General features: G+C 71.2%; 58 protein-coding genes (2 of these 58 cut by a window edge). 20 read left to right on the top strand and 38 right to left on the bottom strand.

What is annotated here, in order from left to right:
- From AB0P07_RS21765 to AB0P07_RS21745, 5 genes are all read right to left on the bottom strand, one after another.
- A protein-coding gene (locus AB0P07_RS21765) for a methylmalonyl-CoA mutase family protein (protein WP_365552871.1) crosses the window boundary here: on the bottom strand, positions 1–796 show its beginning. The gene continues 905 nt to the left of window position 1, outside the view; the window shows 796 of its 1,701 coding nt (coding positions 1–796); it begins with the start codon at positions 794–796; the stop codon falls past the left edge of the window.
- Positions 797–889: 93 nt separating this feature from the next.
- Complete coding sequence (locus AB0P07_RS21760) at positions 890–1,231, bottom strand: DUF3817 domain-containing protein (protein ID WP_365552870.1); 342 nt, start codon at positions 1,229–1,231, stop codon at positions 890–892.
- Between the two features lie 130 nt (positions 1,232–1,361).
- On the bottom strand, positions 1,362–1,871 hold the full coding sequence (locus AB0P07_RS21755) for a MarR family transcriptional regulator (protein ID WP_365552868.1): 510 nt from the start codon (positions 1,869–1,871) through the stop codon (positions 1,362–1,364).
- A 76-nt stretch (positions 1,872–1,947) separates the two neighbouring features.
- A complete protein-coding gene (locus tag AB0P07_RS21750; RefSeq protein ID WP_365552866.1) occupies positions 1,948–2,241 on the bottom strand; it encodes an MTH1187 family thiamine-binding protein in 294 nt (97 codons plus the stop codon).
- Positions 2,238–2,582: a DUF3817 domain-containing protein gene (locus AB0P07_RS21745; RefSeq protein WP_365552864.1), complete on the bottom strand. Its 345-nt coding sequence runs from the start codon at positions 2,580–2,582 to the stop codon at positions 2,238–2,240. Before AB0P07_RS21745 ends, AB0P07_RS21750 begins: the two co-directional genes overlap by 4 nt.
- A gap of 184 nt (positions 2,583–2,766) precedes the next feature.
- On the opposite strand from AB0P07_RS21745, the gene AB0P07_RS21740 reads away from it, so the two are divergent.
- The 4 genes from AB0P07_RS21740 (at position 2,767) to AB0P07_RS21725 (ending at position 5,402) form a co-directional block, all read left to right on the top strand.
- Positions 2,767–3,399: an AIM24 family protein gene (locus AB0P07_RS21740; RefSeq protein WP_061442488.1), complete on the top strand. Its 633-nt coding sequence runs from the start codon at positions 2,767–2,769 to the stop codon at positions 3,397–3,399.
- Between the two features lies 1 nt (position 3,400).
- Positions 3,401–4,051: an AIM24 family protein gene (locus AB0P07_RS21735; RefSeq protein ID WP_365552938.1), complete on the top strand. Its 651-nt coding sequence runs from the start codon at positions 3,401–3,403 to the stop codon at positions 4,049–4,051.
- The gene (locus AB0P07_RS21730) at positions 4,048–4,824 is read left to right on the top strand and encodes an AIM24 family protein (RefSeq protein WP_365552862.1); all 777 of its coding nucleotides are present in this window, start codon (positions 4,048–4,050) and stop codon (positions 4,822–4,824) included. The genes AB0P07_RS21735 and AB0P07_RS21730 overlap by 4 nt, the downstream gene beginning before the upstream one ends.
- 101 nt (positions 4,825–4,925) lie before the next feature.
- Entirely contained in the window at positions 4,926–5,402 is a 477-nt protein-coding gene (locus AB0P07_RS21725; protein ID WP_003973592.1) for a MarR family transcriptional regulator, read from the top strand.
- A 25-nt stretch (positions 5,403–5,427) separates the two neighbouring features.
- Here AB0P07_RS21725 and AB0P07_RS21720 read toward each other — a convergent pair whose 3' ends face one another.
- Together AB0P07_RS21720 and AB0P07_RS21715 are read right to left on the bottom strand one after the other, a co-directional pair.
- Positions 5,428–6,831, bottom strand: coding sequence for a HAMP domain-containing sensor histidine kinase (locus tag AB0P07_RS21720; RefSeq protein WP_365552860.1), 1,404 nt, complete (start codon positions 6,829–6,831; stop codon positions 5,428–5,430).
- On the bottom strand, positions 6,828–7,481 hold the full coding sequence (locus AB0P07_RS21715) for a response regulator transcription factor (protein ID WP_365552859.1): 654 nt from the start codon (positions 7,479–7,481) through the stop codon (positions 6,828–6,830). The genes AB0P07_RS21720 and AB0P07_RS21715 overlap by 4 nt, the downstream gene beginning before the upstream one ends.
- Positions 7,482–7,684: 203 nt before the next feature.
- Here AB0P07_RS21715 and AB0P07_RS21710 point away from each other — a divergent pair, with 203 nt between their 5' ends.
- Positions 7,685–8,398, top strand: a complete 714-nt coding sequence (locus AB0P07_RS21710) for a PepSY domain-containing protein (protein WP_365552857.1) — start codon at positions 7,685–7,687, stop codon at positions 8,396–8,398.
- Here AB0P07_RS21710 and AB0P07_RS21705 read toward each other — a convergent pair.
- From AB0P07_RS21705 to AB0P07_RS21695, 3 genes are all read right to left on the bottom strand, one after another.
- A complete protein-coding gene (locus AB0P07_RS21705; RefSeq protein WP_365552855.1) occupies positions 8,334–9,626 on the bottom strand; it encodes an MFS transporter in 1,293 nt (430 codons plus the stop codon). The genes AB0P07_RS21710 and AB0P07_RS21705 overlap by 65 nt on opposite strands.
- 298 nt (positions 9,627–9,924) lie before the next feature.
- Positions 9,925–10,881, bottom strand: a complete 957-nt coding sequence (gene meaB, locus AB0P07_RS21700) for a methylmalonyl Co-A mutase-associated GTPase MeaB (protein WP_365552853.1) — start codon at positions 10,879–10,881, stop codon at positions 9,925–9,927.
- A gap of 56 nt (positions 10,882–10,937) precedes the next feature.
- Positions 10,938–12,170 (bottom strand): acetyl-CoA C-acetyltransferase, encoded by a 1,233-nt coding sequence (locus AB0P07_RS21695; protein ID WP_365552851.1) that lies wholly within the window; start codon positions 12,168–12,170, stop codon positions 10,938–10,940.
- A 149-nt stretch (positions 12,171–12,319) separates the two neighbouring features.
- Here AB0P07_RS21695 and mce point away from each other — a divergent pair, with 149 nt between their 5' ends.
- From mce to AB0P07_RS21660, 7 genes are all read left to right on the top strand, one after another.
- Complete coding sequence (gene mce, locus AB0P07_RS21690; RefSeq protein ID WP_365552850.1) at positions 12,320–12,760, top strand: methylmalonyl-CoA epimerase; 441 nt, start codon at positions 12,320–12,322, stop codon at positions 12,758–12,760.
- 233 nt (positions 12,761–12,993) lie between these two features.
- Positions 12,994–16,974, top strand: a complete 3,981-nt coding sequence (gene scy / locus AB0P07_RS21685; RefSeq protein ID WP_365552849.1) for a polarized growth protein Scy — start codon at positions 12,994–12,996, stop codon at positions 16,972–16,974.
- A gap of 207 nt (positions 16,975–17,181) precedes the next feature.
- Positions 17,182–18,114: a hypothetical protein gene (locus AB0P07_RS21680; RefSeq protein WP_061442499.1), complete on the top strand. Its 933-nt coding sequence runs from the start codon at positions 17,182–17,184 to the stop codon at positions 18,112–18,114.
- Between the two features lie 109 nt (positions 18,115–18,223).
- Positions 18,224–19,216: an ABC transporter ATP-binding protein gene (locus AB0P07_RS21675; RefSeq protein ID WP_365552847.1), complete on the top strand. Its 993-nt coding sequence runs from the start codon at positions 18,224–18,226 to the stop codon at positions 19,214–19,216.
- A gap of 2 nt (positions 19,217–19,218) precedes the next feature.
- Entirely contained in the window at positions 19,219–19,989 is a 771-nt protein-coding gene (locus AB0P07_RS21670; RefSeq protein WP_365552845.1) for an ABC transporter permease, read from the top strand.
- A gap of 125 nt (positions 19,990–20,114) precedes the next feature.
- On the top strand, positions 20,115–21,395 hold the full coding sequence (locus AB0P07_RS21665) for an ABC transporter ATP-binding protein (protein ID WP_365552843.1): 1,281 nt from the start codon (positions 20,115–20,117) through the stop codon (positions 21,393–21,395).
- Positions 21,392–22,261 (top strand): ABC transporter permease subunit, encoded by an 870-nt coding sequence (locus tag AB0P07_RS21660; RefSeq protein ID WP_365552841.1) that lies wholly within the window; start codon positions 21,392–21,394, stop codon positions 22,259–22,261. Before AB0P07_RS21665 ends, AB0P07_RS21660 begins: the two co-directional genes overlap by 4 nt.
- Before the next feature lie 17 nt (positions 22,262–22,278).
- Here AB0P07_RS21660 and AB0P07_RS21655 read toward each other — a convergent pair whose 3' ends face one another.
- Positions 22,279–22,611 carry an ATP/GTP-binding protein gene (locus tag AB0P07_RS21655; RefSeq protein ID WP_365552839.1) on the bottom strand — a complete coding sequence of 111 codons (333 nt, stop codon included), beginning with the start codon at positions 22,609–22,611 and terminating at the stop codon, positions 22,279–22,281.
- 256 nt (positions 22,612–22,867) lie between these two features.
- Between AB0P07_RS21655 and AB0P07_RS21650 the strand changes: the two genes are divergently transcribed.
- A complete protein-coding gene (locus tag AB0P07_RS21650; RefSeq protein ID WP_365552837.1) occupies positions 22,868–23,896 on the top strand; it encodes an LLM class flavin-dependent oxidoreductase in 1,029 nt (342 codons plus the stop codon).
- A gap of 88 nt (positions 23,897–23,984) precedes the next feature.
- Here the strand turns inward: AB0P07_RS21650 and AB0P07_RS21645 are convergent, their stop codons facing one another.
- On the bottom strand, positions 23,985–24,377 hold the full coding sequence (locus tag AB0P07_RS21645; protein WP_003973607.1) for an SCO5389 family protein: 393 nt from the start codon (positions 24,375–24,377) through the stop codon (positions 23,985–23,987).
- Positions 24,378–24,667: 290 nt separating this feature from the next.
- Here AB0P07_RS21645 and nucS point away from each other — a divergent pair, with 290 nt between their 5' ends.
- Complete coding sequence (gene nucS / locus AB0P07_RS21640; RefSeq protein ID WP_365552835.1) at positions 24,668–25,339, top strand: endonuclease NucS; 672 nt, start codon at positions 24,668–24,670, stop codon at positions 25,337–25,339.
- A gap of 88 nt (positions 25,340–25,427) precedes the next feature.
- On the opposite strand, the gene AB0P07_RS21635 is transcribed toward nucS, so the two are convergent.
- The 4 genes from AB0P07_RS21635 to AB0P07_RS21620 all read right to left on the bottom strand — a co-directional run bounded on the left by AB0P07_RS21635 (position 25,428) and on the right by AB0P07_RS21620 (position 30,435).
- Complete coding sequence (locus AB0P07_RS21635) at positions 25,428–28,070, bottom strand: ATP-binding protein (RefSeq protein ID WP_365552833.1); 2,643 nt, start codon at positions 28,068–28,070, stop codon at positions 25,428–25,430.
- A gap of 232 nt (positions 28,071–28,302) precedes the next feature.
- Positions 28,303–28,626 carry an STAS domain-containing protein gene (locus AB0P07_RS21630; protein WP_365552831.1) on the bottom strand — a complete coding sequence of 108 codons (324 nt, stop codon included), beginning with the start codon at positions 28,624–28,626 and terminating at the stop codon, positions 28,303–28,305.
- 182 nt (positions 28,627–28,808) lie between these two features.
- Complete coding sequence (locus tag AB0P07_RS21625) at positions 28,809–29,657, bottom strand: 3-hydroxyacyl-CoA dehydrogenase family protein (protein ID WP_365552829.1); 849 nt, start codon at positions 29,655–29,657, stop codon at positions 28,809–28,811.
- Between the two features lie 136 nt (positions 29,658–29,793).
- Positions 29,794–30,435: a TetR/AcrR family transcriptional regulator gene (locus tag AB0P07_RS21620; RefSeq protein ID WP_365552827.1), complete on the bottom strand. Its 642-nt coding sequence runs from the start codon at positions 30,433–30,435 to the stop codon at positions 29,794–29,796.
- Positions 30,436–30,515: 80 nt separating this feature from the next.
- On the opposite strand from AB0P07_RS21620, the gene AB0P07_RS21615 reads away from it, so the two are divergent.
- From AB0P07_RS21615 to AB0P07_RS21605, 3 genes are read left to right on the top strand one after another with little or no spacing between them, the layout of a single operon-like run.
- Entirely contained in the window at positions 30,516–31,298 is a 783-nt protein-coding gene (locus tag AB0P07_RS21615; protein WP_365552825.1) for an ATP-binding cassette domain-containing protein, read from the top strand.
- A gap of 17 nt (positions 31,299–31,315) precedes the next feature.
- Entirely contained in the window at positions 31,316–32,065 is a 750-nt protein-coding gene (locus tag AB0P07_RS21610) for an ABC transporter permease (protein WP_263547481.1), read from the top strand.
- A 13-nt stretch (positions 32,066–32,078) separates the two neighbouring features.
- Positions 32,079–32,651 carry a cob(I)yrinic acid a,c-diamide adenosyltransferase gene (locus AB0P07_RS21605; RefSeq protein ID WP_102929179.1) on the top strand — a complete coding sequence of 191 codons (573 nt, stop codon included), beginning with the start codon at positions 32,079–32,081 and terminating at the stop codon, positions 32,649–32,651.
- A 4-nt stretch (positions 32,652–32,655) separates the two neighbouring features.
- Here the strand turns inward: AB0P07_RS21605 and AB0P07_RS21600 are convergent, their stop codons facing one another.
- From AB0P07_RS21600 to AB0P07_RS21590, 3 genes are read right to left on the bottom strand one after another with little or no spacing between them, the layout of a single operon-like run.
- Complete coding sequence (locus AB0P07_RS21600) at positions 32,656–32,841, bottom strand: hypothetical protein (protein ID WP_365552822.1); 186 nt, start codon at positions 32,839–32,841, stop codon at positions 32,656–32,658.
- A 21-nt stretch (positions 32,842–32,862) separates the two neighbouring features.
- Positions 32,863–33,051, bottom strand: a complete 189-nt coding sequence (locus tag AB0P07_RS21595; protein ID WP_365552820.1) for a DUF5708 family protein — start codon at positions 33,049–33,051, stop codon at positions 32,863–32,865.
- A complete protein-coding gene (locus AB0P07_RS21590; protein ID WP_365552818.1) occupies positions 33,048–33,632 on the bottom strand; it encodes a hypothetical protein in 585 nt (194 codons plus the stop codon). Before AB0P07_RS21590 ends, AB0P07_RS21595 begins: the two co-directional genes overlap by 4 nt.
- Positions 33,633–33,784: 152 nt before the next feature.
- Here AB0P07_RS21590 and AB0P07_RS21585 point away from each other — a divergent pair, with 152 nt between their 5' ends.
- The 3 genes from AB0P07_RS21585 to AB0P07_RS21575 all read left to right on the top strand — a co-directional run bounded on the left by AB0P07_RS21585 (position 33,785) and on the right by AB0P07_RS21575 (position 37,599).
- Positions 33,785–34,981, top strand: coding sequence for a histidine kinase (locus AB0P07_RS21585; protein ID WP_365552815.1), 1,197 nt, complete (start codon positions 33,785–33,787; stop codon positions 34,979–34,981).
- Positions 34,978–35,619, top strand: coding sequence for a response regulator transcription factor (locus AB0P07_RS21580; RefSeq protein ID WP_365552813.1), 642 nt, complete (start codon positions 34,978–34,980; stop codon positions 35,617–35,619). Before AB0P07_RS21585 ends, AB0P07_RS21580 begins: the two co-directional genes overlap by 4 nt.
- A gap of 147 nt (positions 35,620–35,766) precedes the next feature.
- Positions 35,767–37,599 (top strand): glycoside hydrolase family 18 chitinase, encoded by a 1,833-nt coding sequence (locus AB0P07_RS21575; RefSeq protein WP_365552811.1) that lies wholly within the window; start codon positions 35,767–35,769, stop codon positions 37,597–37,599.
- Positions 37,600–37,681: 82 nt separating this feature from the next.
- On the opposite strand, the gene AB0P07_RS21570 is transcribed toward AB0P07_RS21575, so the two are convergent.
- The 19 genes from AB0P07_RS21570 to AB0P07_RS21480 all read right to left on the bottom strand — a co-directional run.
- On the bottom strand, positions 37,682–38,128 hold the full coding sequence (locus AB0P07_RS21570) for a DUF2550 domain-containing protein (protein WP_365552809.1): 447 nt from the start codon (positions 38,126–38,128) through the stop codon (positions 37,682–37,684).
- A gap of 142 nt (positions 38,129–38,270) precedes the next feature.
- A complete protein-coding gene (locus AB0P07_RS21565) occupies positions 38,271–38,645 on the bottom strand; it encodes a F0F1 ATP synthase subunit epsilon (RefSeq protein WP_061442519.1) in 375 nt (124 codons plus the stop codon).
- 131 nt (positions 38,646–38,776) lie between these two features.
- Entirely contained in the window at positions 38,777–40,213 is a 1,437-nt protein-coding gene (gene atpD, locus AB0P07_RS21560) for a F0F1 ATP synthase subunit beta (RefSeq protein ID WP_164142602.1), read from the bottom strand.
- A complete protein-coding gene (locus tag AB0P07_RS21555; protein WP_365552807.1) occupies positions 40,213–41,130 on the bottom strand; it encodes a F0F1 ATP synthase subunit gamma in 918 nt (305 codons plus the stop codon). The genes atpD and AB0P07_RS21555 overlap by 1 nt, the downstream gene beginning before the upstream one ends.
- 21 nt (positions 41,131–41,151) lie before the next feature.
- A complete protein-coding gene (atpA, locus tag AB0P07_RS21550) occupies positions 41,152–42,741 on the bottom strand; it encodes a F0F1 ATP synthase subunit alpha (RefSeq protein WP_365552805.1) in 1,590 nt (529 codons plus the stop codon).
- A gap of 178 nt (positions 42,742–42,919) precedes the next feature.
- A complete protein-coding gene (locus AB0P07_RS21545; RefSeq protein ID WP_365552803.1) occupies positions 42,920–43,735 on the bottom strand; it encodes a F0F1 ATP synthase subunit delta in 816 nt (271 codons plus the stop codon).
- A 5-nt stretch (positions 43,736–43,740) separates the two neighbouring features.
- Positions 43,741–44,295: a F0F1 ATP synthase subunit B gene (locus tag AB0P07_RS21540; RefSeq protein WP_365552802.1), complete on the bottom strand. Its 555-nt coding sequence runs from the start codon at positions 44,293–44,295 to the stop codon at positions 43,741–43,743.
- A gap of 41 nt (positions 44,296–44,336) precedes the next feature.
- Positions 44,337–44,567: an ATP synthase F0 subunit C gene (gene atpE / locus AB0P07_RS21535; RefSeq protein ID WP_024884520.1), complete on the bottom strand. Its 231-nt coding sequence runs from the start codon at positions 44,565–44,567 to the stop codon at positions 44,337–44,339.
- 73 nt (positions 44,568–44,640) lie between these two features.
- Positions 44,641–45,462, bottom strand: a complete 822-nt coding sequence (gene atpB, locus AB0P07_RS21530; protein WP_365552799.1) for a F0F1 ATP synthase subunit A — start codon at positions 45,460–45,462, stop codon at positions 44,641–44,643.
- Positions 45,463–45,687: 225 nt separating this feature from the next.
- Positions 45,688–46,122: a hypothetical protein gene (locus AB0P07_RS21525; RefSeq protein WP_365552797.1), complete on the bottom strand. Its 435-nt coding sequence runs from the start codon at positions 46,120–46,122 to the stop codon at positions 45,688–45,690.
- A 261-nt stretch (positions 46,123–46,383) separates the two neighbouring features.
- A complete protein-coding gene (locus AB0P07_RS21520; RefSeq protein ID WP_365552795.1) occupies positions 46,384–47,700 on the bottom strand; it encodes an MraY family glycosyltransferase in 1,317 nt (438 codons plus the stop codon).
- Between the two features lie 155 nt (positions 47,701–47,855).
- Entirely contained in the window at positions 47,856–49,112 is a 1,257-nt protein-coding gene (gene glyA, locus AB0P07_RS21515; RefSeq protein WP_365552936.1) for a serine hydroxymethyltransferase, read from the bottom strand.
- 152 nt (positions 49,113–49,264) lie between these two features.
- Complete coding sequence (locus AB0P07_RS21510; RefSeq protein WP_030402740.1) at positions 49,265–49,945, bottom strand: low molecular weight phosphatase family protein; 681 nt, start codon at positions 49,943–49,945, stop codon at positions 49,265–49,267.
- Positions 49,942–50,589, bottom strand: a complete 648-nt coding sequence (locus tag AB0P07_RS21505) for an L-threonylcarbamoyladenylate synthase (protein WP_365552792.1) — start codon at positions 50,587–50,589, stop codon at positions 49,942–49,944. Before AB0P07_RS21505 ends, AB0P07_RS21510 begins: the two co-directional genes overlap by 4 nt.
- 50 nt (positions 50,590–50,639) lie before the next feature.
- Positions 50,640–51,479, bottom strand: a complete 840-nt coding sequence (gene prmC, locus AB0P07_RS21500) for a peptide chain release factor N(5)-glutamine methyltransferase (protein WP_222513888.1) — start codon at positions 51,477–51,479, stop codon at positions 50,640–50,642.
- A gap of 72 nt (positions 51,480–51,551) precedes the next feature.
- A complete protein-coding gene (prfA, locus tag AB0P07_RS21495; protein ID WP_365552790.1) occupies positions 51,552–52,628 on the bottom strand; it encodes a peptide chain release factor 1 in 1,077 nt (358 codons plus the stop codon).
- A 107-nt stretch (positions 52,629–52,735) separates the two neighbouring features.
- A complete protein-coding gene (gene rpmE, locus AB0P07_RS21490; protein ID WP_015657814.1) occupies positions 52,736–52,957 on the bottom strand; it encodes a 50S ribosomal protein L31 in 222 nt (73 codons plus the stop codon).
- A 124-nt stretch (positions 52,958–53,081) separates the two neighbouring features.
- Positions 53,082–54,230, bottom strand: a complete 1,149-nt coding sequence (locus tag AB0P07_RS21485; RefSeq protein ID WP_365552787.1) for an LCP family protein — start codon at positions 54,228–54,230, stop codon at positions 53,082–53,084.
- A gap of 350 nt (positions 54,231–54,580) precedes the next feature.
- Positions 54,581–55,455, bottom strand: the 3' end of a protein-coding gene (locus AB0P07_RS21480; RefSeq protein ID WP_365552785.1) for a trypsin-like serine protease. Its footprint extends 913 nt past the window's final position; the window shows 875 of its 1,788 coding nt (coding positions 914–1,788); the start codon falls outside the window, past its right edge — the gene reads right to left on this strand; its stop codon occupies positions 54,581–54,583.

Genomic DNA, 55,455 nt, shown 5'->3' with positions numbered 1-55,455 from the left:
GACCGCGCGAGAGCCCCAGCTCCACGTACCCGAAGCCGTCCGCCAGCGTGTACGCCAGCTCCTGCGCGGCCGTCGCCCCGGCCTCGCGGATGTGGTACCCGGAGACGGAGAGCGGCTTGTAGGCGGGGATGCCGGCCGCGCAGTACTCCATGAGGTCGCCGATGAGCCTGAGGTGGGGCTCGGGCTGGAAGAGCCACTCCTTCTGGGCGATGTACTCCTTGAAGATGTCGGTCTGCAGCGTGCCGTTGAGCACGGACGCGTCGACGCCCTGCCGCTCGGCGGCGACCAGGTACATGCAGAACACGGGCACGGCGGGCCCGCTGATCGTCATGGAGGTCGTCACGTCCCCGAGCGGGATGTCCTTGAACAGCACCTCCATGTCGGCGGCCGAGTCGATGGCCACGCCGCAGTGCCCGACCTCGCCGAGCGAGCGCGGGTCGTCGGAGTCGCGGCCCATCAGGGTCGGCATGTCGAAGGCGACCGAGAGCCCGCCTCCCCCGTTCCGGAGGATCATCTTGTAGCGCTCGTTGGTCTGCTCGGCGTTGCCGAACCCGGCGAACTGCCGGATGGTCCACGTACGCCCCCGGTACCCGGTCGGATACAGGCCGCGGGTGAAGGGGTACTCGCCCGGCCAGCCGATCCGCTCGAAGCCCTCGTACTCGTCCCCGGGCCGTGGCCCGTACACCGGCTCCACGGGGTCTCCGGAGAGCGTGGTGAAGTCCGCGTCGCGCTTGCGCGCCGCGTCGTACCGGGCCTGCCAGCGAAGGCGGCCCTCTTCTATGGCGTGAGCGTCCATACCTTCAAATTTACTAGGACGTCCAAGTAAATGTCGATGGGCTACCGCCGTACGGGTGTCCGCACGGCGGCAGGACGGCTCTGGAGGGGCCGGTTACGCCTTGACGGGCGCGGGCGCCTCGGTGGCGGCGACCTTGGCGTCCAGCTCCCGGCTGATCCGCCGCTCCACGAAGAACGCGGCCGTCGGAACGGTCCCGGCGAGCAGCACCCAGAGCTGCTTCTTCACCGGCCACTTCGCCTTGGAGCCCAGGTCGAAGGCGAAGACCAGGTAGATCACGTACAGCCAGCCGTGGGCGATGCTGACGACCTGGGTGAAGTCGGCGGCGCCGCCCAGATCCAGCACGTACTTGGCGATCATGCCAAGGCACAGCGCGATCAGCAGCACACCGGTGACGTACGCCATGACCCGGTAGCGGGTCAGCACGCTTCGTTTCATGGATACGAGCATAACCGCCCGAAATATCCCCGCGTCGGCGGGGAGCAGTACGCCATGACCCGCTAGCGCGTCAGGACGCTGGGACCATCCCCGCGTGCGCGGGGAACAACGTGCTGACCCGCGAGAAGTACTAGTCCTCCTTGAAGTCCCCCGCGGCGACCCGCAGCGGCCGGAGCATCGCGAAGATCTCTCCGCACTCCTCGGCGTCGTACGCGCCCAGGCCGAAGTCCATCGCCATCAGCTCGCGGGTGGCCGCCTCGACGACCTCGCGGCCCCTGTCGGTGATGGTGGCCAGGGTGCCGCGGCCGTCGTTGGGGTTGGGGCGCTTGGCGACCAGACCGGAGCGCACCAGCCGGTCGACGGTGTTCGTCACGGAGGTGGGGTGCACCATGAGGCGCTCGCCGATCTTGGACATCGGCAGCTCGCCCGACTTGGAGAAGGTGAGCAGCACCAGCGCCTCGTACCGCGCGAAGGTCAGCCCGTAGGGCTTGACCACGGCGTCGACCTCGGCCAGGAGGATCTGCTGGGCCCGCATGATCGAGGTGATCGCGGCCATGGAGGGCACACCGCCCCAGCGCTGTGCCCAGAGTTCGTCGGCTCGGGCGATGGGATCGAAGGAGAGACTGAGGGGCTTCGGCACGCCAACAGACCTTACCGGCCGGTCACATGCCGGTCAGCCCCGTCTCGCCTTTCGATACCACCGCCCACCGCCACGGTCAGGGAGCGAGGTGCCGCTCGACCGTCTCGGCCTTGGACGTGAGGCCGTCCGTCACACCGGGACGGATGTCGGCCTTGAGGACCAGGGAGACCCGCGGCGCGCGGGCCTCGACGGCGGCGACGGCCCGCCGGACGACGTCCATGACCTCGTCCCACCGACCCTCGACGGACGTGAACATCGCGTCGGTGCGGTTCGGCAGCCCGGACTCGCGGACCACCCGGACGGCGTCGGCGACGTACTCCCCCACGTCCTCGCCGACGCCGAGCGGCGTCACGGAGAAGGCGACGATCATGCGTTGACGATCCCTTCCTGGCGGGCGCGGGAGGCGATGACCGCGCTCTCGGCCTCGCGCTTGAGCTTGCGCTCGGCGAAGAAGCCGCCGGTCGGCAGGACCGAGAGGACGAAGTAGAGCGCGGCGGTCTTCAGCGGCCACTTGGCGCGGTTCCAGGCGTCCGCCCAGAAGACCACGTACAGCACGAAGAGGACACCGTGGATCATGCCCATCGCCGGCACCGCGTTGAAGTCGGTGGTCCGCTTCAGTACGGAGCAGACGAGCAGGAGGAGGAACGAGATCGCCTCGGGGGCCGAGACCAGGCGGAGGCGGCGGAGGGCGGTGGCGGTCTTGAGGTCCACGGGTCACCTTCGGGAGGGAGGGATGCGCCGTCGGCGCGTGCGGCGTGCGATCCGCCTTGTGAACGGAAGCACAATCGTCGCCCCATTGTGGCAAACAACGCCCCAAGGGATGGACTCAGGGTCGTTCTCCACCCGTGGGACCTGTTCTGTCCCCCCGTGGCGGGGCTACTTTCACCACGTGGCGATGTTCCGACTTCAAGGCAGCAAGGTCCTCGCCGTCGACATGACCGGAGACGCCGTCAAGGCGAAGAACGGCTCGATGGTCGCGTACGACGGGGAGATGGCCTTCAAGAAGCTGAGCGGCGGCGGTGAGGGCATCCGGGGGATGGTGACCCGGCGGATCACCGGCGAGCAGATGACGGTGATGGAGGTGAAGGGCCACGGGACCTGCTGGTTCGCGGACCGGGCCTCGGAGATCAACCTCGTGGGTCTCCAGGGCGACAAGCTGTACGTCGAGTCGAGCAACTTCCTGGCGGCCGACGCCGGGCTGCGGACCGGCACCAGTTTCACGGGCACGCGCGGCGCCTCCCAGGGCAACGGGCTGTTCACCACGACGATCGAGGGGCACGGGCAGGCCGCGATCATGTCCGACGGTCCCGCGGTGGTGCTGCGGGTCAGCGCGCAGTACCCGCTGACCGTCGACCCGGGGGCGTACGTCGCGCACCAGGGGAACCTGCGGCAGTCCTTCCAGTCGGGTGTGACCTTCCGCACCCTGTTCGGGGAGGGCGGCGGGGAGGCCTTCCAGATCCGCTTCGAGGGCGACGGACTGGTGTACGTGCAGCCGAGCGAGCGGAACACGATCGCGGGGGATGTGTGAGATGGCCTTCGAGGAGATCAATTCCAAGATGGTCCGGGCGACCGTCGCGCCCGGGCAGCGGCTGTTCAGCCAGCGCGGGGCCATGCTCGCCTACCAGGGCGAGGTGTCCTTCACCCCCGATCTGCGCGGCGGCCAGGGCGGGGTCATGTCGATGATCGGCCGCCGGGTGGCGAACGAGGACACGCCGCTGATGACCGTGGAGGGCAGCGGCACCGTGTTCTTCGGGCACGGCGGGCACCACGTGCAGGTGATCAACCTGTCGGGCGACACCCTGTACGTGGAGGCGGACCGTCTCCTCGCCTTCGAGGGCACCCTGGAGCAGAGCACCGTGTTCCTGGGCTCGCAGGGCGGCGTCATGGGCATGGTGCGGGGCCAGGTGAGCGGGCAGGGGCTGTTCACCACGTCTCTCAAGGGCCACGGCTCGGTGGCGGTGATGGCCCACGGCGGCGTCTTCGAGGTGCCCATCACCCCGCAGCGGCCGGTGCGCGTGGACCCGCAGGCCTACGTCGCCCACCACGGCGACGTGCGCAACAAGCTGTCCACGGCCCTGGGCTGGCGGGACATGGTGGGGCGCGGCTCCGGCGAGGCGTTCCAGCTGGAGCTGAGCGGCAGCGGCACGGTGTTCGTCCAGGCGTCCGAGGAGAAGCTGTGAGCACGGTCCACCACGACCCGGCGACGCTGCCGGGCGACGACAACATCAACGCGTACACCTTCTGCGTGGAGCTCAAGGGGAGCCAGTGGTTCCTGCAGAAGGGGAAGATGATCGCCTACTACGGGACGATCGATTTCAACGGCATCGGGCACGGCCGGCTGGACCGTCTGGTGCGCACGTCGTTCCATTCGCCTCTGCACGCGAGCGACTGGGTCGTGGCGGAGGGCTCGGGCAAGATGCTCCTCGCCGACCGGGCCTTCGACGTGAATTCGTACGACCTCGAAGACGGCAACCTGACCATTCGCTCGGGCAACCTGCTCGCTTTTCAGCCAAGCCTCGCACTCAAGCAGTCGATCGTGCCGGGCTTTCTGACGCTGATCGGAACCGGGAAGTTCGTGGCCGCGTCGAACGGTCCGGTGGTGTTCATGGAACCGCCGCTCCGGGTCGATCCCCAGGCCCTGGTCGGCTGGGCGGACTGCCCGTCCCCGTGCCACCACTACGACCATGGGTACATGACCGGCCTACTGGGCGGTCTACGTGCGATGACGGGGCTCGGCGGCGCCTCCGGGGAGGAGCACCAGTTCGAGTTCGTGGGAGCGGGGACGGTGCTGCTGCAGTCGAGCGAGGCGCTCATGGCGGAGCAGGCCGTGGGGGCTCCGCCGCAGCAGGCGGGGGTGCCCGGCGGCGGGCCCTCCGGGGCGTCGGGAGGCCGCTCGGGGGTACCGGGGCTTCCCGGACAGCTGGGGGACCTCCAGCGCCGCTTCGGGCTGTGAGCGGTAATCTGCGGAGTGTGACATCGAACGCGTGCGCACCGTCACCGTCACGGCTGACCCCTCACTAGTTCGCCTTTCAACATTTTAGGTAGACTTCATTCATGGAGACCGAGACGGCCACTCGCTGGCTGACCGATACGGAGCAGTGTGCTTGGCGCACCCACCTGGAGGTCAACAGGCTGTTGACGCACCAGCTCGAGAAGGACCTGCAGCCGTTCGGCCTGACGATGAACGACTACGAGATTCTGGTGAACCTCTCCGAGTCGGAGGGCGACAGAATGCGGATGAGCGACCTGGCCACCGCCACGATGCAGTCCAAGAGCCGCCTCTCCCACCAGATCACCCGGATGGAGAACGCGAACCTGGTCCGGCGGGAGAACTGCGAGTCCGACCGCCGCGGGCTCTTCGCCGTCCTCACCGAGCACGGCCTGGAGACGATGCGGAAGGTCGCCCCTCACCACGTGGCCTCCGTCCGCAGGCACTTCATCGACTTGCTGGCCCCGGAGGACCTGACGGAGCTGGACAAGGCGCTCAAGCCGATCGCGGAGCACCTGCGCGGACAGCGGGGACGTCCCTGATCACGTCCCCGAGGACCGTGAAGGTCTAGGCACCCGGCAGGCGGAGCTCGAACAGGGCGCCGCCTGCCGGTGCGTCGTGCACCGTGAGCGTGCCGCCGTGCCGTACGGCGACGTCCCGGGCGATGGCCAGCCCGAGACCGGCCCCGCCGTCGTCGCGGCTGCGGGCGGCGTCGAGCCGGACGAACCGCTCGAAGATCCGCTCCCGGTCGGCCGCCGGCACGCCCTCGCCGTCGTCGGCCACGGCGACCACCGCCGCCTCCCCGTCCCGACGCACCGAGACCTCCACCGCCGAGCGGGCGTGCCGCCGGGCGTTGTCCAGCAGATTGGCCAGCACCCGCCCCAGCTGCCCCCGCGACCCGGCCACCTGCACGACGGCGTCCCCGCGCACGCTCACCCCCGTGCGGCCCTCGGCCGCCTCCCGCGCCAGCGCCGCGAGGTCGACCCGGGCGTCGGCGGGCCGCTCCCCCGCGTCCAGCCTGGCCAGCAGCAGCAGGTCGGCGGCGAGCCGCTGGAGCCGTACGGTGTCCTCCACGGCGCCGTCGAGGTCCAGCAGCTCGGGGTGGGCGGCGGCCACCTCCAGCTGGGTGCGCAGCGAGGCGATCGGGCTGCGCAGCTCGTGCGAGGCGTCGGCGACGAATCGGCGCTGCCGCTCCACCGAGGACTCCAGCGCGGCCAGCGTCTCGTTGGTGGTCGAGGCGAGCCTGGCCACCTCGTCGTGGGTGCCGGGCACCGGGACGCGGCGGGCCAGGTCCTCGCTGGCGGTGATCGCGGCCATCTCCCGCCGGATGCCCTCCACCGGGCGCAGCGCGCGCCGGGTGACCAGCCAGGTCACCCACGCGACGACCGCGAGCAGCAGCGGGAAGCCGATGAGCATGACCGTCAGCGCGGTGTTCACGGCGCCGTGCTCGGCGGAGAGCGGGGCGCCGGCGTAGACGGTGAGCCGGTCTCCGCGCCGGTTCTCGACGGGGACGGTGACGAAGCGGTAGTCCTCCGTGTCGCCGTCGACGGTCGCGGTGCCGTCGCCGACGGTGGCCGGCTCGCCGATCTCTCCGGCCTCGAGCGACTCGCCGGAGTCGTCGTCGCCGTCGTCGTCCCTCGGGGAGGCGGACGGCCGCGGGTCCACCGCGTCGACGCCGGTGCCGGTGATCCGCTCCAGGTCCTCGCTGGCGGCGACGACCGTGCCCGACTCGTCGACGACCTGCACGGGGCGGTCGTCGTCGTCCAGGTTCAGCTCGGTGTACCGCGTCCCGACGGCCAGGGCGGTCGCCACGTCCCGCGCCGAGCGCTCCGCCTGGGTGCCCGCCTCGCCGAGCAGGTTGGAACGCAGGGACAGCAGGACGGCGGTGCCGGCCGCGACGAGGGCGACGGCGACCACGAGGGTCGCGGCGAGCGTGGCGCGGGCCCGCACCGAGGCGAACAGACGGCTCATCGCCCGGTCTCCAGCCGGTAGCCGGCGCCGCGCACGGTCCGGATGAGCCCGGCGCGCAGCTTGCGCCGCAGGGCGCTGACGTACACCTCGACGATGTTGGGGTCGCCGTCGTAGGCGAAGTCCCAGACGTGCTCCAGGATCTCCGCCTTGGACACCACCTGCCCGGCCCGCACCACGAGTTGCTCCAGGACGGCGAACTCCTTGGCGGTGAGGGCGACCTCGTCCTCACCGAGGAACACCCTCCGGGCGGCGGTGTCGACCCTGAGGTCGCCGTGGACGTGGACGGGCGAGGCCCCGGTGCCCTGCCCCCGCCGTCGCAGCAGGGCCTTCACGCGGGCTACGAGGACGACGTAGGAGAAGGGTTTGGTGAGGTAGTCGTCGGCGCCCGTGTCCAGGCCCTCGGCCTCGTCGTACTCGCCGTCCTTGGCGGTGAGCATCAGGATCGGCACGTCGTGCCCGGCGGCGCGCAGGGCGGCGCAGACCCGGTAGCCGTTGAGGCCGGGCAGCATGATGTCGAGGATGACGAGGTCGTACACGCCTTCGCCGGCCCTGTGCAGTCCCTCCAGGCCGTCGTGGACGACGTCCACGGCGTAGCCCTCCGCGGTGAGGCCCTTGGCGAGCGACACGGCGAGGCGCTTCTCGTCCTCCACGATCAAGAATCGGGAGGGGCGGCGCGAAGCGCCTCGGGCAGGGTGGTGGTGGGCGACGGGTGGGCGCATGCGTAAAGAGTGGCAAAGCCGAGCTGAAGATCCCTTCAGGCGGCTTCAGCCTGGCCTCAGCGTCGGTCCGCGACAGTGAAGTCACCTAAAACCACTGGACTGTGGACGAGGCCCGACGACTCGGAGGAAACCACATGAAGCGCAACATCGTGATCGCCGCCGTCACCGCCGCCGCACTGATCGGAGGCGGTACGGCGACGGCTCTGGCGACGACGGGGGACGACGACGGGGACGCGACGCCCCGCACGGACGTGAGCAGGTCGGACGGGAGCGTGTCGGACGACGGCGGCGTACGGGACGAGGCCGACGACCGTGACGACGACGACGCCCGTGCCGCCTCCGCGAAGGTGACGGCGGCCGACGCGATCGGCGCCGCGCTGGCGGACACGCCGGGCATCGCCGTCTCCGCCGAACTGGACGACGAGGACGACGACGCGGACGACGACGGCGACGACCGCCGGGAGCGCGCGGCCTGGGAGGTCGACGTCCTCGCCGGCGACGGCACCTGGCACAGCGTCCGGGTCGACCCGGCCGGCGGCAAGGTCCTCGGCTCGGAGCGGGACGACGACGAGGACGACACCGCCGAGGTCCGCGCGGCTCTGAAGGGCACCTCCGTCGACGCCGCCGGGGCCGCGAAGGCGGTGGCCGGACACGGGACCGTCACCTCCGTCGAACTGGACGAGGACGGCCACTACGGCGACGGCAGGCCCGCTTGGGAGGTCGAGACGCAGGCCTCCGGCAAGGGCGAGCGGGACTGGCGGGTCGACCCGAGGACCGGCAAGGTCACGGCCGACCGCTCGCACGACTCGGGTGCTTCTCGGGACTCGGACGACTCCGACGACGGCTGATCGGCCCCGCCCGCCGGGCGGAACGACCGCGGCGGCGCCCCGGCACCAGTGCCGCCGCCGCGGCGACCGCGCCGGACACCGCGAAGCACACCGGCAGGGGCAGCCGTTCCACCAGCAGCCCCACGGCGGCGGCCCCGGCGGAACCTCCGGCGTTCACCGCGGTGTTGCACCAGGTGCCCGCCCTGACCCGGAAACCGGGCGCCGCGCTCTCGTCGGCGGCCAGGTAGGCCGTGGTCAGGGCCGGGGCCACGAACAGGCCCGCGCACATCACGGCCGCCAGCAGCGTGCCGAGGCCGGGCGCGAGGCCCGCGGCGGCGAGGCAGACGCCGAGTCCGGCCGCGAGGTACGGGAGCCGAGCGCGGGTGGGCGAGCTCCAGGCGACGGCGCCGTTGACGAGACCGCCGACCGCGCTGCCCACCGACAGCGCCGCGAGCACCCAGGCGGCGGCGCCGTCCCCGAGGCCGCGCTCCCCCGCGTAGGCGACGACGAGGAGATCGACGGCGCTCACCGAGACGCCGACGCCGGCCGCGACGAGGACGGGCTGCAGCAGCGCCCGGGCCTGCCCGTCGGCACGGCCCTCAGGAGCGGGGCCGTCGTTCTTCTCCCGCCCCGCCGGACGCAGCGCGGCGGCCGCCGGCGAGGTGACGAAGGCGAGGGTGCCGACCGCCACCAGCACCGCGCTGAGTACGACGCCGACGTTCGGCGCGGCCACGGCGACGATGCCGCCGACCAGGAGCGGGCCGGAGACGAAGAGCAGTTCCTCGGCGACGCCGTCCAGGCTGTAGGCGCGCTGCAGCAGGGCCCGGTCGGGCAGCAGCTCCGCCCACACCGCGCGCATCGTGGGGCCGAGCGGGGGCGCGCAGGCGCCCGCGAACGCGGCTATCACCGCGAGGACGGCCTCGGACGTGCCGGGACGGCGGCAGGCCGCCGCCAGCGCGCAGAGCAGGGCGGCGTACAGCAGGGCCATGGGCAGCAGGGCCCGGCGCGGACCGTGCCGGTCGACGAGGGAGGCGCGGTAGGGCGACAGGAAGACGCCCGTGGCGCCGAAGAGCGCCATGACCAGCCCGGCCACGGCGTACGACCCGGTGGACCGGGTCAGGGAGAGCATCAGGGCGAGGGAGACCGTGCCGTACGACAGCCGCCCGACGAGGGCGGCCGCGAACGTACGGCGGGCATGGGGGACACGGAGCACGGCGGCATACGAGGGCCGCGAAAGAGGCGTGGACACGCGAAGGTTTCCTCAGCAGGAAGGCAACTAGGGGACGCCGATGCGCGCGACGGCCGGATACGGCGGTCGCGCGCGGGGCGGGTCCTAGGCCAAGAGGAGGAACACGCGCGTCAATCTACAGCGCGGCCCGGTCGAGGGCACGGTACTTTTTTCAGCCCGTCCGGCGTGTGAGGACGAGGCCGTTCAGGCCGAAAGCGGGGGTCTGGGGACGCAGCCCCCAGGGACGGGAATGGGAAGGGGCGGCGGGGGCGAAGAAACCCCGTGCCGGAAGACCGCCCCGCACCGCTCGGCCCCCGCGTCAGCCCTCCGTCAGCCCCGCCACCAACTCGTCCGCCGCCCGGTAGGGATCCAGCTCCCCCGCGACGATCCGCTCCGCCAGCGCGCCCAGCCGCCGGTCCCCGTGCAGGTCGCCGATGCGTTCCCGCAGCGTGGTGACGGCGATCGTCTCGACCTCGCGGGCCGCCCGGGCCCGACGCCGTCCGGCCAGCACGTCCCGCTCCTCCATCCACGCCCGGTGCTTCTCCAGCGCCTCGACGACCTCGTCGACGCCCTCGCCGCGCGCGGCGACCGTCTTGACGATGGGCGGGCGCCAGTCACCGGCGGCGCGGGCCTCGCCGAGGCCCAGCATGTGGTTCAGCTCGCGGGCGGTGGCGTCGGCGCCGTCCCGGTCGGCCTTGTTGACGACGTAGACGTCGCCGATCTCCAGGATTCCGGCCTTGGCGGCCTGGATGCCGTCGCCCATGCCGGGGGCGAGGAGGACGACGGAGGTGTCGGCCTGGGAGGCGATCTCGACCTCCGACTGGCCCACGCCCACCGTCTCGACGAGCACCACGTCGCAGCCGGCCGCGTCCAGGACGCGGATCGCCTGCGGCGCGGCCCAGGCGAGGCCGCCGAGGTGGCCGCGGGTCGCCATCGAGCGGATGTAGACGCCCGGGTCGGAGGCGTGCTCCGACATCCGCACCCGGTCGCCGAGCAGCGCGCCGCCGGAGAAGGGCGAGGACGGGTCGACGGCGAGGACGCCGACCCGCTTGCCCTGCTTGCGGTAGGCCGTCACCAGCGCCGAGGTGGACGTCGACTTGCCGACGCCCGGCGAACCGGTCAGACCGACGACGTACGCGTTGCCGGTGAGCGGCGCGAGGGCCTCCATGACCTCCCTGAGCTGCGGGGACGCCCCCTCCACCAGGGAGATCAGCCGGGCCACGGCCCGCGGCCTGCCTTCTCGGGCCTGGGCCACCAGTGAGGAGACGTCCTGCATCACAGCTCCGTTCAGCTCCGTTCAGCTCTGTTCCGTGAGAAGTCGAGGCTCGGGGGTCAGGCCCCGGGCACCCGCACGATCAGCGCGTCGCCCTGGCCGCCGCCGCCGCACAGCGCCGCAGCGCCGACCCCGCCGCCGCGCCGCTTCAGCTCCAGCGCCAAGTGCAGCACCAGCCGGGCGCCGGACATGCCGATCGGGTGGCCCAGGGCGATGGCACCGCCGTTGACGTTCACCTTTTCGGTGGATACACCGAGGTCCTTCATTGACTGGACGGCGACGGCCGCGAACGCCTCGTTGATCTCGATCAGGTCGAGGTCGCCGACCTCCAGCCCCTCCTTCTTCAGGGCGTGCTGGATGGCGTTCGACGGCTGCGACTGCAAAGAGTTGTCCGGACCCGCGACGTTGCCGTGCGCGCCGATCTCCGCGATCCACTCCAGGCCCAGCTCCTCCGCCCTGGCCCGGCTCATGACCACCACGGCCGCCGCGCCGTCGGAGATCTGCGAGGAGGAGCCCGCGGTGATCGTGCCGTCCTTGGCGAAGGCCGGGCGCAGCTTGGCCAGCGACTCGACGGTGGTGTCGCCGCGGATGCCCTCGTCCTTGCCGAACAGCACCGGGTCGCCCTTGCGCTGCGGGATCTCGACCGGGGTGATCTCGGCGTCGAAGACACCGTTCTTCTGGGCGGCCGCGGCGCGCTGGTGGGACAGGGCGGCGATCTCGTCCTGGGCGGCGCGGTCGATGCCGAGCCTGGTGTTGTGCTTCTCCGTGGACTCGCCCATGGCGACGTTCTCGAAGGAGTCGGTCAGGCCGTCGTAGGCCATGGCGTCGATCATCTGGACCGCGCCGTACTTGTAGCCCTCGCGGGACTTGGGGAGCAGGTGCGGGGCGTTGGTCATGGACTCCTGGCCGCCGGCGACCACCACGTCGAATTCACCCGCGCGAATGAGCTGGTCGGCGAGTGCGATGGCGTCGAGGCCGGAGAGGCAGACCTTGTTGATCGTGAGCGCCGGGACGCTCATGGGGATGCCGGCCTTGACGGCGGCCTGGCGGGCGGGGATCTGCCCGGCGCCGGCCTGGAGCACCTGCCCCATGATCACGTACTGGACCTGGTCGCCGCCGATCCCCGCGCGGTCGAGGGCGGCCTTGATCGCGAAGCCACCGAGGTCGGCCCCGGAGAAGGACTTCAGGGAGCCGAGCAGCCGCCCCATCGGGGTGCGCGCACCCGCGACGATGACGGACGTCGTGCCGTTCGTGCCGGAGGTACCGGACGTTCCAGAAGCTGCAGAGGTCATGGGCTGCGATCCCCTTTTCCGGCCCGCACAGGCCGCGGAGTGAACGAGGGTTTACTTGAATGTACTGAGCGGTATGCCGCCCGTCACCCGGCGGTCGGTGTGATCGCGCGCACGTTGCGTAACCACCTCCGGAGCGCTGCACTGAATCCATGCTGACGCGAATCGACCACATCGGAATCGCCTGCCACGACCTCGACACGACCGTCGAGTTCTACCGTGCCACTTACGGCTTCGAGGTGTTCCACACCGAGGTCAACGAGGAGCAGGGTGTCCGGGAGGCCATGCTCAGGATCAACGAGACCTCGGACGGCGGCGCCTCGTACCTCCAGCTCCTGGAGCCGACCCGGGAGGACTCCGCGGTCGGCAAGTGGCTCGCGAAGAACGGCGAGGGCGTCCACCACATCGCCTTCGGCACGGCGGACGTGGACGCGGACGCCGCGGACATTCGGGAGAAGGGCGTACGCGTTCTGTACGACGAGCCGCGGCGCGGTTCGATGGGGTCGCGGATCACCTTCCTGCACCCCAAGGACTGCCATGGCGTACTGACAGAACTGGTCACATCGGCGGCCGTTGAGTCACCTGAGCACTGACCCTCGTACATAGGGGCCGGTAGGGTTGGGTGCGGTCGCCGCTCAGTCCAGGGTGACCCGGTCCTGTCGCCCTGGGCGCCGGGACCGCCGGGGTCGTGTTTCGGGGGGTCGGCGACGGGGCAGCAGCACATGCTCCGCCGTTGATCTGACACCATTCCCCGGGGGCACCGTCCGGCGTACGGACGGAGCTCGTTCGGGAAGATTTGCGACCAGGGGACGGATGGGACCGCGCAGTGCGGGGCTACGAGAGCCAGGAGCGAGAGCCGGCGGCTGACGTCGACCACCTCTCTCGGTTCGAGGCCGAGATGAAGCGGCTGAAGACCGAGCGGGAAAAGGCGATCCAGCACGCCGAGGACCTCGGCTACCAGGTCGAGGTGCTGCGCGCCAAGCTGCACGAGGCGCGGCGCACCATCATGTCCCGGCCCGCCTTCGACGGCGGCGACATCGGGTACCAGGCCGAGCAGTTGCTGCGCAACGCGCAGACGCAGGCCGACCAGCTGCGCGCCGACGCGGAGCGGGAGCTGAGCCAGGCCCGGGCGCAGACCCAGCGGATCCTCCAGGAGCACGCCGAGCAGGCCGCCCGGCTCCAGGCCGAGCTGCACCAGGAGGCGGTGACCCGCCGCCAGCAGCTGGACCAGGAGCTGGCCGAGCGCCGGCAGACCGTCGAGTCGCACGTCAACGAGAACGTGGCGTGGGCCGAGCAGCTGCGCGCCCGCACCGAGCAGCAGGCCCGCCGGCTGCTCGACGAGTCCCGCGCGGAGGCCGAGCAGGCCATGAGCGCGGCCCGCGCGGAGGCCGAGCGGCTGACCGCCGAGGCCCGGCAGCGGCTGCGCAGCGAGGCGGAGAGCGCCCGCACGGAGGCCGAGCAGATCCTGCGCCGGGCCCGCACCGACGCGGAGCGGCTGCTGAGCGCCGCCTCCACCCAGGCCCAGGAGGCCACCGACCACGCGGAGCAGCTGCGCAGCTCCACCGCCACCGAGTCGGAGTCCGCCCGCCGCGAGGCCCAGGAGCTGAGCCGGGCCGCCGAGCAGCGCATGTCCGAGGCCGAGGAGGCGCTGCGCAAGGCGCAGACCGAGGCCGAGAAGGTGGTCGCGGAGGCCGAGGAGGCCGCGGCCAAGGCGCTGTCGAGCGCCGAGGCGACCAACGAGCAGCGCACCCGCACCGCCAAGGAGCAGGTCGCCCGGCTGGTCGGCGAGGCCACCAAGGACGCCGAGACCGCCAGGTCCGAGGCCGAGCAGGTGGTCGAGGACGCCCGCGCCGAGGCCGAGCGGATCCTCGCCGAAGCCGCCGAGAAGGCCCGTACGGTCACGGCCGAGGAGTCGGCCACTCAGCTCGCCAAGGCGGCCAGGACCGCCGAGGAGGTACTGAACAAGGCGTCGGAGGACGCCAAGCGCACCACGAAGGCCGCCACCGAGGAGGCCGAGCGGATCCGCTCCGAGGCCGAGGCCGAGGCGGACCGGCTGCGCGGCGAGGCGCACGACATCGCCGAGCAGCTCAAGGGCGCGGCGAAGGACGACACCAAGGAGTACCGCGCCAAGACGGTCGAGCTGCAGGAGGAGGCGCGCCGGCTGCGCGGCGAGGCCGAGCAGCTGCGGGCCGACGCGGTCGAAGAGGGCGAGAAGATCCGCGCCGAGGCCCGCAAGGAGGCCGTGGCGCAGATCGAGGAGGCGGCGAAGTCCGCCGAGGAACTGCTCGCCAAGGCCAAGGCGGACGCGGACGAGCTGCGGCAGACCGCGACGGCGGACGGCGAGAAGGTCCGCGCCGAGGCCATCGAGCGGGCGACGACCCTGCGCCGGCAGGCCGAGGAGACCCTGGAGCGCACCCGCGCGGAGGCCGAGCGGCACCGCACGGAGGCCGCCGAGCGCGTCGAGGAGCTCCAGGCGGAGGCGGAGCGGGCCGCCCGTGAGCTGCGTGAGGAGACCGAGCGCGCCGTCGAGGCCCGGCAGGCGGAGGCCGCCGAGGAGCTGACGCGGCTGCACACCGAGGCCGAGGAGCGCCGCACCGCCGCCGAGGAGGCGCTGTCCGAGGCCCGCGAGGAGGGCGAGCGGATCCGCCGCGAGGCCGCCGAGGAGAGCGAGCGGCTGCGCACCGAGGCCGCGGAGCGGGTCCGTACGCTCCAGCAGCAGGCCGAGACGGAGGCCGAGCGGCTGCGCACCGAGGCCGCCGCGGACGCGTCCGCCTCCCGCGCGGAGGGCGAGGCCGTCGCCGTACGGCTGCGCACGGAGGCGGCCGGCGAGGCGGAGCGGCTGAAGTCGGAGGCGCAGGAGAGCGCCGACCGGGTGCGGGCGGAGGCGCAGGCCGCCGCCGAGCGCATCGCCGCCGAGGCGTCGGAGACGCTGGCCGCCGCCCAGGAGGAGGCCGCCCGGCGCCGCCGTGAGGCGGAGGAACTGCTCGGTGCGGCGCGGCAGGAGGCCGACCAGGAGCGCACACAGGCCCGCGAGCAGAGCGAGGAGCTGCTGGCCTCGGCGCGCAACCGGGTGGAGGAGGCGCAGGCCGAGGCGGTACGGCTGGTCGACGAGGCCGACCGGCGCGCGACCGAGATGGTGTCGGCCGCCGAGCAGCACGCGCAGCAGGTCCGCGAGTCGGTCGCCGGGCTGCACGAGCAGGCCCAGGAGGAGATCACCGGGCTGCGCAGCGCCGCCGAGCACGCGGCGGAGCGCACCCGGACCGAGGCGCAGGAGGAGGCGGACCGGGTCCGGGCGGACGCCTACGCGGAGCGCGAGCGGGCCAGCGAGGACGCCGGACGCCTCAGGCGCGAGGCGCAGGAGGAGACCGAGGCCGCCAAGACGCTGGCCGAGCGGACGGTCTCCGAGGCCATCGCGGAGGCCGACCGGATCCGCGCGGACGTCTCCGAGCACGCCCAGCGGGTGCGCACCGAGGCCTCCGACGCGATCGCCGAGGCCGAGCAGTCCGCCTCGCGCACCCGGGCGGACGCCCGTGAGGACGCCAACCGCATCCGGTCCGACGCGGCGACGCAGGCGGACACCCTGATCACCGAGGCGCGTTCCGAGGCGGAGCGGCTCACCAACGAGACGGTCGCCGAGACCGACCGGCTGCGCACGGAGACCCTCGCGGAGGCGGAGCGCGTCACCACCGAGGCGGCGAGCGAGGCCGAGCGCGTACGGACCGAGGCGGCCACCGAGGCCGAGCGGCTGCGCACCGAGTCGACCACCGAGGCCGAGCGGCTGCGCTCCGAGGCGAGCGCCCGGGCCGAGCAGCTGGTCTCGGACGCCACCGGGGAGGCGGAGCGGCTGCGCGCCGAGGCCGCCGACACGGTGGGCTCCGCCCAGCAGCACGCGGAGCGGATCCGCGCCGAGGCGGAGCGGGTGCGGACCGAGGCGGCGGCGGAGGCCGAGCGGGTCACCACGGCCGCCCGCGAGGAGGCCGAGCAGACCCTCGACGAGGCCCGCAAGGACGCCAACAAGCGGCGCTCGGAGGCGGCCGAGCAGGTCGACACGCTCATCACGGAGACGACCGCCGAGGCCGACAAACTGCTCACCGAGGCGCAGCAGCAGGCCCAGAAGACCACCGCGGACGCCGAGTCGCAGGCCGACACGATGGTCGGCGCGGCCCGCGCGGAGGCCGACCGGATCGTCCAGGAGGCGACGGTCGAGGGCAACACCCGCGTGGAGAAGGCCCGTACGGACGCGGACGAGCTGCTGGTCGGCGCCCGCCGGGACGCGACCGCCATAAGAGAGCGCGCGGAGGAGCTGCGCGAGCGGCTCACCTCCGAGATCGAGGAGCTGCACGAGCGGGCCCGCCGCGAGGCCGCCGAGACGATGAAGTCGGCGGGCGACCGGTGCGACGCGCTCATCAAGGCGGCCGAGGAGCAGCTGGCCAAGGCGGAGGCGAAGGCCAAGGAGCTGGTGTCGGAGGCCAACTCCGAGGCCGGCAAGGTGCGCATCGCCGCCGTCAAGAAGGCCGAGGGGCTGCTCAAGGAGGCCGAGCAGAAGAAGGCCACCCTGGTCCGCGAGGCCGAGGAGCTGAAGGCGGAGGCCGTCCGTGAGGCCCGGGCCACGGTCGACGAGGGCAAGCGCGAGCTGGAGGTGCTGGTCCGGCGCCGCGAGGACATCAACGCGGAGATCTCCCGGGTGCAGGACGTGCTGGAGGCACTGGAGTCGTTCGAGGCGCCCGGGGGCGCGAAGGACAACGGAGTGAAGGCCGGAGCGACGGTGGGCGCCCCACGTTCGGGTGGCAAGTCGTCAGACGGCTAGCATTCGGGGGCATTTGGGTGTCTGCTGGAGATCTTTGGCCGAGTCCCGACGGGACCGTTGCCCAGAGCTTTGGCAAGCCATCCGAGGGTCAGCCACTCAAAAGAGGTGTCATTCTCCGTATCAAACGTGCATCCGCTCGATGACACACCGCATTGGCGCCTAGGATTCCCTCTATCACCTCACCCGGTCTCTTTCGACAGGAACCCCATGAGCGACACTTCCCCCTACGGCTTCGAGCTTGTGCGGCGTGGGTACGACCGCGCTCAGGTGGACGAACGCATCTCCAAGCTCGTCTCCGACCGTGACAGCGCTCTCACCCGCATCACCGCTCTGGAAAAGCGCATCGAGGAGCTCCACCTCGAGACTCAGAACGCCCAGGCCCAGGTCAACGACGCCGAGCCGTCGTACGCCGGTCTCGGTGCCCGGGTCGAGAAGATCCTGCGGCTCGCCGAGGAAGAGGCGAAGGACCTGCGCGAGGAGGCTCGGCGCGCGGCCGAGCAGCACCGCGAGCTGGCCGAGTCGGCCGCCCAGCAGGTGCGCAACGACGCGGAGTCGTACGCTGCCGAGCGCAAGGCCAAGGCCGAGGACGAGGGCGTCCGGATCGTCGAGAAGGCCAAGGGCGACGCCTCCCAGCTGCGTTCCGAGGCGCAGAAGGACGCGCAGTCCAAGCGCGACGAGGCGGACGCGCTCTTCGAGGAGACCCGTGCCAAGGCCGCGCAGGCCGCCGCCGACTTCGAGACCAACCTCGCCAAGCGCCGCGAGCAGTCCGAGCGGGACCTGGCCTCCCGTCAGGCCAAGGCCGAGAAGCGGCTCGCGGAGATCGAGCACCGCGCGGAGCAGCTGCGCCTGGAGGCGGAGAAGCTGCGCACGGACGCCGAGCGCCGGGCCCGCCAGACCGTGGAGACGGCGCAGCGCCAGTCCGAGGACATCGTGGCCGACGCCAACGCCAAGGCCGACCGGATCCGTTCGGAGTCCGAGCGCGAGCTGGCCGCCCTCACCAACCGCCGCGACTCCATCAACGCGCAGCTGACCAACGTGCGCGAGATGCTGGCGTCCCTCACGGGCGCCGCGGTGGCCGCCGCTCCGGCGGTCGAGGACGAGTCGGTCTCCCGCGGGGTGCCGGCCCAGCAGTCCCGCTGAGGCGGCCCGGCCCACGCGGGGCGCACGCCTGCCGCATGCGTACGAAGAAGGACGAGGCCTTCTGTCACTGGGGTGGCAGCGGGCCTCGTCCCGTTCTAGCGTGGGCGCCATGATCGAGCTCGAGGGGCTGACCAAGCGGTACGGCGAGAAGGTGGCGGTCGACAACCTCTCCTTCACCGTCAGACCCGGCATCATCACGGGCTTCCTCGGCCCCAACGGCGCGGGCAAGTCGACCACCATGCGGATGGTGCTGGGCCTGGACCGGCCCACCGCCGGGGACGTGCGGATCGACGGCAAGCACTACGAGGAGCTCGCGGACCCGCTGACGTACATCGGCGCGCTGCTTGAGGCCAAGGCGTGGCACGGCGGGCGCAGCGCCTACCACCACCTGCTGTGCCTGGCACAGAGCAACGGCATTCCGGCGACGCGGGTGCGCGAGGTCCTGGACACGGTCGGGCTGTCGGCGGTCGCCCGGAAGAAGACCAAGGGCTTCTCCCTCGGCATGGGGCAGCGGCTCGGCATCGCCGGCGCGCTCCTGGGCGACCCGCGGATCCTGATGTTCGACGAGCCGGTCAACGGGCTCGACCCCGAGGGCATCCACTGGATCCGCAACCTGATGAAGACCCTGGCCTCCCAGGGCCGTACGGTCTTCGTCTCCTCCCATCTGATGAGCGAGATGGCGCTGACCGCCGACCATCTGGTGGTCATCGGCCAGGGCCGGCTCCTCGCGGACACCTCGATGGCCGAGTTCATCGCGGAGAACTCCCGCAGCTACGTCCGGATCCGCACCCCGCAGCGCGAGCAGCTGCTCGACGCGCTGCACGACGCCGGGGTCCCGGTCGTCGAGGCGGGCGAGGGGATGCTGGAGGTGGACGGCGACAAGTCCGAGGCCGTCGGCGAGCTGGCGGCGCGGCAGCAGATCGTGCTGCACGAGCTGAGCCCGCAGCGCGCCTCGCTGGAGGAGGCGTTCATGCAGCTCACCGCGGAGTCCGTGGAGTACCACGCCCACGACGGGCAGCCGCCCGGCGCGGTGCCGCAGCAGCAACAGCCACCCGGGCAGCCGCCGCGGCAGCAGTGGGGCAGCGACTGGAAGAGGGGTTGAGCATGGCGGCGACACAGGTCCTCCGGTCCGAGTGGACCAAGATCAGGTCGGTCGCGTCCACGGTGTGGACGCTGGGCCTCGCCGTGGTCGTCACCATCGCCCTCGGCATGCTGATCTCGGCGCTGTCGAAGAACGAGTTCGGCGACATGAGCCGACGGGACCAGCTCTCCTTCGACCCGACCTTCATCAGCTTCGCGGGCACGAGCCTCGGCCAGCTGGCGATGATCGTGTTCGGGGTGCTGGTGGTGGGCAACGAGTACAGCACCGGCATGATCCGCACCTCACTGGCCGCCGTCCCGAAACGCGGCACCTTCCTGTTCAGCAAGATCGCGGTGGCGACCACCCTGGCCCTGGTCGTGGGCATGGTCACCAGCTTCGCCACGTTCTTCCTCGGTCAGGCGATGCTCGGCGACCTGAAGGCGTCGATCGGCGACCCGGGCGTGCTCCGCGCGGTGTTCGGCGGGGGCCTCTACATGACCCTCATCGCGATGTTCTCGATGGGCGTCGCCGCGATGCTGCGCTCCCCCATGCTGTCGCTGGGCATCCTGATGCCGTTCTTCTTCCTGATCTCCAACATCCTGGGCAACGTCCCCGCGACGCAGAAGGTCGGCCGGTTCCTGCCGGACCAGGCCGGCAGCAAGATCATGCAGGTGGTCACGCCGCTCGACGACGACGTGCCGTACGGGCCGTGGGGCGGCCTCGGGATCATGGCACTGTGGGTGATCGCGGCGCTCGTGGGCGGGTACGCGGTGCTGAAGCACCGGGACGCCTAGCAGAGGTTCCTCGGCGGGTCGGATTTTGCCCGGGCTTGAACGGAACCGACAGTGCGTGGATATCCTCCTAACCCTTACGGGGGCGTGTGCCCTGCTGTCCCTGAACCTTCCGATGGGTGCGGAGCATGATCGAGGCAGTCGGCCTGACCAAGCGCTACGGCGACAAGACCGCTGTGTACAACCTTTCCTTCCAGGTGCGGCCCGGTGCCGTCACCGGCTTCCTCGGGCCCAACGGCTCGGGCAAGTCGACGACGATGCGGATGATCCTGGGCCTGGACAACCCCACCTCGGGGCACGTGACGATCGGCGGCCACCCGTACCGCAGGCTGCCGAACGCCGCGCGGCACGTCGGCGCGCTGCTCGACGCCAAGGCGGTGCACGGCGGCCGGGCTGCCCGCAACCACCTGCTGAGCCTCGCCCAGCTGTCCGGCATCCCGGCCCGCCGGGTGGACGAGGTGCTCGGCGTGGTGGGCCTGCAGGACGTGGCCAAGCGGCGCTCCAAGGGCTTCTCCCTCGGCATGGGCCAGCGGCTCGGCATCGCCGCCGCGCTGCTCGGCGACCCCCAGGTGCTGCTCTTCGACGAGCCGGTCAACGGCCTCGACCCGGAGGGCATCCACTGGGTGCGCAACCTGATGAAGGCGCTCGCGGCGGAGGGACGCACCGTCTTCGTCTCCTCGCACCTGATGAGCGAGATGGCGCTGACCGCCGACCACCTGATCGTCATCGGACGCGGCCAGCTGCTCGCCGACATGAGCGTGACGGACTTCATCTCGGCCAACTCCGCGGACTTCGCGCGCGTGCGCACGCCGGACACCGAGCCCCAGCTGCGCGAGAAGCTCACCTCCGCGCTGACCGAGGCGGGCGGCCAGGTGCTGCCCGAGCAGGACGGCGCGCTGCGGGTGACCGGCCTCGCCCTCCCCCGGATCAGCGACATCGCGCACGACACCGACGTACGGCTGTGGGAGCTGTCGCCGCACCAGGCCTCGTTGGAGGAGGCGTACATGCGGATGACGCAGGGCGCCGTGGACTACCGGTCGACCGCCGACCAGAAGGCCGGGCTCCAGCAGCCCCTGCCGCCCGGCGCGCAGCCGCCGATGCCGGTGCCCGGACAGGGCCAGCCGGGGTGGTACGCCCCGCCGCCGCCCCAGCAGGGCGGTCAGCCCTTCGCCCCGCCACAGGGCGCCCCGGGCCGGGCCCCGGCGGGCCCGTACGGCGCCCCGCAGGCGCCCGGCGCGGTGCCGGACGGTCAGCCGGCCAACCCCTACACGGCGCAGCAGGCGCCGCAGGCCCAGCCGGCCCCGCAGCTGCCCCAGCCGCCCGCCGCGGCTCCCGCACCCCCCGCTGCCGCCCCGGCGCCCGCCTCCGCGCCCGTCACCGAACCGACCAAGCCCGAGGACGCCCGATGAGCACCCCCCAGCCCCCGACGCAGCAGGCCGCGCCCGACTGGCACCCGGCGCCCGGCTCGCCGTACCCGACCTACACCTCGCCGATCCCGGTGGTGCGCACGACCCTCCTGCACGCCCTGGCGTCCGAGTGGACGAAGATCAAGTCGGTGCGCTCGACGATGTGGACACTGGGCGTGTTCGTCCTGCTCGTCCTCGGCATCGGACTGCTGACCGGCGCGGTGGTGGCGAGTTCGGACTCCGACCTGGCCGGCGAGAGCGCGCTGAGCCTCGGCTTCTTCGGACTGCTGCTCGGCAGCATCTGCGTGATCACCCTCGGCGTGCTGACCACGGCGTCCGAGTACGGCACGGGCATGATCCGCACGACGATGACCGCGTGCCCCAGCCGCGGCCGGGTGCTGGCGGCCAAGGGCATCGTGTTCTTCCTGGTCGCCTTCGTGGTGACCCTGGTGTCCGCGACGCTGATCGGCCTCGTCCACGTGTCCATGCTGGAGGGCCACGGCGCCGGCGACCCCACCGGCGAGGAGTGGCTGAAGGGCACCGTCGGCGTCTCGCTCTACGTCGCGCTGCTCGGGCTGCTCTCGCTGGCCGTCGGTTCGATCATCCGGCACTCGGCGGGCGCCATCACCATCATGATCGGCGTCCTGCTCGCGCCGCTGGTGATCGCGCTGTTCATGTTCTCGGAGTCGCTCAAGGACGTGCAGCAGGCCCTGTTCGAGTACTCGATCCCGAACCAGATGAGCATCTTCTACGCCAACTCGCTCTCCGACTCCGGGCCCTCGGGCTGGGACCCGGTGTGGATCGTGCTCGGCGTGACGGTGGTCGTGTTCGCCGCCGCCTTCGCCCTGCTGGAGAAGCGGGACGTGTAGGGCGGCCGGACCGGCCTTCAGAACCTCGGCGCGTTACGGGACCGCTGCACCCGCGTGGTGCGGCGGTCCTTCGCGTTCCAGCACGCCTTGTGCCAGTGCCGGCGGTCGTCGACGCCCGCGTGGGCGGGCCAGGCCACCACGTGCGGGACTCCGCCCGGAATGAGCTGGTCGCACCCCGGGCAGCGGTACGACTTCCCCTGCGCGCTCGCGCCCGCCACGTGCCGTACGCTCCACTCCTCGCCCTGCCAGCCCTCCGAGGACTGCCAGCCGCCGTAGCGGCCGGAGCCGTCCTCCTCGGCGCTCCGGCCGGAGGAACCGGCTCCCTTGGGTCGGTTGCGACGCGGGGACACAGGACACCTCACGGAGCTATACAGGAAGCAGGGCGGCATCCAGCCTACGCGGCCCGGACACGGGTACGCATACGCCGTCGAACACCGCAACTCCCCCCGCGCGGGGTTTCCGTCCGGGGCCGGGGCACCGTCCCACAACGGCCGATTCTGCAGACAATCCGCAAAGTCCTTCGTCCGGCCGTGTCCTCGGCACGTGTCAGGCGGTTATGCCCTGTGGGGGAGCTCCGCGTCGGGGCCGAGGAAGCAGGAAAAGGCAATGCGCGTAGGAAGTTTCGTGTTGGGAGCCCAGTTCCCGGGCCAGGGCCAGGGCGAGGCGCTGCACCGCGCCGTCCGCTCGGCCGAGGTCGCCGAGGAGGCCGGGCTCGACTCGGTCTGGCTGGCCGAACACCACTTCGTGCCGTACGGCACGTGTCCGTCGGCCGTGACCCTGGCCGCACTGCTGCTGGGCCGCACCCGGCGTCTGCGGGTGGGCACCGCGGTCAGTGTGCTGCCCACCGTCCATCCCGTGGCGCTCGGCGAGCAGGCGGCGCTGCTGCACGTCACGAGCGGCGGCCGCTTCTCGCTGGGGGTGGGCCGCGGCGGTCCGTGGGTGGACCTGGAGGTGTTCGGCGCGGGTCTGGAGGCGTACGAGAAGGGTTTTCCGGACTCGCTCGACCTGCTGCTGCGCTGGCTGCGCGAACCGGCCGTCGGCGCCTCGGGGGACCGCTACCGCTTCCGCGAAGTGCCGGTCGTGCCGCGGCCGTCGGAGTCCCTGTCCGAGGAACCGGGCCCGGAGGTCGTCGTCGCCTGCACGTCGCCGTCGAGCGTGCGCATGGCGGCCGAGCGGGGGCTGCCGATGCTCCTCGGCATGCACGTCGGCGACGAGGAGAAGGCGGAGATGGTCGCCCTGTGGCGGCGCCACGCCCGCGAGGCCGGGCGGACGGCCGCGGAGATCCATGGCGCCGCCCATGTGTCGGCCGGCGTCTGCCAGATCGCGGACCGGCGCGCGGACGCGGCGGAGACCCTGCTCAAGGCGATGCCGGGCTGGCTGCGGCAGGGGCTCGGCGCCCATGTCACGGTGGACGGCCGGGAGCGGCGGATGCGCGCCCCGCACGAGTACACCGAACTGCTCTGCGGGCTGCACCCGGTGGGCACGCCCCGGCTGTGCGCGGACCGGCTCGCGGCGACCGGCGAGCGGACCGGCGTCTCCCGGTTCGCCCTGCTCGTCGAGGGCTCTGGGGACCTCGCGGCGACCGAGGAGAACGTACGGCGGCTCGGGGCCGAGGTACTCCCCCAGCTCGGCTGAACCGGCGGGCGCGGGCGCGGAGCTTGCCGCTCCGGTACGACGACTGCACCTCCCACGTACGGAGCGGCAAGCGGGCGTTCTGGGTGCCTCAGCAGTCGCGCAGTTCGGGCGACTGGTTCAGCAACTGGCTGCGCACCGAGGTGAACTTGGTCAGCGTCTCGTCGACGGAGGAGTCCAACGGGAACACCGCCACCCGGTGGCAGTTCTGGAAGGCCAGCCGCACCCCGAAGTGCCGCTGCAGTGCACCGCGTATGGCGTCACTCGCGAGCGCACGCAGGAGCTGACCGCGCGCCTGCTCGTCCGGCGGGGGCGTCTGGTTGTCGGCGAAGGCTCCGCCGTCGACCTTCAGCTGTGCCACCAGGGAGCTGACCATCTCCCATGCGTAGGGCAGGGAGGTCCGGACGCAGTCGACGAAGTCTGCTTCGTCGACCTCGCCTCGCTCGGCCTGTTCGAGTAGGGCCGGTGAGACGTCGAGCGACATGGGTTCTCCTCTCGCACCCCCGACCAGCAGGGGTTGCCGGACAGTTAAGGGAGTGCGCGACTCCGAACACGCTGCGTACACAGTTCGCGACCTCCCGTTCAATACCGTAAGCAACCGATCGTGACGGCACCAGGAGAATGCCCAGATGGGCACCATCCGGTAGGCCCACAATCGGCCAGTGCGCACAACGGGGCCAATGGGAGAAGTGGGACAGCGCGCGGGTGCGCCGCGGGGCGCTCGGGCACGGGCGAATCGCGTCGGGCCGGGAGCGTCGAGTAGCGTTGCCGACCATGCGTCTCGTCATTGCCCGCTGTTCCGTCGACTACGCCGGACGGCTCACCGCCCACCTGCCCTCGGCCCCCCGGCTGATCCTGGTCAAGGCGGACGGCAGCGTCTCGATCCACGCCGACGACCGGGCCTACAAGCCCCTCAACTGGATGTCGCCTCCGTGCACCCTCAAGGAGGGCGCGGGCGACGAGGAGGGCGTCTGGACCGTCGTCAACAAGGCGGGCGAGAAGCTCATCATCACGATGGAGGAGATCCTGCACGACTCCTCGCACGAACTGGGCGTCGATCCCGGCCTGATCAAGGACGGCGTGGAAGCACACCTCCAGGAGCTGCTCGCCGACCGCATCGAGACCCTGGGCGAGGGTTACACCCTCGTCCGCCGCGAGTACATGACCGCCATCGGCCCCGTCGACATCCTGTGCCGGGACGCCCAGGGCGGGACCGTCGCGGTCGAGATCAAGCGGCGCGGCGAGATCGACGGCGTGGAACAGCTCACGCGCTACCTGGAGCTGCTGAACCGCGATCCGCATCTCGCGCCGGTGCGGGGCGTGTTCGCCGCCCAGGAGATCAAGCCGCAGGCCCGCGTGCTCGCCACCGACCGCGGCATCGGCTGCCAGGTGCTGGACTACGACGCCCTGCGGGGCATCGAGGACGACAAGCTGCGGCTGTTCTGAGGCGGCGTCACGTCCTACGACGCGAGGAGGGCCGGGTCCGTCGGGTGGACCCGGCCCTCCTTCGTTCGCCTGCGTCCCCTCGGCGGGGTCAGATGATCTGACCGGCCCCCGGGTCGTCCGAGCCGGGGGCCGTGCCCGTTCCGGTGCCGGTGCTGCTCTGGGAGGCGGTGGGGGTGCCTACCGGAGAGCTGGCGGCGGTGGGGGTGGCGGTGTCGTCGGCACTGTTGGAGACGGGCGGAGGTGAGGTCGGCGACTCCGGGTCGCTCGGATCGGTACCGGGATCCGTGGGCTCCTCGGTGCCGGGATCGGTTTCCGTTCCGGAGCCGGTCGGCGAAGGCGAGGACGGCGGGTCGGACGGCTCGTCCGAGGTCGACGGCTTGGAGGACGACGACGAGTCGTCCGGCGACCCCGGATCGTCCGGGCCCTCGTCGCCCCCGGGGTCGGCGCTGCCCGAACTGCTCGGCCCGTCCGAAGGCTCCCCCGACTCCGTCGGCGTCGGGTCGTCGGACGTGCCGGGCGTGCCGTCCGGGCCGGAGTCGGTCGGACCGCCGGGTGTCTCCCGGTCCTTGCCGTCGTCGGAGGGCCGGTCCGCGTTGAGGCTGCCGTCGTCGATGCCCTGGCTCGCCGAGGGGGTGCCGCCGACCTCGTTGGAGGGGTCGCCCGCGTCGTTCTCGGAGGTGGCCCCGAGGGTCACCACCGTGCCCAGCACGGCGACGAGCAGCGCGCCCGCTCCGGCGGCCACCAGGTTGCGCCGGGCGAAGCCCTTGATGCCGCCCGCGACCGTGCGGGACGGCTCGTCGTCGGGCTGCCGGCGGGTGACGACCGTCGGGGACTGGGGCGGCGGCTGGAGCGGCGGGAAGGGCGCGGGGACGCCCGCGGACGGCGACACCGACTCCTCGTTGCGGGCGTCGGGCACCTCCTCCCCCACCGTCGGCCCGAGCCCGGCGCCGACGACTCCGAACCCGGCGACGGTCCCGGCGACGCCCGCGCCGCTGCTGCCCAGCCCCGGGGTGTCCCCGGTGCGGTCGGCGACCAGCGCGAGGGCGCGGCGGCCCGCGACGGCGCCGCGCTTGTCGGAGAGCGCGCCGCGCAGCCCGATGGAGGCCTCGAGTTCGGCGCGGGCCCGGTCCAACTGGTCCTCGCACAGCGCGAGGACGCCGAGTTCGTGGTGGAAGTAGGCCTGTTCGGCGACGTCGCCGGCGAGTCGGGAGGCCTCGGTGCCCGAGCGCAGCGCCCGCTGCCAGGCGCTCCAGTGCAGTCCGGCGGCGAACGCGGGCGCCGCGGTGCGGGCCAGCTGGACGGCCGGGCTGTCCTCGTCCTCGGTGGTCGGGGTCGTCGCGGGCACCAGGACGGCGAGGGCGGCCAGTACGGCGTCGGCCTCCGCGCAGACCCGCTCCGGGGTGACCGAGGGGTGCCCGGCCCACCAGGCGTAGTGCTGGGCGGCGGACCGCGCCCGCTCCCGCATGCCGTCGGTGTACCCGGCGCTCTCCAGCTGGGTGAGCACCCCGGCGGCCAGCCGGTAGCGGGAGCCGACCGGGGAGACCAGTCCGCAGTCGGCCAGCTCGCCGAGGGCGGCGTCCGCGTGGGTGTCGCCGACCAGGGCGGGCAGGTGGGCCTGGTGCGGCACCTCGCCGCCGAGCGCGACGGCGAACTCCAGGGTGGCGCGGGCACAGGCGCTGAGCCGGGAGGCGAGCAGCGGCGCGGGCGCGGCGGCCTCGCCGAGGGACGGCAGCGGTACGTCGTCGGCGTCGGTGGCGTCGTAGGGGGTGTCGTCGTCCGGGCGGGCGTCGGCGAAGACACCGAACTCGTCGACGGCGTCGGCGCCGGCCCGCTCCCGGTCCCGGCGGCGCAGCAGGGCGCCGGCCTGGACGAAGCGCAGCGGCAGGCCCTCGGACTCGAACCAGAGGTCGCCGGCCCAGTTGGCCTCCTCCTCGGTGAGGGTCCGGCCGGCGGCGCGCTCAAGGAGCTCCACGCCGTCCGCCCGCTCCAGGCCGGTGAGGAAGACCTCCTCGACGGCGGAGTCGGCGGAGGGCGCGGGCACGTCCGGGGTGGCGCCGAGGAGGAAGGCGCACTCGGGGGTGGCGTCGAGGAGTTCGTCGAGGGCGCTGCCGCCGAACTCGACGTCGTCCAGGACGACGACCGCGCCCACCTCGCGGAGGTGGGCGAGGAGTTCCGGGCGGTCCGGGCGGTGCAGGGGTGCGCGGTGGACGGCGTGGAAGAGGTCGTGGAGCAGGTCGTCGGCGGTGCGGCGGTGGCCGCTCAGGCGGACGACGCCGTCGGGTGCGAGGCCCGCGCAGTCCTCGGCGACGACGTCGAGGAGGCTGGTGCGGCCGGAGCCGGCGGGGCCGGTGAGGCGGACGGAGCGGCCGCGGGCGAGCAGCCGGACCAGGCGTTCGCGTTCGTCCTCGCGGGCCAGCAGGCCCAGGACGGTGCGGACCGGTCCCGGCGGGACGGGCGGCCGTGCGGCGCGCTCCGCCTCGGCGCGCTCGGCCGAGGTGAGCTTCTCGGGCCGGGCGGGCCGCTCCGCGGGCGGGCAGACCTCGATCTCGCTGCCGTCGACGGGGTTGACGGTGAGCAGGAAGTCGCCGGACACCAGTTGCACCGTGCGGGCGAGCGCGGGCGCGTGCTGTCCGAAGTCTGAGGTGATGGGGTCCCTGTGCGGGCGCGGGCGCGGCGCCTGGTGGTCGCCGTCCTGGCCGTACTCCTCAGGGCCCCGGTTGTTCGGGTCCATTGGTTCAAGCCCCCAAAAGCGTCGTGTGCAGGGCCCCGGCAGGGGCCACCCTCCCGGCCTTGCCGCACACCGCGCTGTCGCTTCTGGTCCGGGCCCGCCGGCGGGTTTGCAAAGGCAGCGGGCAGCCAGACCCTAAACCTTCGCTCAGTATCTCCGACAGTCCGGGGTGCCGGACCGTCCGAGAGGTCACGGTCTCGTGAGGATTGCGTGTGTCGGAGGTGTGAACCCTCACTCACACCCGGGGCAGGGTCTCCACACCGATCCCGCCCTCGATGGCCAGGATCCGGTGCAGCCGGGTGGCCACCAGCAGGCGCTGCATCTGCGGCGGCACGCAGCGCAGCACCAGGCGCCGGCCGCAGCGGCCGGCCCGCCGGTGGGCTCCCATGATCACGCCGAGTCCGGTGGCGTCCCAGGAGTCCAGTTCGGACAGGTCGAGCACCAGGTCGCCGACTCCGTCGTCGACGGCCGAGTGCAGGACCGTACGGGCGTCCGCCGCGCTGCGGACGTCGAGGCGGCCCCCGACGACCAGCTCGACGTGGTCGCCCCTGATGTGCATATGCGCTCCCCGGCGTGCGTCTTCTCTTCGTCGTCCGTGCTTGTCGTCCGTGCGTGGTGATCTCTCGGCGATATCAGGTGCTGCACCCTCTGACTGGCCGAAACGACCGGAGGTTGCCGCCTGTAAGCGAACCGATACCGAATTCACCCCGGCGTGTGATGTCTGCCGGGGCTGAGGTGACCTCAGTGCTTGTAGAAGCCCTGCCCGCTCTTGCGGCCGATGTCACCGGCGTCCACCATCCGGCGCATCAGCTCCGGCGGGGCGAACTTCTCGTCCTGGGACTCGGTGTAGATGTTGCCCGTGGCGTGCAGCAGGATGTCGACGCCCGTCAGGTCGGCGGTGGCCAGCGGTCCCATGGCGTGGCCGAAGCCCAGCTTGCAGGCGAGGTCGATGTCCTCGGCGGTGGCGACGCCCGACTCGTACAGCTTCGCGGCCTCGACGACGAGGGCGGAGATGAGACGGGTGGTCACGAACCCCGCGACGTCGCGGTTGACGACGATGCAGGTCTTGCCGGTGGACTCGGCGAACTCGCGTGCGGTGGCGAGCGTTTCGTCACTGGTCTTGTAGCCGCGCACCAGCTCGCACAGCTGCATCATCGGGACCGGCGAGAAGAAGTGGGTGCCCACGACCCGCTCGGGGCGCTCCGTCACGGCCGCGATCTTGGTGATCGGGATCGCGGAGGTGTTGGACGCGAGGATCGCCCCGTCCTTCACCAGCTTGTCCAGGGTACGGAAGATCTCGTGCTTGACTTCCAGCTTCTCGAAGACGGCCTCGACGACGACGTCCGCGTCGGCGGCGGCGTCCAGGTCGGTGGTCGCGGTGATGCGCCCGAGCGCGGCCCCGGCGTCCTCGGCGGTGAGCTTCCCCTTGGCGACGAACTTGTCGTACGACGCCTCGATGCCGTCGGTGCCGCGCCGCAGCGCCTCGTCGGTGACGTCGCGCAGGACGACGTCCCAGCCCGCCTGGGCGGAGACCTGGGCGATGCCCGATCCCATGAGACCGGCTCCGATGACGGCGAGCTTCCGTGCCACTGTGCGACTCCCCTGATACGCGCTGATTCTCGTCTCTCGGCCGGAGATTAGCGGGCGTGAGGCGCTGTGTGACCGGTTAGTAACGCGCGTCACGTCTCAAATGACGGACGTCACACCGAGGTGTGCCATTCGGGTGTCACTCGGCGCCTCGTACGGCGTAGTTGAGCACCTTCTCGCTCAACAGGCCCTCCATCTCGTCCAGCAGCTCGAGGATGTCGCGGGACACTTCGGCGGGTTTCCCGCCGGCCATCAGTCGGCGCCCGATGGCAGCCATCACCGTGCCGTGCAGCCAGCTGATCTGGCCGGCCATCAGCGAGGGGACGGGGTCGTCGTCCGGGGCGCCGGTCTCCTCGCGCAGGGTGTGCTCGAGGTTGTCCTGCACCTCCTGGCCGATCGCCCAGAGCCGGGAACGCAGCGCGGGCGAGGAGTGGATGACCCCCATGAAGCGCGCGTATCCGTCCATGAGGCCGATCCGCGGCGACACCGACTCGACCTCCTCACGCAGCTCCCGCAGCACGGCGTACGCCGCCGACTCCCCGTCGCGCCGTCCGCGCACCCAGCGCGACAGTCGGTCGACGACACCCTTGGAGCGGTCGAGGAAGAGGTCCTCCTTGGCCGGAAAGTAGTTGTACACGGTGTTGACGGAGACGTTCGCGGCGTCCGCGACCTCCGCCACCGTCACGGCCTCGAAGCCGCGCTCCAGGAACAGCCCCGTGGCGACATCCGAGATGTACTGCCGGGTCTGCCGCTTCTTCCGTTCCCTGAGTCCCTCGGCCATGCCCGCATCCTAGCTTTACTGGGGCCGATGAAAACTTGGGGTCGTTGCAAAATTTCAGTGACTCTGTTTTTCTGGGACGCATGGCAATCATCAGTACGGCCGGACTGGCCCGTACCTTCGCGACCAAGCGCGGTCCGGTCGAGGCGGTGCGCGGCATCGACCTCACCGTCCGCGAGGGCGAGATCCTGGGCTTCCTCGGCCCCAACGGCGCCGGCAAGACCACCACCCTGCGGATGCTCACGACCCTGCTCGCCCCCACCGGTGGTGCGGCCACCGTCGCCGGGCACGACCTGGCGACGGACCCGGCCGGGGTGCGCGCGGCGTGCGGGTACGTGGCGCAGTCGGGCGGGGTGGACACGCAGATCACGATCCGGGAGGAGCTGGTCACCCAAGGCCGCCTGTACCGGCTGACCAAGGAGCGGGCGGTGGAACGCGCCGGCGAGCTGGCCCGCGACCTGGACCTGACCGGGCTGCTCGACCGGAAGTGCGGCGCACTCTCCGGCGGGCAGCGGCGCCGGCTGGACATCGCGATGGCGCTCGTCCACCGCCCGAAGGTGCTCTTCCTGGACGAGCCGACGACCGGCCTCGACCCGGGCAGCCGCGCCGACCTGTGGGATCTGGTCCGCCGCCTGCGCGACGAGCACGGCACCACGGTCTTCCTGACCACCCACTACCTGGACGAGGCGGACGCCCTCTCCGACCGCCTGGTCGTCGTGGACGGCGGCGTGGTGGTCGCCGAGGGCACCCCGGCCGCCCTGAAGCTCGAGTACGGCGGCTCGCCCGACGCGTCCCTCCAGGACACCTTCCTGGCCGTCACCGGCCGCAGCGCGGCGCCGGCCGACACCGCCCCCGTCGCCGTCTGACCCTGCGAGGACTCCCGATGCTGCTCCACGACACCGGCCTGATCTACGGCCGCTATCTGCGCCAGTCCCTGCGCTCCCGCTTCGCGCTGCTGTTCGGCGTGCTGATGCCGCTGCTGTACCTGCTCTTCTTCGGCCCGCTGCTGACCGACCTGCCGCTCGGCGGGCGGGGCAGCTCCTGGCAGGTGCTGGTCCCCGGCCTGCTGCTGCAACTGGGCCTCTTCGGCGCGTCCTTCGCCGGGTTCTCGATCATCATCGAGAACGGCCAGGGCGTGGTCGAGCGGATGCGCGTCACGCCCGTCAGCCGCCTGGCGCTGCTGTTGGGCCGGGTCCTGCGGGACGCCACCGTCTTCGCCTTCCAGGCGGTGCTGCTGGTCCTGGCGGCGCTGGTGATGGGCCTGCGCGCACCGCTGCCCGGCGTGCTGATCGGCTTCGCGTTCGTCGCGCTGCTCACCGTCTCGCTGGCCTCGCTGTCGTACGCGCTGGCGATGAAGGTCCGTACCCCGCAGGAGTTCGGGCCCACGATCAACGCCCTGACCATGCCGTCGATGCTGCTGTCCGGCCTGATGCTCCCGATGACGCTGGGCCCGGCGTGGCTGGACGTGCTCTCGCACCTGATGCCGTTCCGCTACCTGGTGGACGCGGTGCGGGACGCCTACGTCGGCTCCTACGCCACGGCGCACATGCTCTACGGCGTCCTCGTCGCCCTGGGTTTCACCGCGCTGGCCGTGACGGTGGGCACACGCGTCTTCCGGACCGCCGGAGCGTAACTACGCTGGCCCCATGGTCAACCTGACGCGCATCTACACCCGCACCGGCGACAAGGGCACCACCGCCCTCGGCGACATGAGCCGGGTGCCCAAGACCGACCTGCGGATCTCCGCGTACGCCGACGCCAACGAGGCGAACGCGGTGATCGGCACCGCGATCGCCCTCGGCGGCCTGTCCGAGGACGTCGTCAAGGTCCTCGTCCGCGTCCAGAACGACCTGTTCGACGTGGGCGCGGACCTGTCCACGCCGGTGGTGGAGAACCCGGAGTACCCGCCGCTGCGGGTCGAGCAGTTCTACGTCGACAAGCTGGAGGCGGACTGCGACCGGTACCTCGCGGAGGTGGAGAAGCTGCGCTCGTTCATCCTCCCCGGCGGCACCCCCGGCGCGGCCCTGCTGCACCAGGCGTGCACGGTGGTCCGCCGGGCCGAGCGCTCGACGTGGGCGGCGCTGGAGGCCCACGGCGAGACCATGAACCCGCTCACCGCCACGTACCTGAACCGGCTGTCCGACCTGCTCTTCATCCTGGCCCGGGTGGCCAACAAGGAGGTCGGCGACGTGCTGTGGGTGCCGGGCGGGGAACGATAGCGCGTCAGCCCGCCACGACGTACAGGCAGCCGACCACGACGAGCGCGCAGAGCACGGCGCCGCCGATCAGGGCGCAGCCGAGTGCTCCGGTGACCCCGGCGATCGCCGCCCACCCGGCACGGGCCGCCCGGTCGGCGCGCCGCACCGCGTCCTGTTCCGCGGTGTCGTCGTCCCAGTCGTGGTCGGCCATGCTCGTTCCCCCGCGCGTGTCTCAGGTCGACCGGCGCGTGAGACCGTACACCCCCCGCACGGTCTGCGCGCCGCCGACGCACATCAGTACGACGCCCACTTTCGTCGGGGTGACGACCGGGACCTCCACGTCACCGGTGAACAGCCACACGGCCAGGCCGGCGAGCAGGGTGACGGCGCCTTCCAGCAGGTTCCTGGAGGCCCGGGTCACCGCTGTGCCTCATGCTTTTGCCGCTCGGCCGCGACCTCGGGCGCGCTCGCCGGGCCCCTCTTCGGCCGGATCAGGTACGTCAGGGCGATCAGGCCGTGGATGCCGACCACGCGCAGGGCCGTCCACTGGAAGGAGCGCAGCGACGAGACGTCGCCGTCGTCGCCCACGTACCAGACCGCGCCCTGGAGCAGCGCGCAGGCCACGGCCGCACCCAGCAGGGTGCGCAGCCACAGCCGGCCCTCGTGCCGGGCCCGGGGCATGCCGTAGCGCGGGGGCTTGACCGGCGGCGGGCCGCCGCCCAGGCGGTGGGCGGCGTGACCGTCGAGCCAGCGGATCGTGTAGTGGCCGTAGGCGACGGTGTAGCCGATGTACAGCGCCGCCAGGCCGTGCTCCCAGCCGGGCTCGGCGCCGTTCCTCAGGTCGTACGCCGTCACGGCGAACAGCACCAGTTCCAGCACGGGCTCGCACAGCAGCAGGACGACACTGGTGCGCCGCCACTTCAGCAGGTAGCGGGCGCCCAGGCCGAGGGCCAGCAGGACCCAGAAGCCGACCTCGCAGGCGATGATCAACGCGACGACCACGACGCACTCCCCTCGTTCACCTTTCCAGGCTCCCGTCGGAATCCGCCGGGTGCGTCGTCGGCGGTGACGAACCTCCGGTACATCGAAAGATGCAGTGCGGGACCCTTCCCCGGGATCAGGCGGGCGGGGCGCGGGCCGTGTTGGATGGTGGCATGGCCGCACGACTCCCCCGCCCGCCCCGCTTCGACGTGTGGGCCGCGCTCGCCGGACTCGTCGGCGGACTGCTGCTGTGGGGATCCGGGCTGGGCCTGCGGGAGTCGGGCGATCCCCAGGTCCTCTTCGACGGCGGCGGACCGCTCCTCGTGCCGCTCGCCCTGATGTCCGGCTGCGAACTGCTGCGCCGCACCGCACCGCGCGCCGCCCTGCTGACCGGCACGCTCGCGCTGGCCGCGGACCTCACGACCCAGGGCAGCATCGCCACGATCGTGATGTACACCGACCTGATGTACGCCGCCGTCCTCTACGGGCCGCCCACCACGGCACGCCGGCTGCCGTGGGTCACCGGGATGCTGTCGATCGCGGCGACACTGGTGCCCTTCGCCGTACTGCGGGTGCCGGAGGCGCTGCTGGTCGGGGTCGTCACGGGCGCCGTGACGTTCACGCCAGCCTCCACCGGCCTCATCGTGCGCAACCACCGCGAGGCCGCCGACGCCGCTCTGCTGCGGGCCGAACAGACCGCGCTGCTCGCGGAGATGGACCGGACGCAGGCGGTGACCGCCGAGCGCGCCCGGATGGCTCGCGAGCTGCACGACATGGTCGCGGGCCACCTGTCCGCGATCGCCATCCACTCCACGGCCGCGCTCTCCCTGGACGATGCGGCGACCACCCGGCAGGCGCTCGACGTGATCCGCGAGAACAGCGTCGAGGGGCTGGCCGAGATGCGACGCCTCATCGGCATCCTGCGGGACGACGGCGGGGACACCGAGCCGGCCGCCGCCCCCACCCTCGACGGGCTCGGCGCACTGGTCGACGGCGCCCGCGCCAACGGGCTGGACGTCACCCTGGACGCGTCCCCCGGCGAGAACCTGCCCGCCCCGGTCGAGCTGGCCGCGTACCGGATCGTGCAGGAGTCGCTCACCAACGCGCTGAAGCACGCCTCGAAGGGCGTCGTCCGGGTCCGCCTCGACCGCGGCGAGGGCGCCCTGCGGGTCGAGGTGACCAGCCCGTACGGCGAGCGGGACACCCCGCGCGCTCCCGGTTCCGGCGCCGGTCTCGTCGGGATGCGGGAGCGGACCGCGCTGCTGCACGGCACGTTCGAGGCGGGGACGGTGGCGGACCCCGCCTCGCCGGGCGACGGGATCTGGGCCGTACGCGCCAGCCTCCCCCTGACCGAAGGAGACCTCGCATGATCCGCGTCCTCGTCGCCGAGGACCAGTCCGCCGTCCGCGCGGGGCTGGTGCTGATCCTGGGCAGCGCACCGGACATCGAGGTGGTCGGGGAGGCCGCGGACGGGGAGCGGGCGGTGGAGCTGGCCCGTCGGCTCCGGCCGGACCTGGTGCTGATGGACGTGCAGATGCCGCGCCTGGACGGGGTGTCGGCGACCCGGATCGTGGTCGGGGAGCAGCTCGCCGACGTGCTGGTACTGACCACCTTCGACCTGGACGAGTACGTCTTCGGGGCGCTGCGGTCGGGGGCCGCCGGGTTCCTGCTGAAGAACACCGAGGCGAACGACCTGATCGCGGCCGTGCGCACGGTGGCGGGCGGCGAGGGCATCGTGGCGCCGGCCGTCACCCGGCGGCTGATCGCCGAGTTCGCCGCGAAGCCGGTGCGGGGGCCGGCCGCCGACCCGGCGGTGCTGCGGGACCTGACCCGGCGTGAGCGCGAGGTGTTGTCCTGCCTCGGCGAGGGCCTGTCCAACGCCGCGATCGCCGAGCGGCTGGAGATGGCCGAGGCGACGGTGAAGACGCACGTCAGCCGACTCTTGGGGAAGCTGGGGCTGCGCAGCCGGGTGCAAGCGGCGGTGCTGGCACAGGAGTTGGGGATCTAGTTTTCCCGGTCCGGCACGGGTTCAACCACTGGCCGCCACATTGGTCCAGACCTATTGACCTGTGGTCCAGACCTTTCTATTCTCGCCGCACTGCGGGCATGAGGCTCAGTCATGCCCTCGACAACATCCCCACCTAAGGAGGCGCACATGCGCTTCAGACACAAAGCCGCGGCACTCGCTGCGACCCTGGCGCTTCCCCTCGCCGGTCTGGTCGGTCTCGCGAGCCCGGCGCAGGCGGCCACCAGCGCGACGGCCACCTTCCAGAAGACCTCGGACTGGGGCACGGGCTTCGGCGGCAAGTGGACGGTGAAGAACACCGGCACCGCCTCCCTCAGCTCCTGGACCGTCGAGTGGGACTTCCCCTCCGGCACCAAGGTCACCTCCGCGTGGGACGCCACCGTCACCAACTCCGGCGACCACTGGACCGCCAAGAACGTCGGCTGGAACGGGACGCTCGCCCCCGGCGCCTCGGTCTCCTTCGGCTTCAACGGCAGCGGCCCCGGCTCCCCGTCCAACTGCAAGCTCAACGGCGGCAGCTGCGACGGCACCTCGGTCCCCGGCGACGAGGCCCCCTCCGCGCCCGGCACGCCCACCGCATCCAACATCACCGACACCTCGGTGAAGCTGTCCTGGTCGGCGGCCACCGACGACAAGGGCGTCAAGAACTACGACGTCCTGCGGGACGGCGCGAAGGTCGCCACCGTCACCGGCACCACCTACACGGACACGGGCCTCACCAAGGGCACCGCGTACTCGTACAGCGTCAAGGCCCGGGACACCGGCGACCAGACCGGTCCGGCCAGCGGCTCCGTGAAGGTCACGACCACCGGCGGTGGCGACGACGGCGGCAACCCCGGTACCGGTGAAGAAGTCAAGATGGGCTACTTCACCAACTGGGGCGTCTACGGCCGCAACTACCACGTGAAGAACCTGGTCACCTCCGGCTCCGCCGACAAGATCACGCACATCAACTACGCCTTCGGCAACGTCCAGGGCGGCAAGTGCACCATCGGCGACGCGTACGCCGACTACGACAAGGCCTACACCGCCGACCAGTCCGTCGACGGCGTCGCCGACACCTGGGACCAGCCGCTGCGGGGCAACTTCAACCAGCTGCGCAAGCTGAAGGCCAAGTACCCGAACATCAAGATCCTCTACTCCTTCGGCGGCTGGACCTGGTCCGGCGGCTTCCCCGACGCCGTGAAGAACCCGGCCGCGTTCGCCAAGTCCTGCCACGACCTGGTCGAGGACCCGCGCTGGGCCGACGTCTTCGACGGCATCGACCTGGACTGGGAGTACCCGAACGCCTGCGGTCTCAGCTGTGACGAGACCAGCGCCCCGAACGCCTTCAGCAGCATGATGAAGGCCATGCGCGCCGAGTTCGGCCAGGACTACCTGATCACCGCGGCCGTCACCGCCGACGGCTCGGACGGCGGCAAGATCGAAGCGGCCGACTACGGCGAGGCCTCGAAGTACATCGACTGGTACAACGTGATGACGTACGACTTCTTCGGCGCCTGGGCGAAGAACGGCCCGACCGCTCCGCACTCGCCGCTGACCGCGTACGACGGCATCCCGCAGCAGGGCTTCAACACCGCCGACGCGATGGCGAAGTTCAAGGCCAAGGGCGTGCCGGCCGACAAGCTCCTGATCGGCATCGGCTTCTACGGCCGCGGCTGGACCGGCGTCACCCAGTCCGCGCCCGGCGGCACCGCCACCGGCCCGGCGGCCGGCACCTACGAGGCGGGCATCGAGGACTACAAGGTCCTCAAGAACAGCTGCCCGGCCACCGGCACCATCGCCGGCACCGCCTACGCCCACTGCGGCACCAACTGGTGGTCCTACGACACCCCGGCCACCATCAAGTCCAAGATGGACTGGGCGGAGCAGCAGGGCCTCGGCGGCGCCTTCTTCTGGGAGTTCAGCGGAGACACCGCGAACGGCGAGCTGGTGAGCGCCATCGACAGCGGCCTGAAGTAGACCGCGTAGAAAAGCTCAACAAGCGACGCTGACGCTCCCCCGGACTTCGTCCGGGGGAGCGTCAACCAGCGAGTGAATGTGGCTACGCCACATTCACTCGCTGTCCGGGCGGGGCTGCTTCCAGCCACGCGAGGAATCCGGTCAGCGCGTCGTCGCTCATCGCCAGTTCGAGCCGTGTGCCCCGGTGCAGACAGGCCAGGACCACGGCGTCGGAGAGCAACGCCAGTTCCTCCTCGCCGTCCGGCAGCCGACGGCCGGCCACCTCGATCGCGGAGCGTTCCAGCACGCGACGCGGGCGCGGGGAGTACGAGAACACCCGGTACCACTCGACCCGGTCGCCGTTGTAGCGGGCCACGCCGTAGGCCCAGCCCTTGCCGCCGGTGTCGTCCTGCTGGGGGGCGTCCCAGCGCAGCGAGCAGTCGAAGGTGCCGCCCGAGCGCTGGATGAGCCGGCGGCGCAGCCCGAAGACGAAGAGCCCGATCACCACCAGGGCCACCACGATTCCGCACACAGTCAGAGCGAGGGCCATCGACACCGACCTCCTCGTCTCCTAGGTAACGGAACGGAAAAAACACCCGGATCTGCCTCAGCCGCGGCCGGGTCCGGATGGCTCCGGTCCCAGCCGCGGCTGAGTGACGTCATGGCACGACGCTATCGCACTGTGCTGTGGATCAGCGTCCCGCCGCAGCGCGCAGTCGGACGTCCGCGCGGCGCTCGGCGTGGGCGTCGCCCTCCGCCTTCGCGCGCTCCAGCTCGCGCTCCACGCGGTGGACGTCGATCTCGTCCGCCAGTTCGGCGGTCTCGGCCAGCAGCGACAGCTTGTTGTCGGCGAACGAGATGAAACCGCCGTGCACCGCGGCGACGACCGTCCCGCCGTCACTCGTACGGATGGTCACCGGGCCCGACTCCAGCACACCGAGCAGCGGCTGGTGACCGGGCATGACGCCGATGTCGCCGGACGTGGTGCGCGCGACGACCAGGGTGGCCTCGCCGGACCAGACCTCTCGGTCGGCCGCGACCAGCGCGACGTGCAGATCAGCAGCCAAGGTGGCTCCTCGGGTCACCACCCGGCCGGTCAGCCGGGTGTTGGTTACAAGTCTAAGGGGCGTGCCGGAGGGGACGGGACGCGCCCGCCCCCTCCGGACGGTGAGCCGTGCGGCTCACCGCGAGCCGAGGCTCAGGAGACGCCCAGCTCCTTGGCGTTGTTCTTCAGGTCCTCGATGCCACCGCACATGAAGAACGCCTGCTCCGGGAAGTGGTCGTACTCGCCGTCGCAGATCGCGTTGAAGGCCGCGATCGACTCGTCCAGCGGGACGTCCGACCCGTCGACGCCGGTGAACTGCTTGGCGACGTGGGTGTTCTGAGACAGGAAGCGCTCCACGCGACGGGCGCGGTGGACGACGAGCTTGTCCTCTTCGCCCAGCTCGTCGATACCGAGGATCGCGATGATGTCCTGCAGGTCCTTGTACTTCTGCAGGATGTTCTTCACGCGCATCGCGGCCTGGTAGTGGTCCGCCGCGATGTACCGCGGGTCGAGGATGCGGGACGTCGAGTCCAGCGGGTCCACGGCCGGGTAGATACCCTTCTCGGAGATCGGACGGGACAGCACCGTCGTCGCGTCGAGGTGGGCGAAGGTGGTGGCCGGGGCCGGGTCGGTCAGGTCGTCCGCGGGGACGTAGATCGCCTGCATCGAGGTGATCGAGTGACCACGGGTCGAGGTGATGCGCTCCTGGAGGAGACCCATCTCGTCGGCCAGGTTCGGCTGGTAGCCCACCGCGGAGGGCATGCGGCCGAGCAGGGTCGACACCTCGGAACCCGCCTGGGTGAAGCGGAAGATGTTGTCGATGAAGAACAGCACGTCCTGCTTCTGGACGTCGCGGAAGTACTCGGCCATGGTCAGGCCGGCCAGCGCGACGCGAAGACGGGTGCCCGGCGGCTCGTCCATCTGACCGAAGACCAGCGCGGTCTTGTCGATGACGCCCGACTCGCTCATCTCGTCGATGAGGTCGTTGCCCTCACGGGTGCGCTCACCGACACCGGCGAACACGGAGACACCGTCGTGGTTGTTGGCGACGCGGTAGATCATCTCCTGGATGAGCACCGTCTTGCCGACGCCGGCGCCGCCGAACAGACCGATCTTGCCGCCCTTGACGTACGGGGTCAGCAGGTCGATGACCTTGACGCCGGTCTCGAACATCTCGGTCTTCGACTCGAGCTCGTCGAAGTTCGGGGCCTTGCGGTGGATCGGCCAGCGCTCACCGTCGTACTGCTCGTCGACGTTCAGCACCTCGCCGAGGGTGTTGAACACCTTGCCCTTGGTGAAGTCGCCGACGGGGACGGAGATGGCCGCGCCCGTGTCGGTCACCGGGGCCTGGCGGACCAGACCGTCGGTGGGCTGCATGGAGATGGTGCGGACCAGGCCGTCACCGAGGTGCTGGGCGACCTCGAGGGTCAGCGTCTTGAGCTCACCCTCCTTGGCCGGGTCGGCCACCTCGACGTGCAGCGCGTTGTAGATGTCCGGCATCGCGTCGACGGGGAACTCCACGTCGACGACCGGGCCGATGACCCGGGCGACGCGGCCCGTGGCCGTCGCGGTCTCAACAGTGGTGGTCATTAGTTGTCACTCCCCGCGGTCGCGTCGGCCAGGGCACTGGCGCCACCGACGATCTCGCTGATTTCCTGGGTGATTTCGGCCTGGCGGGCCGCGTTGGCAAGACGGGAGAGCGTGTTGATCAGCTCGCCCGCGTTGTCGGTGGCCGACTTCATCGCGCGCCGGGTGGCGGCGTGCTTCGAGGCAGCCGACTGCAGCAGCGCGTTGTAGATGCGGCTTTCGACGTAGCGCGGCAGCAGGGCGTCGAGGACGTCCTCCGCCGACGGCTCGAAGTCGTACAGCGGAAGGATCTCGTCCTTCGTGCCCGACTCCTCCGCCACCTCGTCGAGGCTCAGCGGCAGCAGCCGGGAGTCGACCGCCGTCTGCGTCATCATCGAGACGAACTCGGTGTAGACGATGTGGAGCTCGTCCACGCCGCCCTCGGCCGTGTCCTTCTCGATGGCCTCGATCAGCGGCGCCGCGACCTTCTTGGCGTCCGCGTACGAGGGCTCGTCGGTGAAGCCCGCGAACGACTCCGCGACCTTGCGCTCGCGGAAGTTGTAGTGGGCCAGACCGCGCCGGCCGACGATGTACGTGTCGACCTGCCGGCCCTCGCGCTCGAGGCGCTCGGTCAGCTGCTCCGCCGCCTTGATGGCGTTGGAGTTGAAGGCGCCGGCCAGACCGCGGTCGCTCGTGAGGAGCAGGACCGCGGCACGGGTCGGGTTGTCCGCCTCCGTGGTGAGCGGGTGCTTCGTGTTCGACCCGGTACCGACCGCCGTGACCGCGCGGGTGAGTTCCCGCGCGTACGGCGTGGAGGCCGCCACCTTGCGCTGCGCCTTGACGACGCGCGAGGCGGCGATCATCTCCATCGCCTTGGTGATCTTCTTGGTCGCGGTGACGGATCGGATGCGACGCTTGTAGACCCGGAGCTGGGCTCCCATGAGTCAGGTCCCTTCCTTACGTCACTTGGCGGCGGACGGGGCGTCCTCGCCGAGCAGCTTGCCGTCCGAGGTCTCGAACTGCTTCTTGAACGCGGCGATGGCGTCACCGACGGCCTGCAGGGTGTCGTCGGACATCTTGCCGCCCTCGCGGATGGAGGTCATGAGGCCCTGCTCCTGGCGGTGCAGGTACTCGAGCAGCTCCTTCTCGAAGCGGCGGATGTCGGCGACCGGCACCTCGTCCATCTTGCCGGTGGTGCCGGCCCAGACGGAGACGACCTGGTCCTCGGTGGCCATCGGCTGGTACTGGTCCTGCTTCAGCAGCTCGACCATGCGCTGACCGCGCTCCAGCTGCGACTTCGACGCGGCGTCCAGGTCGGAACCGAAGGCGGCGAACGCCTCCAGCTCACGGAACTGGGCGAGGTCCACGCGGAGCCGGCCGGAGACCTGCTTCATGGCCTTGTGCTGGGCGGAGCCACCGACGCGGGAGACCGAGATACCGACGTTCAGGGCCGGACGCTGACCGGCGTTGAACAGGTCGGACTCCAGGAAGCACTGGCCGTCGGTGATGGAGATGACGTTGGTCGGGATGAACGCCGAGACGTCGTTGGCCTTGGTCTCGACGATCGGCAGACCGGTCATCGAGCCGGCACCCATGTCGTCGGAGAGCTTCGCGCAGCGCTCCAGCAGACGGGAGTGCAGGTAGAAGACGTCACCGGGGTAGGCCTCGCGGCCCGGCGGGCGGCGCAGCAGCAGCGACACGGCGCGGTAGGCGTCGGCCTGCTTCGACAGGTCGTCGAAGATGATCAGGACGTGCTTGCCCTCGTACATCCACTGCTGGCCGATGGCCGAGCCGGTGTACGGCGCCAGGTACTTGTAGCCGGCCGGGTCGGACGCCGGGGCGGCGACGATGGTCGTGTACTCCAGCGCGCCGTTCTCCTCCAGCGCGCGGCGGACCGACGCGATGGTGGAGCCCTTCTGACCGATGGCGACGTAGATGCAGCGGACCTGCTTGTTCGGGTCGCCGGTGCGCCAGTTGTCGCGCTGGTTGATGATCGTGTCGACGGCCAGGGCGGTCTTGCCGGTCTGACGGTCGCCGATGATCAGCTGACGCTGACCGCGGCCGATCGGCGTCATGGCGTCGACGGCCTTGTAGCCGGTCTCCATCGGCTCGTGCACCGACTTGCGCTGCATGACCGTGGGGGCCTGCAGCTCGAGGGCGCGGCGGCCCGAGGTCTCAATCTCGCCGAGGCCGTCGATCGCGTTGCCGAGGGGGTCGACGACGCGGCCGAGGTAGCCCTCGCCGACGGCCACGGAGAGGACCTCACCGGTACGCGAGACCGGCTGCCCCTCCTCGATGCCGCTGAACTCACCGAGGACGACGCAACCGATCTCGCGCTCCTCGAGGTTGAGGGCGAGGCCGAGGGTGCCGTCCTCGAACTTCAGCAGTTCGTTGGCCATGGCCGAGGGCAGGCCCTCGACCTTCGCGATGCCGTCGCCGGCAAGGGTGACCGTACCGACCTCCTCGCGCGAGGCCGCGTCCGGCTTGTACGACTGGACGAAGTTCTCCAGTGCGTCCCGGATCTCCTCCGGCCGGATCGTGAGCTCCGCCATCTGAGTTCCCTGCTCTCCTTGTTGGGCCCGAAGTTTCACTTGGGGGGTATTCCACGAGTCGGGACTCCCCCCAATGAGAGGTGAATCCTCTGCACGGCCCAACCAGGGCCGTCGTAAGTACGTACTGCTACTGCTGTTACTTGCTGTGCTGTTGTCGCGACTGCCGTCGCGGGAAGCGTCAGCTCGCCAGACGGCGGCCGGCGTCCTCCAGGCGGTCCGCGATGGAGCCGTTGATGACCTCGTCACCGACCTGCACCCGGATTCCGCCGAGAACCTCGGGGTCCACGTCGAGGTTGAGGTGCATCGGACGGCCGTAGACCTTCGCGAGGGCCGCACCGAGGCGCTGCTTCTGCGTGTCGCTCAGCGGCACCGCCGAGGTGACCACGGCGACCATCCGGTCGCGCCGGTCGGCGGCGAGCTTGGACAGGGACTCGAGTCCCGACTCCAGGCTACGTCCCCGGGGCACGGTGACAAGGCGCGTCACCAGACGCTCGGTGGTCCGCTCCGCCCGGCCGCCGAGCAGGCCGCGCAGCAGCTCGCTCTTGGCCGCGGTGGTGGCCGACCGGTTGGTGAGCGCGGCGCGCAGCTCGGTGTTGGAGGAGACGATCCGGCCGAACCGGAACAGCTCGTCCTCCACGTTGTCGAGCCGGCCCCGCTTCTGGGCGGCGGTGAGGTCGGCGGTGTTCGCCAGCTCCTCCAGCGCGTCCACCAGGTCGCGGGACTGCGACCAGCGGGAGCGCACCATGCCGGCCACCAGGTCGACGGCGGTGCCGCTGACCTGGGTGCCGAGGAGACGCTGGGCGAGTTCCGCCTTGGCCTCGCCCGACTGCGCCGGGTCGGTCAGGACCCGACGCAGCGACACCTCGCGGTGGAGCAGCGCGGTGACGGCGGCCAGCTCGTCGGCGAGCGAGCCGGCGTCCACGGACGTGGAGTCCGTCAGCGCGTCGAGACGCTCACGTGCGGCGGCAAGAGCCTCGCGGCTCGCTCCGTGCATCCCACTCATCGGGCTGCCTCTGCCGTCGTCGCCTTGTCGTCCAGCTCGTCCAGGAAGCGGTCGATCACACGGCTCTGGCGGGCGTGGTCCTCGAGGGACTCGCCGACCAGCTTGCCGGCCAGCTGGGTCGCCAGCTGTCCGACGTCCTGGCGCAGCGCGGACGCGGCGGCCTTGCGGTCGGCCTGGATCTGGGCGTGACCGGCGGCGATGATCTCCTCACGCTGCCGCTGGCCTTCCGCGCGCATCTCCGCGATGAGCGTGGCGCCCTGCTCCTGCGCCTCCTGACGCAGTCGCGCGGCCTCGTGCCGGGCCTCGGCGAGCTGGGCCTTGTACTGCTCGAGGACGCTCTGGGCCTCGGTCTGCGCGGCCTCGGCCTTCTCGATACCGCCCTCGATGGCCTCGCGACGCTCTTCCAGAACCTTGTTGATGTTCGGGAGGAGCTTCCAGGCGAGGAAGCCGAAGACGATGACGAAGGCGATCAGGCCGATGACGAGCTCGGGGATCGGCGGGACGAGGGGATTCTCCATCTCCTCGGCCGCGATCTGGAGCATCGGGCTCATGGGTTTGCCTTTCGTCTAGTCGGCGGGAAGTTGATCCGCGATTACTTGCCGTAGACGAACGGCATGACCAGACCGATCAGGGCGAGCGCCTCACAGAAAGCGAAGCCGAGGATCTGGTTGGCGCGGATCAGGCCGGCCGCCTCGGGCTGACGGGCGAGGGCCTGGGTGCCGTTACCGAAGATGATGCCGACGCCGACGCCGGGGCCGATGGCAGCGAGGCCGTAACCGATGGAGCCGAGCGAGCCGGAAACAGCGGCAAGGGTCTGGGACATGCCAGTTCTTCCTTTTCTTTACGGACCGGTGGGGGTTGGCCACCGGACGATCAGGGGGTGTGGTGCGGGGCGCTCAGTGGTGCTCGGCGAGCGCGCCCTGGATGTACGTGCACGTGAGGAGCACGAAGACGTACGCCTGAAGTGCCTGGATGAAGAGCTCGAAGGCCGTCATCACGATCGTCATGATGAAGCTGACGCCCGCGTAGGCGAAGCCGATGCCGTTCAGCAGGTACCAGCTGGCGATCGTGAAAAGCAGCAGCAGCGTGTGACCGGCGAACATGTTCGCGAAGAGCCGTACGGCGTGCGTGAAGGGCCGCACCAACAGGTTCGAGAAGAACTCGATGAGCATAGCCAGCGGCAGAACGGCGCCCAGGGACTTGTCGTAGCCGGTGACGTTCTTGAAGAACCCGACGAACCCCTGACGCTTGAAGGTCAGCGAGATCCAGGTGATGTAGACGATCGCGGCAAGCACCGCCGGGTAGGCGATGATCGCGGTGACCGGGAACTGGGCGACCGGGATGATCGACCAGAGATTCATCATCCAGACGAAGAAGAAGAGCGAGACGACGAGCGGGACGTACTTCTCGCCTTCCTTCTTGCCGATGGTCTCGTAGACGACGCCGCGTCGGATGAAGTCGTAGCCGGCCTCGGCGACCATCTGCAGCTTGCCGGGGACGACCTTCGGCTTGCGGAAGGCCGCCCAGAAGAACCCGACGATGACGATCGAGCCGAGCAGCGCCAGCAGCATCGGCTTGTTGAAGTACAGGTTGCTGTCCGCATCGCCCCAGAGGGGCTCGAACAGGAACGAGTGCAGGCCGGGAGCCGGGAAGCCACAGCCGTCGAAGATGTGGCAGTCGGTCTCGAAGGCGAGCACCTGCGTCGGGTCAGCACTCACCGCGGGCTCCTTCAGCGTGGCGCATGGATACGGCAACCTCGTTGTGTCGGCGCGGCGCGGGGCCGCTGTTCGGCACGGGACTGGTGTTTCGGGTGTGGGGGCGGCTGTGGGGCATCTCGCCTCGCGATTCAGCAGGCGTCAGCTCGGATGCCCGCGCCCGCGATGCCGCAGTTGGCACCGGACGATAGCAGGACTTCACATGCCTCTTTATCCCGGCCCTACCCCTCACGACGGGTGGCCCGTCTTCTCGGGCTTCTGACTCGACGACTCGGGTTCGACGTAGAGGGTCTTGGCCTTCATATGCGCCCGCGTCTGCGCGGCGATCCACGCGAGCGTGACGGCGACCAACGTGAGGGCGAAGGACCGGGGGTTGAACAGCGTCGTGTTCTTGAACGCGGCGAGGAAGACGAACAGCAGCAGGATCTGTGCCGCATAGAGCATCAGGCCCATCGCCTGGAAGAGGTGCGGAAGCGATTTGGCGGTGCGCTGCAGGACGTAGAGCCCGATCCCCATGAAGAGCATCGCCACCACGGTCGCGACGACGGCTCCGATCGCGCCCTGACCGCCGGCGACCACGCCGCTGACGACGGCGGCTACTGCGCCGACGGCAGCCGTGGGCACGGCAGCCTGAAGCAAGGTCCGGACGTCATTGGACGGCATGGCGGCAACTCCGCTTTCACACACAGGGGGCAGGTGTCGTCATGGACGAGCGTAGCCCCGAGCCGGACGAGGTCCTCACGCACAAGAGACCGTCGCACTACGGTCCTTGGGCTCTACCCGGGGGATACTCGTGAACCGTATCACAAACTATTTGATGAGGTCTTTACCTCTGGGTGTGCTTGCTGTCACACGTGAGAGTGACTGTGCGCGTTTGTGCAATTACTACGCCAACTTGTCTGGTAATGCGGCGTTTTGCCGTTCCTACCTCGTCCGCGAACGGGTTCCGAGGGCGGTCGCTCCGTTGACGCCCGAGGCGCCCGCGGCGACCGGAACGCGCTCCTCGTCCGCGTCCCCGCCCTCGTTCACCGCCACCGCGGCCTCGCTCTCGCTCGCGGTGACGGCGGCCGCCCTGCGGCGCCGGTAGCGCGGCGGCACGAAGCCCTCGGCCCAGCGGGGGGCACGCGGGGTGAACCGCGGCAGCAGGAGCAGGACCAGGCCGATCGCGCTGAGGAAGACGACGCTCAGCACGATCCACATCGACGCGGCGTTCACGGAGTAGGCGAGGGCGCCGAAGGCGATCAGCGCCGAGAAGAAGTACATGATCAGCACCGCGCGGCTGTGCGAGTGGCCGATCTCCAGCAGCCGGTGGTGCAGGTGCCCCCGGTCCGCGGCGAACGGCGACTGGCCCCGCCAGGTGCGGCGCACGATCGCGAGGATCAGGTCGGCGGCCGGGATGGCGATGATGGTCAGCGGCATCAGCAGCGGGATGTACACGGGCACCATCTGGTGCACGGCGTTGCGTTCGGAACCGGAGAACAGCTTCATCACGTCCGGGTCGACCTGCCCGGTGACCGAGATCGCGCCGGCCGCCAGCACCAGCCCGATCAGCATGGAGCCGGAGTCGCCCATGAAGATCCGGGCGGGGTGCATGTTGTGCGGCAGGAATCCGAGGCACATGCCCATGAGGATGGCCGCGAAGAGCGACGCGGGCGCCGCGGCCTCGATGCCGTACGAGTACCAGATCCGGTAGGCGTACATGAAGAACGCCGCCGCCGCGATGCAGACCATGCCCGCCGCGAGACCGTCCAGTCCGTCCACGAAGTTGACGGCGTTGATGGTGATGACGACGAGGGCCACCGTCAGCAGGGTGCCCTGCCACTGGGTGAGCGCGACCGTGCCGACACCCGGCAACGGGATCCACAGGATGGTCAGGCCCTGGACCACCATGACGCCGGCGGCGATCATCTGGCCGCCGAGCTTGATCAGGGCGTCGATCTCGAACTTGTCGTCCAGGACGCCGATCAGCCAGATCAGGGCGGCTCCGGAGAGCAGGGCGCGCGGCTCGTTGGACTTCTCGAAGACCTCGCTGAGGTTGGTGAGGTGGTCGGCGACCAGCAGGCCGGCGCACAGCCCGAAGAACATCGCGATACCGCCGAGCCGCGGAGTGGGTTCCCGGTGCACGTCACGTGCCCGGATCTCCGGCATCGCTCCCGCCACGATCGCGAACTTGCGTACCGGCCCTGTCAGCAGATACGTCACCGCGGCCGTGATGCAGAGCGTCAGCAGGTATTCACGCACGGGCTTCCCCACAGGTCTCGCTGGCCATCCTCAACCTCACACCCTAGCGATGTGCACGGCGATGCAACGCATACGGTTGAGGACTTACGGGTAGCGACGATGGTTGCACGTGTGGCTGTGCGGGGGGCTGTGTACGCCTGTACGTCTACCCTTCCTCAGTCCGGATACGGGGGGAAATCCGCGGTCAGGTCCCGTACGTCGGCCCGTGCCGCGGCCGGGTCCGTGGTGCCGCGCAGCACCCCGGCGAGCAGCGTGGCCACTGCCCGCATCTCCCGCTCCCCCATGCCCTGCGTGGTCACCGCCGCCGTGCCCAGACGCAGGCCGCGGGCGTCGTCGTGCGGGAGTGCGCAGCAGTCCAGGACGATCCCGGCCGCCGCGAGCCGTCCCCGCGCGGTCTTGCCGTCGACGCCGAGCGGGGCGGGGTCGGCGGTGAGCAGGTGGGTGTCGGTGCCGCCGGTGGTGACGACCAGGCCCTCGGCCGCGAGGTGGGCGGCGAGCGCGCGGGCGTTGGCGACCACCTGGTGGGCGTAGGCGGCGTAGGCGGGGGTGGCCGCCTCGCCGAAGGCGACCGCCTTGGCGGCGATGGTGTGCATCTGCGCGCCGCCCTGTGTGAACGGGAAGACGGCCCGGTCCACCCGCTCGGCCAGTTCGCTTCCGCACAGGATCATGCCGCCACGGGGTCCGCGCAGCACCTTGTGCGTGGTGGCGCAGACGATGTCGGCGTACGGCACCGGGCTGGGCGCCGCTCCCCCGGCGACCAGTCCGATCGGGTGCGCGGCGTCCGCGACGAGGTGGGCACCCACCTCGTCTGCGATGTCACGGAAGGCGGCGTAGTCGAGGTGGCGGGGGTAGGCGATGGAGCCGCAGACGATCGCCTTGGGCCGGCGGGCGCGGGCCAGGGTGCGGACCTGGTCGTAGTCGATGAGCCCGGTCTCCGCGTCCACGCCGTAGCCGACGAAGTCGAACCAGCGGCCGGAGAAGTTCGCCGGTGAGCCGTGGGTGAGGTGGCCGCCGTACGGCAAGCCGAGGGCGAGGACGGTGTCGCCGGGGCGCAGCAGGGCGGCGTAGGCGGCCAGGACGGCGGAGGAGCCGGAGTGGGGCTGCACGTTGGCGTGCTCGGCGCCGAAGAGGGCCCGGGCGCGGTCGGCGGCCAGCCGCTCGGCGACGTCGACGATCTCGCAGCCGCCGTGGTGGCGGGCGCCCGGGTAGCCCTCGGCGTACTTGTTGGCCAGCGGGGAGCCGAGTGCGGCCAGCACGGCGGGGGACGTGAAGTTCTCGGCGGCGATCAGCTGCAGGGTCGTCGACTGCCGGCGGTCTTCGGCGTACAGGATCTCGGCCAGCTCGGGATCCTGGCGCGACAGGACTCCGAGTGAGCTGTCATCGGCCTCGAGGATGTCGTGGGTGACCGACATGGTGCGCTCCGGGCGTGCGTCGACGGTGACGTACGACCAATGTAGGCCCGGCACGGCGAAGCCGCCCGGCGTGCGCACAGGGATCCGCGCGGCCCTGCGACGGCGCGGGCGCGCTCGTCCCGACCGGGGACCCGTCGCGTGCCGGTTTGGCCCTACGCTCGCGCCGGAACGCCCGTCAGTGCCGTCACCACCGGGTCCAGCGCCTGGTGTATCTCGTCGCCGATGGAGCGGAAGAAGGTCAGCGGGGCGCCGTAGGGATCGTACACCTCGTCCGCCTCCGCCGTCGGGGCCAGCAGCCACCCGCGTAGAGCGGCGGCGGCGCGGACCAGGGCGCGTGCGCGGGTGACCACGCCGTCCTCCAGGGGCGGCAGCGTCGCCGGGTCGATGGCGTTCACCAGGCGGGTGAACTCCTTCAGCGTGAAGGTGCGCAGGCCCGCCGAGTGGCCCATGGAGATGACCTGGGCCCGGTGGTCCCGGGTCGCGGTGAGGACGAGGTCCGCGCGGATCACGTGCTCGTCGAGCAGCTCGCGGCCGGTGAACCCGGCCGGGTCGGCGCCGAAGTCCGTGAGGACGGTCTCGGCGTTCGCTTCCATGGGGGCGCCCTCGTGGCCCCAGGTCCCGGCGCTCTCCACGATCAGGCCGCCGCCGAGGACGCCGAGCCGCTCCTGCACCGCGTGCCGGGTCAGCCGCTCGGTGATGGGCGAGCGGCAGACGTTTCCGGTGCTGACGTGGAGGATGCGGAAGCTGTCGCGCGGAAGTCCGACGAACGTGGTCGTGATCTCCGCGGCGCGTTCCCCGTTGCCTATGCCACGCCCCGTCTCAGGGGCCGTCAATTCGCCACCTCGAGGTCGGGTACTACCTTCCGCAGCTCCTCCGCCGACAGCGCGCCCGCACGCAGCAGGACCGGCACCTCGCGGGTGACGTCGACGATGGACGACGGGACGTTGCCGGGGGTGGGGCCGCCGTCGAGGTAGACGGAGACGGAGTCGCCGAGCATCTGCTGGGCGGCGTCGCAGTCCTCGGGGGCCGGGTGGCCGGTCAGGTTGGCGGAGGAGACGGCCATGGGGCCGACCTCGGTGAGCAGCTCGATGGCGACGGGGTGCAGCGGCATCCGCACGGCGACCGTGCCGTGGGTCTCGCCGAGGTCCCACTGCAGGGACGGCTGGTGCTTGGCGACCAGGGTCAGCGCGCCGGGCCAGAAGGCGTCGACGAGTTCCCAGGCCATCTCGGAGAAGTCCGTGACCAGGCCGTGCAGGGTGTTGGGCGAGCCGATGAGGACCGGGGAGGGCATGTTGCGGCCGCGGCCCTTGGCCTCCAGCAGGTCGCCGACGGCCTCCGCGGTGAAGGCGTCGGCGCCGATGCCGTACACGGTGTCCGTCGGCAGCACCACGAGCTCGCCACGGCGGACGGCGGAGGCGGCCTCGCGCAGACCGGTCACCCGGTCGGTCGCGTCGTTGGTGTCGTAACGCCGTGCCATTTAGCTGGCCTCCTCGTACACGTACTGCGGGTTGGGAGTCGTCGGGGTGCTCACGGCAGCGCCTTGCGGGCCGTCGCGAACCTGGGCCGGTTGTTGAGGTCCGGGTGGTCGGCCGCGTCGGCCCAGCCCCGCTCCTCGGTGAAGATCCAGGGCACCTGGCCGCCCTGGGTGTCGGCGTGTTCGACGACGACCACGCCGCCGGGGCGCAGCAGGCGGTGCGCGGTGCGTTCCAGGCCGCGGATCAGGTCCAGTCCGTCCTCGCCGGAGAACAGGGCCAGCTCGGGGTCGTGGTCGCGGGCCTCGGGGGCGACGTACTCCCACTCGGTGAGCGGGATGTACGGCGGGTTGGAGACCACCAGGTCGACCTGGCCGTCGAGGTCCGGGAAGGCGGTCAGGGCGTCGCCCTGGCGCAGTTCGACCCTGGACCCCTCCATGTTCTTGCGCGTCCACTTCAGGGCGTCCTCGGACAGCTCCACGGCGTACACGCGCGAGCGCGGCACCTCCTGGGCGAGCGCGAGCGCGATGGCGCCCGAGCCGGTGCACAGGTCGACGATGCAGGGCTCGACGACGTCCATCGCGCGCACCGCGTCTATGGCCCAGCCGACGACCGACTCGGTCTCGGGGCGGGGCACGAAGACGCCGGGGCCGACCTGGAGCTCCAGGTAGCGGAAGTAAGCGCGGCCGGTGATGTGCTGCAGCGGCTCGCGCGCCTCCCGGCGGGCGACGACCTCCCAGTACCGGGCGTCGAAGTCGGCGTCCGGCACGGTGTGCAGCTCGCTCCGCTTGACGCCGTGGAGATGCGCGGCGAGCTCCTCCGCGTCGGTGCGCGGCGAGGGCACGCCGGCGTCGGCCAGCCGCTGGGTGGCCTGGGCCACCTCCGCGAGCAGCACACTGCGGGGGCTCGGGGGTCGCCCCCCGTGATGTAGCGGCACGCTGGTCCTCCGAGCTGTCGTACGGGGCGGTTACGCGGCGGCGAGCTTGGCCGCCGAGTCCGCGTCGACGCAGGCCTGGATCACCGAGTCGAGGTCGCCGTCCAGGACCTGGTCCAGGTTGTACGCCTTGAAGCCGACGCGGTGGTCCGAGATGCGGTTCTCCGGGAAGTTGTACGTGCGGATCTTCTCGGAGCGGTCGACGGTGCGGACCTGGCTGCGCCGGGCGTCCGCGGCCTCCTTCTCCGCCTCCTCCTGCGCCGCCGCGAGCAGCCTGGAGCGCAGGATACGCATCGCCTGCTCCTTGTTCTGCAGCTGGCTCTTCTCGTTCTGGCAGGAGGCGACGACTCCGGTCGGGATGTGCGTGATGCGCACGGCGGAGTCGGTGGTGTTGACGGACTGGCCGCCGGGTCCGGAGGAGCGGTAGACGTCGATGCGGAGGTCGTTGGGGTTGATCTCGACGTCGATCTCCTCGGCCTCGGGGGTCACGAGGACGCCCGCCGCGGAGGTGTGGATCCGGCCCTGGGACTCGGTGGCGGGCACGCGCTGCACGCGGTGCACGCCGCCCTCGTACTTCAGGCGCGCCCAGACGCCCTGGCCGGGCTCGGTGGCACCCTGGCCGCCCTTGGTCTTCACGGCGACCTGGACGTCCTTGTAGCCGCCCAGCTCGGACTCGGTGGAGTCGATGATCTCGGTCTTCCAGCCGACCCGCTCGGCGTAGCGCAGGTACATCCGCAGCAGGTCGCCGGCGAAGAGCGCCGACTCGTCGCCGCCGGCGCCGGCCTTGATCTCGAGGATGACGTCCTTGTCGTCGCTGGGGTCGCGCGGGACGAGCAGCAGACGCAGCTTCTCGGTGAGCTCGTCGCGCTGCTTGTCCAGCTCCTTGACCTCGTCGGCGAAGTCGGGGTCGTCGGCCGCGAACTCGCGCGCGGTCTCGATGTCGTCGCCGGTCTGCTTCCAGGAGCGGAACGTGGCGACGATCGGGGTCAGCTCGGCGTACCGCTTGTTCAGCTTGCGCGCGTTCGCCTGGTCGGAGTGGACCGACGGGTCGGCGAGCTTCTTCTCCAGGTCGGCGTGCTCGGCGACGAGTTCCTCGACGGCCTCGAACATCTTGGGCTCCTGCTACTGCGTGGGAAGGGAAGACGGGCGACCAAAAACGCCGGTCCCGGCGCTCCCCGGGCGGGGGATGCGGCCGTGGACCGGCGGTTGGAGGCTCGCTACTTCTTGGAGCCGGCGGCCTTGCCGAAGCGGGCCTCGAAGCGGGCCACGCGGCCACCGGTGTCGAGGATCTTCTGCTTGCCCGTGTAGAACGGGTGGCACTCGGAGCAGACCTCGGCGCGGATGGTGCCGCTCTCGATGGTGCTGCGGGTGGTGAACGACGCGCCACAGGTGCAGCTGACCTGCGTCTCGACGTACTCGGGGTGGATGTCGCGCTTCAAGGTGTCTCCTACTGTTCCGGGAGGGCGCCGGGTCGCAGCCGCGGGATGCGGGAGCGTGAACCGGAGCCGACGTACCAGTCTGCCAGGACTGGCGCCATCCCCCAAAACCGGGGGGCGCCGGGAACTATTCCCCGGTGTTGACGACGCCCTTGGCCTCGCCGGTGGCCGTTCCCTCGGTGGCCGACTTCGGGATCGGGCGGTCGTGCTTCAGGGCCGTCCAGACCTGGTCGGCCTTGGTCTTCTCCAGGAGCACCCGGTTCGGGTCCGCTGGATCGTAGACCACCGGCATGGTGACCATGTGCATCTTGTCCGGGCCGATGCCCTTCAGCCCGGTCGCGAAGGACATCAGCGAGTTCACCGAGCCGAGGTCGGAGTCGGTGGTCACGGTCTTGGTGGCGGTGTCGGCGATGTCGTACAGCTTCTTGGGGTTGCCGAGCAGGCCGATGTCCTTGACCTGGTCGACCAGGGCCTTGACGAAGGCCTGCTGGAGCTGGATGCGGCCGAGGTCGGAGCCGTCGCCGACGCCGTGCCGGGTGCGGACCAGGCCGAGGGCCTGCTCGCCGTCGAGCCGGTGGGTGCCGGCCCGGAGGTCGAGGTGGCTGTCGGGGTCCTTGATGTCCTCGGTGGTGGTGACCTCGACGCCGCCGAGGTCGTCGATGAGGTTCTGGAAGCCGCTGAAGTCGACCTCCAGGTAGTGGTCCATGCGCAGGCCGCTGATCGACTCGACGGTCTTCACGGCGCAGGCGGCGCCGCCGGTGGAGTAGGCGGAGTTGAACATCACGCCCTCGGCGGCGGGGTGGTCGGTGCCGTCGGTGTCGGTGCAGTCGGGGCGGTCGATGAGGGTGTCGCGCGGGATGGAGACCACGCTGGCCTTCTTGTGGCCCTTGTAGACGTGCACGATCATCGCCGTGTCCGAGCGGGCGGTGCCGTCGTCGGTGCCGCCGCCGAGCTTCTTGTTGCCGCCGGAGCGGGTGTCGGAGCCCAGGACCAGGATGTTCTCGGAGCCGTTGTCGGCCTTCTCGGGCCGGTCGGCACCGAGTGCCGCGTCGATGTCGACACTCGTGAGGTTGCCGTTGAGCTTGAAGTACAGGAATCCGGCTCCGGTGCCGCCCAGGACCACGATGCCGGCGGCGCTCCAGGCCGCGACGAGCAGGGCCTTGCGGCGGCCCGTTCTGGGCCTGCGGCGGCGGCCCTTGCCCCGGTGGCCGGGTTCGGGGGTGCGGGACTGGCCCGGGCCGGGTATCGCGGGATCCGGCGTGCTCTCGGCGGACATGGGCTCCTCGGTGTTCGTCCGGTCGGTTACCCCCTGCGTTCAGGGTCGGGGCGGCGGTCGGTTCCGGCGGGTTGGTGCAGGTACCTCACCATGGTCCCTCCGTAGCTCGGACGGCGGAACTCGGGACAGGGTTGCACAACGGACTGTGGCGAACCGGTGCAAAAACGGTGACGGAGCGTGTTCGCGGTGCGCGGGTCCGCGCCGCTGACCTGGGCGTCCGCGAGCACCGGCGCCGTCCCGGCGGGACGCCGACCGGGGCGTCCCGTGTGGCGAAGGTCGCAGCCGCGGTCCCGGTGAACGGCGAAGGGGCCGCCCCCGAGGCGGAGGCGGCCCCGGCGGGGAGCTCTGGCTCAGCCGAAGAGGTTGAACGCGTTCCAGCCGCCCCCGACCCGGGTGCGGGTCTTGAACGTCGCCGTGCCGGACTTCCCGGTGCCCTTGTACAGCCACATCACACCGGAGGTGTCGCGGGCGAGCAGGTCGGGCCGGCCGTCGCCGGTGAGGTCGCCGGCGGTGGCGAAGGCGCTGTAGACGGACCAGCCGCCGCCGACCCTGACCCGGCTGCCGAGGGCCGGCGCGGCCTTCCCGGTGCCCGGGTACAGCCACAGGACGCCGGAGCCGTCGCGCGCCAGCAGGTCGGGCCTGCCGTCGCGGTTGTAGTCGCCCTTGCCGGTGATCGTGTACGTGGCCCAGCCGCCGCCGATGCGGACCCGGCTGCCGAAGGTGCCGTCGCCCTTGCCGGGGTAGAGCCACAGGACGCCGTACTTGTCCTTGGCGACCAGGTCGGGCAGGGCGTCGCCGGAGAGGTCGCCCGGGACGCGGAGGTCCTTCATCACGTTCCAGCCGCCGCCGACGCGGATCGAGTCGTAGGCGTCGACCCCGTTGAAGGCGAGGGTGTACAGCACGCCGTCCGGGGCGCGGTACACGTAGTCCTGGTAGAAGTCGCGGTCCAGGTCGCCCTGGCGCACCAGGCTCACCCCGCCCCAGTCGCCGAGCGAGACGCGGTTGTCCAGGTACGGCCAGCTGTCGCCGAGGGAGTAGTACTCGTACGCCTCGCCACCGGGGGTGCGGGCGAAGAGGTCCGCGAGGCCGTCGAAGTCCAGGTCGGTGTCGTCGACGCGGGAGTTGACCTCACCGACGTAGGAGCTGACCTTGGCGTAGACGGCGTAGGCGCCCGAGGCGACGCAGTCCTCGACGCCCCAGGACACGACCCCGGCGATCCGGCCGT

Source organism: Streptomyces sp. NPDC085944 (genome assembly GCF_040686295.1).
GTDB classification, from domain to species: Bacteria; Actinomycetota; Actinomycetes; order Streptomycetales; family Streptomycetaceae; genus Streptomyces; species Streptomyces salinarius.
Note: the sequence above shows the minus strand (reverse complement) of the source record. Positions and strands in the feature narration are given on the sequence as shown.

Coding starts and splice junctions, on each gene's coding strand:
- AB0P07_RS21760 (WP_365552870.1), bottom strand. CDS start 1,231: ATGAAACGAAGCGTGCTGACCCGCTACCGGGTCATGGCGTACGTCACC.
- AB0P07_RS21750 (WP_365552866.1), bottom strand. CDS start 2,241: ATGATCGTCGCCTTCTCCGTGACGCCGCTCGGCGTCGGCGAGGACGTG.
- AB0P07_RS21740 (WP_061442488.1), top strand. CDS start 2,767: ATGTTCCGACTTCAAGGCAGCAAGGTCCTCGCCGTCGACATGACCGGA.
- AB0P07_RS21735 (WP_365552938.1), top strand. CDS start 3,401: ATGGCCTTCGAGGAGATCAATTCCAAGATGGTCCGGGCGACCGTCGCG.
- AB0P07_RS21725 (WP_003973592.1), top strand. CDS start 4,926: ATGGAGACCGAGACGGCCACTCGCTGGCTGACCGATACGGAGCAGTGT.
- AB0P07_RS21720 (WP_365552860.1), bottom strand. CDS start 6,831: ATGAGCCGTCTGTTCGCCTCGGTGCGGGCCCGCGCCACGCTCGCCGCG.
- AB0P07_RS21710 (WP_365552857.1), top strand. CDS start 7,685: ATGAAGCGCAACATCGTGATCGCCGCCGTCACCGCCGCCGCACTGATC.
- meaB (WP_365552853.1), bottom strand. CDS start 10,881: ATGCAGGACGTCTCCTCACTGGTGGCCCAGGCCCGAGAAGGCAGGCCG.
- AB0P07_RS21695 (WP_365552851.1), bottom strand. CDS start 12,170: ATGACCTCTGCAGCTTCTGGAACGTCCGGTACCTCCGGCACGAACGGC.
- mce (WP_365552850.1), top strand. CDS start 12,320: ATGCTGACGCGAATCGACCACATCGGAATCGCCTGCCACGACCTCGAC.
- AB0P07_RS21680 (WP_061442499.1), top strand. CDS start 17,182: ATGAGCGACACTTCCCCCTACGGCTTCGAGCTTGTGCGGCGTGGGTAC.
- AB0P07_RS21675 (WP_365552847.1), top strand. CDS start 18,224: ATGATCGAGCTCGAGGGGCTGACCAAGCGGTACGGCGAGAAGGTGGCG.
- AB0P07_RS21670 (WP_365552845.1), top strand. CDS start 19,219: ATGGCGGCGACACAGGTCCTCCGGTCCGAGTGGACCAAGATCAGGTCG.
- AB0P07_RS21665 (WP_365552843.1), top strand. CDS start 20,115: ATGATCGAGGCAGTCGGCCTGACCAAGCGCTACGGCGACAAGACCGCT.
- AB0P07_RS21660 (WP_365552841.1), top strand. CDS start 21,392: ATGAGCACCCCCCAGCCCCCGACGCAGCAGGCCGCGCCCGACTGGCAC.
- AB0P07_RS21650 (WP_365552837.1), top strand. CDS start 22,868: ATGCGCGTAGGAAGTTTCGTGTTGGGAGCCCAGTTCCCGGGCCAGGGC.
- AB0P07_RS21645 (WP_003973607.1), bottom strand. CDS start 24,377: ATGTCGCTCGACGTCTCACCGGCCCTACTCGAACAGGCCGAGCGAGGC.
- nucS (WP_365552835.1), top strand. CDS start 24,668: ATGCGTCTCGTCATTGCCCGCTGTTCCGTCGACTACGCCGGACGGCTC.
- AB0P07_RS21635 (WP_365552833.1), bottom strand. CDS start 28,070: ATGGACCCGAACAACCGGGGCCCTGAGGAGTACGGCCAGGACGGCGAC.
- AB0P07_RS21630 (WP_365552831.1), bottom strand. CDS start 28,626: ATGCACATCAGGGGCGACCACGTCGAGCTGGTCGTCGGGGGCCGCCTC.
- AB0P07_RS21620 (WP_365552827.1), bottom strand. CDS start 30,435: ATGGCCGAGGGACTCAGGGAACGGAAGAAGCGGCAGACCCGGCAGTAC.
- AB0P07_RS21615 (WP_365552825.1), top strand. CDS start 30,516: ATGGCAATCATCAGTACGGCCGGACTGGCCCGTACCTTCGCGACCAAG.
- AB0P07_RS21610 (WP_263547481.1), top strand. CDS start 31,316: ATGCTGCTCCACGACACCGGCCTGATCTACGGCCGCTATCTGCGCCAG.
- AB0P07_RS21605 (WP_102929179.1), top strand. CDS start 32,079: ATGGTCAACCTGACGCGCATCTACACCCGCACCGGCGACAAGGGCACC.
- AB0P07_RS21600 (WP_365552822.1), bottom strand. CDS start 32,841: ATGGCCGACCACGACTGGGACGACGACACCGCGGAACAGGACGCGGTG.
- AB0P07_RS21585 (WP_365552815.1), top strand. CDS start 33,785: ATGGCCGCACGACTCCCCCGCCCGCCCCGCTTCGACGTGTGGGCCGCG.
- AB0P07_RS21580 (WP_365552813.1), top strand. CDS start 34,978: ATGATCCGCGTCCTCGTCGCCGAGGACCAGTCCGCCGTCCGCGCGGGG.
- AB0P07_RS21575 (WP_365552811.1), top strand. CDS start 35,767: ATGCGCTTCAGACACAAAGCCGCGGCACTCGCTGCGACCCTGGCGCTT.
- AB0P07_RS21570 (WP_365552809.1), bottom strand. CDS start 38,128: ATGGCCCTCGCTCTGACTGTGTGCGGAATCGTGGTGGCCCTGGTGGTG.
- atpD (WP_164142602.1), bottom strand. CDS start 40,213: ATGACCACCACTGTTGAGACCGCGACGGCCACGGGCCGCGTCGCCCGG.
- AB0P07_RS21555 (WP_365552807.1), bottom strand. CDS start 41,130: ATGGGAGCCCAGCTCCGGGTCTACAAGCGTCGCATCCGATCCGTCACC.
- atpA (WP_365552805.1), bottom strand. CDS start 42,741: ATGGCGGAGCTCACGATCCGGCCGGAGGAGATCCGGGACGCACTGGAG.
- AB0P07_RS21545 (WP_365552803.1), bottom strand. CDS start 43,735: ATGCACGGAGCGAGCCGCGAGGCTCTTGCCGCCGCACGTGAGCGTCTC.
- AB0P07_RS21540 (WP_365552802.1), bottom strand. CDS start 44,295: ATGAGCCCGATGCTCCAGATCGCGGCCGAGGAGATGGAGAATCCCCTC.
- atpE (WP_024884520.1), bottom strand. CDS start 44,567: ATGTCCCAGACCCTTGCCGCTGTTTCCGGCTCGCTCGGCTCCATCGGT.
- AB0P07_RS21525 (WP_365552797.1), bottom strand. CDS start 46,122: ATGCCGTCCAATGACGTCCGGACCTTGCTTCAGGCTGCCGTGCCCACG.
- glyA (WP_365552936.1), bottom strand. CDS start 49,112: ATGTCGGTCACCCACGACATCCTCGAGGCCGATGACAGCTCACTCGGA.
- AB0P07_RS21505 (WP_365552792.1), bottom strand. CDS start 50,589: ATGGCACGGCGTTACGACACCAACGACGCGACCGACCGGGTGACCGGT.
- prfA (WP_365552790.1), bottom strand. CDS start 52,628: ATGTTCGAGGCCGTCGAGGAACTCGTCGCCGAGCACGCCGACCTGGAG.
- AB0P07_RS21485 (WP_365552787.1), bottom strand. CDS start 54,230: ATGTCCGCCGAGAGCACGCCGGATCCCGCGATACCCGGCCCGGGCCAG.